This window comes from Gordonibacter urolithinfaciens (genome assembly GCF_900199375.1).
In the GTDB taxonomy this organism is placed as follows: domain Bacteria; phylum Actinomycetota; class Coriobacteriia; order Coriobacteriales; family Eggerthellaceae; genus Gordonibacter; species Gordonibacter urolithinfaciens.
In genome coordinates this window covers 2,469,785-2,527,455 of the sequence record NZ_LT900217.1, presented here as the reverse complement: position 1 = coordinate 2,527,455, position 57,671 = coordinate 2,469,785, and the positions used below count along the sequence as shown (strand labels likewise).

The following is a 57,671-nucleotide window of genomic DNA, read 5'->3' as shown; positions in this document are numbered from 1 at the left end:
CCTGCTGCGCCAGCACGGCACGCCCCTCGACAACAAGAGCGCGCTCTGGGAGGTGCTCGTGCGCCCTGGCAAGCGCCTCAAGCCCGGCACGGGCGCCATCGTGGACTTCACGGACGCCGCAGGCCAGGTGGCGCTTTCCGCCGAGATCGTGGATTGGATCGCTGACGCGCAGAAGGGCGAGCGCCTGGCACGCCTCATCACGCCGCTCCCCTCCCTCGACGAGGCGCTGCACGCGGTGGGCCACACGCCGCTGCCGCCCTACATCAAGGACTACGCCGGCGACGAAGAGCTGTACCAGACGGTGTACTCGCGTCGCGAGAGCTCGGCGGCGGCGCCCACGGCCGGCCTGCACTTCACGCCCGAGCTCATCGAGCGCCTGCACAAGCAGGGCGTGGGCTGGGAGACCGTGGAGCTGGAAGTGGGCCTGGACACGTTCCGCATCGTGGACGAGGACGACCCCGAGAAGCACGTCATCCACACCGAGCGCTACAGCGTGCCCGCCCGCACCGTGGACGCCATCGCCGCGACGCGCGAGCGCGGCGGCCGCGTGGTGGCCGTGGGCACCACGAGCGTGCGCAGCCTCGAGAGCGCCTGGGACGCGGAAGCGGGCATTGTGACGCCCCGCGAACGCGAGGCCACGTCGCTCTACCTGCTGCCCGGCAGCGAGTTCCACGTGGTGGACGCCCTGGTCACGAACTTCCACGTGCCCCGCTCCACCCTCATGATGCTGGTGAGCGCCTTCTCCACGCGCGAGCACATCATGGCCGCCTACCGGCATGCCATCGCCGAGCGCTACCGCCTGCTCTCGTTCGGCGACGCCATGCTCATCTGCTAGGCTCGCCGAGGACCCTCGACCAAGACGGCCGAAGGAGGCATGCGATCTCGCCCCAGCGGCTATCGCTGCATTCGGCAGACAGAAGGCTGCCGTACGCAGCGATAGCCGGCATGACCTTCGTGGGCCGGGGCAACTCGGCGGAGAACCCGAACCGCGACCTCGACGCAAAAAAATGGCCCCGCACTGCGGGGCCATTTCGGCTTGTTTATGTGAGGTTGCTTTACGCCTTCGTCACGTTGCTAGCCTGGAGCTTGCCATTCTGGCCGGTCGTCACGTCGAACTGCACAGCCTGGCCTTCATCGAGGGTCTTGAAGCCGTCCATCTTGATCTCAGAGAAGTGGACGAAGAGGTCTTCGCCATCGTTCTGAGAGATGAACCCATAGCCTTTTTCGGGGTTGAACCACTTCACGGTACCTTCTGCCATTTTAAATCCTCTTTCCTCTCCTTGACCCTTCAAGGAGGCAACACTGCATGCTGCATGGCGGCAGCACTCGCCCTCACCTCGAGAGCACGAGAATACTATACGCTATCCAGAGAGAAAAAGGCTCGGGATTCTCGGTTTAGCCCGTTTTTTACCGTTTCGTAAGATACGGCCGGCGCCACGCCATCAGTCTTCGGGACAAGACGTCTCCAGCGCCTCGCACCGGGCAAGGGCCTCGGCGTAGGCGCTCCGGTAGGCTTCGACCTCCGACTGGACAGACGCTAGCTCGGCCGGCTCCAAGAGGGCGGCATGCGCTTCCGCCGCATCGGCGAAGCACCCTTCCTCGAGCGCGCGGGCCAGGGCTGCCTCGGCGTTGCGCGCGGGACCGACGCGGAACCCTCGCAGCGAGCCGGCATGCAGCAGGGCCCGGCGGCACTCGTCGGCAAGCGCCGGAGCGCCTCCCTGCTCCGCCCGCTCGAACGCGGCGCGGGCCGCAGCCTCGCGCTTCTCGGCCTCGTCCAGGAGGATACGGGCCGTGCGCAGCTCGTCCTCGAGACGAACCGCCGCAGCCGCAGCCTTCGCACGTGCCAGCAGCGCGCCGCGCTCCTCCATGGCGGGAAGCTGATCGTAAAGCCGCTGCAGCTGGTCGAACGCCTCCTCGGAGGCATCCGTGCCCGCGGCCTCCGCGCTTCCGTCGGCCGCCGTCACGCACGTGCCCGCCCCGGCCGCGCCGGCGCCCGTCCCCGCATCCTTCGGTTCGTCCATGCCCTCGGTCCTTCCGTGGTCCGCCCGAGACGGCAGGCCGGGCCGGCGGCGCCGGCTCCGGCCACCGGGCGACGTCGCGCCCGGTGATGCCGGCACGCCGCCGCCCAGCCCCGCCGTCAACCTGCTAGATCTCCTGGTACACGCCCGCCAGCTGCTCGCCCAGGCACTTGCCCTCGATGAGGCAGCGGCCGTGGCTGTTGCCCTGCACGTTGATGGGATAGTCGTAGGCGTAAATGTCGCCCGCGCAGTTGCCGATGGCGTACAGGCCCTCGACCGGCTGGTCCTCGGCGTCCAGCACCTCGAAGTTGTCCGAGATGTGGATGCCGCCGCACACGCCCAACAGGCCCGGCGCCACCATGCAGGCCGTGAAAGGGCCTTCCTTGACGGGATAGAGGAAGTGGCCCTCCTTGTAGAAGTCGGTATCCTCGCCCTGCTCGCACATCTTGTTGTAGCGCTCGACCGACTTCAGGAACTCGTCCTTGTCCACGTCGAGCATCTCCGCCAGCTCCTCCAGCGTGTCGGCGCGCTTGTAGTAGTCGGGCACCTTCTCCAGGCCGCCCTCGACCGTCTTCGCATGCGAGCTGACCGCCACCTGGTAGTCCGTGCCGTAGGCGCGGAACGAGTCCCAGAACATGCCGCCGCCGTACTGCAGGCTGTCCAGCAGGTCCGTCTGCCAGTTCGCGTCGAACACCGACCACGCGTGGTCCGAGCCGCCGTTCACCATGACGCCCACGCACTTGCCCTGCACCCACGTGGCCTCGTTCATGAAGCGCTTGCCGGCCGGGTTCACGAACATGAAGGGGCCGTGGAACGTGGCGGCCGCCTGGGGGTGCATCATCGTGGGCCACGGGCCGTCCTGGAACGCACCGCCGGCCCAGGCGGCCATGTTGTGGCCGTCGCCCACGTTGCCCTGGTCGGAGCACAGGCGGGTCATGACCTTCTTTGCGATGGGGGCGAACTCGTCGAGGTACTCGTCGTTGTAGCTCACGTCGCCCGTGGCCAGCACCACGCCCTTCGGCGCGTTGTACTGCACGTAGTCGCCGTCCTTGTTCTGGCAGATGGCACCCGTGACCTTGCCGGCGTCGTCCTGCACGAGCTGCACGGCCGGCATCTCGTACACGAACTCGGCGCCGTGCTGCTTGGCCTCGCTCTCGAACAGGTACTCGACGAAATCGGCCATGGTGTGCTGCTCGAAGATCTCGCCGCCGAAGATCATGTGGTAGCAGTCGATCTCGGGGTGCACGGCAGAGCGCGAGCCCACCGTGACCATGCACTTCGCGCCGTTCTTCTCGGCCAGGTCGAGGAACCAGTTCATGCAGCGCTCGGACTCGCGGAACCACTTGGCCACGAGCGACTCGCGGCAGCGGTTGCCGCACGTGGACACCCAGCGCTCCATCTCCACGGCCTTGTCGAAGCTGATGCCCAGCTTGTCCAGCTCGCGCGAGGCGATGGCGCCCGTGCCTCCCACGCCGTGGCCGTTGAGCATGGCGTCCTTCTCCACGAGCGTCACCTTGGCGCCGCCCTCCGCCGCAGCCAGCGCGCAGCACGTGCCCGAGTAGCCGCCGCCGATGACGAGCACCTCGGTGTCCACCGTCTCCTTGACCTTGTCGGCCGGGATGGGTTCGGGCTTGACCTCCCAGGTGTGCTTGCCGTCGGCGCCGCCCGCTGCGCCCGCCTTGGCGTCGTCGGCCGAGCCGGCCTCCTTCGGGGCGCAGCCGATCATGCCGAGCGCGGCCACGCTCGCCGCGCTCAGGGCCGCCCCCTTGAGCAGGCTGCGTCGCGAGATTCCCTTGTTCTCTTCGCTCATGTTCCCTCCTTGGATCGATCCATCGCTTGCGCGGGCGGCTTCCCCCGCCCGCCAACAGGGCCAGCTTAGCGCGCGAAGGGCGCCCCGCACCATCCCATACTTTGGGTTGTTTTCGCGTTTCCGCAGGTTATCCTCTAAAAAGTGAGCGTTGGTCGAGCGTTGCGAAGCGGTGTCCGAGGGCAGGACGCAACCTGTGCGGAAAGGCTCGCGACGGCTCGAGGCGAGCCGGGGATAGCCGGATGCGCCCGCAGGAGCGCCGGAGGACAGATGTCGCCACGGTGGCTAGTCGAACAGGTCGATGAGCTCCTGGCGGGAGTGGACGTCGGCCTTGCGGTAGATGCTCTTCATATGGTCGCGGGTTGTGTTCTCGGAGATGTAGAGCTTGCGGGCGATGGCGGGCACGTTGTTGCCGCGCAGGACGAGGGCCACGACCTCGCGCTCGCGGGGGCTGAACGGCTCGGCCAGGTCCAGCGCGTCCATGCGCCGCTCGATGAGCGTCGCGATGCCGTCGGCGCCGGGCGCGGTCGCCGCGCCCTCGCCCGGCAGCCTCTCCGGGCACGTCTCCGCGCCCGGCCCAGACGGCGCGCCTGCAGAGCCCGCCCGAGGACCCGGCTCCCCGGCAGCCGCCGGCACCGGCGCGCCGATCGCGCCTGCGGCAGAGCCCGCGACGGCGTCCGACCCTCTCGCGGACGAGCGGCCAGCGGCCCCCGCAGGCAGGACGCCCGGCGAGAGGAACGCAGCCGCACCCACCACGGCCATGTCGTGCTCGGCCTCGGCCGCCACGCGCCCGCGGTGGCCCTTGCGGGTGAACGCCACGCAGAACAGCACGAGCGACAGCGCGTACACGCAGACGAACAGCACGTTCACCGCCAGCGCGAAGTCGTAGGCCGCAAGCGGGCTCAGTCCCGTGCCCACGACATCGCCTGCGAGCATGGCGGCCAGCGTGGGCCCCACGCACAGGGCGTACACCTGGGTCGAGGGCAGCGAGCGCTCGCTCGCGTACACGGCGCTGGTGACGATGAGCAGCAGGTTCACTATCTCGAAGCCGAACAGCAACATGCCCGAAGCGAAGGGCGCGAACTGCACCCCCAACAGCGTAGGAAGCAAGAACGCACCGGTGACCAGCGGAAACAATATCTGGTAGACGCGCAGCACCGCGAAGCCCGTCTCCGAGAGCAGCTCGATGAGCACCACCACCGCCACGGCCAGCGCCATGCCGGCCAGCACGGGCGGCGACGCGATGCCGCCGGGCACGGCGAAGAGATGCGAGACGAGCTTCCACACGAAGCCGATGGCGCACGTGCAGAACACCGGCTTCCACAGCATGCGCACCGTGGCCGCGGCGGCCGTGCCCGTCATGCGCGGCCGCGGGTCGGCGGGCACGATCTCCCGCAGGCAGCGGCCGAGCGACACGGCGGCAGCGACGGGCAGGACGGCCACGGAGCACAGGGCGCGCGCGGCGTCCGGCAGCAGCGCCAAAAGAACGCTGAGCACCACCGAGAGCAGGGCCGACAGCGGTATGAACACGGCCGTGCGCGATGCCCCCTCGGAGGCGAAGAACTGCTGCCACAGCACGTAGGACGAGCCCAAGGCAAGGCCCACCAGCACGCCGGCCGCAAGCGAGCCGGGCAGGACGGGCACGATACCGTTGGCCGCCAGGTAGTAGGCGGCCGAACCTGCGGCCAGCAGCATGCCCACCATCAGGGCGGATCGCGGCGGAAAGGGCATGCGCCGCCGCTCGTAGAGCACGGCGGCGCCCACGGCCGCCAGGGCGCACAGCTGGTCGCTCAAGCTGAACAGGCGCTGGCCCGCGAAGCCGTCGGGTGCCGAGAGGCCCGCGAACGTGATGGCCCACACGAACGCGAACCCCAGATGATGCCACCGCAGCGACCGCAGCAGCGTTTTCGCCTTCTCGACGGACAAGAACGATCCCCTCCCGTAGTTTCTCCCGGGAACATGGTAGCGTACCGCAGCCGCCCGGTGAAGCGCAGAGGGGAAAAGCAGGGCGCCGACCGCGCCGGCGCGGCAAGAGCGGGGCAGCGCGGCCGGCCGACCGTATCAGCAGGGCCGGCCGGCGCATCCGCTTCCCGACGCTGCCCGGCCCGCAGGCCGCGGGCCGCAACGCACTGGCTACCGGGCACTCCCCTTCGCGCGAGAGGATGCATCCACGGCGCCCTGGCCAGGCCGGCCGTCCCGGGCAAGCGGAGCCGCCTGCCCGGACGGCGAGGCGCCCTTGATGCCCGCAAGCGGGATCCGTGACTTGAGCAGGGCGATCCAGCCGATGCCCGCAAAGGCCATGGACGCCACGATGAGCACGCCGATGCCCTGCACATAGCTCGACCACGGCAGCACGGCCAACAGCATGCCCACGCAGCCGATGGCGGTGTGGGCGAAGTTGATGAGCGATGACGCCGCGCCCGTGTCGCCTTCCTGCTGAGATAGCAGGATGTTCGTGCTGTAGGGGCGGATGCAGGCCTCCGTCAGGGCGAACACGAGGAACGTGAGGCAGAACAGCACGGGCGAGAGCTCGCCTGCCAGCAGCATGGCCACGCCCGAGAGTGCAGCCGCAACCAGCAGGATGCCGGTGAAGCGGCGCGCGCTCACGTAGCGGGAGGCCTTGAGCCAGATGAAGGGGCCGGCGGCAGTGAGCAGCGCCGCCACGGCGAAGAACACGCTGTACTCCAGCTCGCTTAAGCCGAAGAACGAGATGTACACGTAGGAGCCCACGGCGATGTAGGCCATGAACGGAAGGTTGTACAGGCCCACGATGGCCAAGAACGAGGAGAAGCCCTTGTTCTTGGCCACGGCGCCCAGCTGCCCGATGCTGCCGAGCACGGTGCCGCGGTAGCGCTCCTCCTGCGGCAGCGTCTCCTCGAACAGCACGGCGAGCGCGCAGCAGAACAGGCCCACGGCGCCCAGGGCGCAGAACGTCATGCGCCAGTCGAACACCTGCAGGATGAGGGCGCCCACCACCGGGGACAGCACGGGCCCCACCACGAACATGACCTGCACGATGGAAAGGATGGCCTCGCGCTTCTCGACCTTGAAGGCGTCCTTGACCACGGCGGTGGCAACGGCGCTCACGGCGCCCGCGCCCAGCGCCTGCACGACGCGGAACACGATGAGCATCTCGATATCGAGCGCGAGCGCGCAGAGGCCGCTTGCGGAGGTGTAGGTAACCACGCCGGCCAGCAGCACGGGGCGGCGGCCGTAGCGGTCGCTCAGCGGCCCGAACACGAGCAAGCCCACGGCGAAGAACAGGAAGTATCCCACAAGCGTGAGGTTCACGGTGCCCGCCGTGGTGCCGAAGGCCTCCGTCATGTGGGGCACGGCAGGGGTGTACATGTCGAGCGAGAGGGGTGTAACCAGGCTCGCGGCGACAAGGAGGACGACAAGCCCCAAGGGCCCGAGCTTTCCTTGCGGCCGGACGAGCCATTGCTGCATCTTCTGTTTCATGGTGAGTTCTCCTTCTAGGTTCCGAAGGCGACCCGTAACGGGATTACGAGGCGATTACTCTAGCGGAACGAAACCGGATGAGGGCGCGATCCGCCGATCATCACAGAGTCACCATGATCTAACAAATCACGGTTCGGCGAGGTGTTGCGGATGCCGGCGGCGCACGGCACGGAGCGCAGGGCGCCGGGAGGGCGGGCGCCCGAAGGGCCCGGCTAGGATACGGGAAGCCTGCGGGGCAGAAGCCGAGCCTGCGTCACTCGGTTGGGCTCTCGGGTGCCTCGACGGAGGGCGAGCGAGGGTCGTCGGCCGAGGCGATGTCGACGATGGCAGGCTCCGGGACGTCGTCCAGCAGGCCCGCCATCTCGGCCGGGTCGTCGGGCAGCTCGAGCCCGTAGGCATCGGCCAGGGCACGCGCCTGCCCAAGCCGCAGGTCGGCAACGGCGTCCTCGCCCGCCTCGCGCAGGTAGGCGGACGCCAGCATGAGGCTGCGCGCCACGTACTCGGTGACGCGCGGGTCGGTGCCCGACACCTGCAGGATGGCGGCCATGGACTCCGGCGCGAGCGACAGCAGCGTGGCGCCGTCGATGTCCACGGCGTCGCCCACGGCGTTCTCCAGCATGTCAGCCGCGGCCTTCGGGTCGTGCTCGTCGCGCGCCTTGAACCAGCTGCGCCGCAGTATCTCGGCGAACTGCAGGAAGATGCGCATGAGGTAGTCCTGTTCGAGCATGGGGCTCGTCCTTTCGTCGCAGGTCGAAATCGGCTGGCGGGAAGCGCCGGAGGCGCCCCGCGGCGCTTGCGCCGGCCCTCCCGGCCGTCGTCAGGCAGGTGGGAGGGCGATACCCAAGTGCTCGTAGGCACGCGGCGTGGCCTGGCGGCCCTTCGGGGTGCGCACCATAAGGCCCTGCTGCATGAGGAAGGGCTCGTAGACATCCTCAAGGGAATCCTGGTCCTCCGAGAGTGCCGAGGCGAGCGTCGAGAGCCCCACGGGCCGGCCGCCGAACTGCACGGCCAGAAGCTCCAGGATGCGGTTGTCCACGGCGTCCAGGCCGAGCGCGTCCACCTCGAAGAAGCTTAGGGCCTGAGCGGCCACATCCTCGTCGATCGTGCCGTCGCCGCGCACCTGGGCCCAGTCGCGCACGCGCTTGAGCAGGCGGTTAGCCAAGCGCGGCGTGCCACGGCTGCGCCGCGCTATTTCCAGCGCGCCGTCCTCGGCTATGTCCACCCCGAGGATCGCCGCAGAGCGGCACACGATGGAGCCCAGCTCCTCGGGCGTGTAGTACGCCAGCCGGAACACCATGCCGAAGCGGTCGCGCAAGGGCCCGGTGAGCAGCCCCGTGCGCGTCGTGGCGCCGATGAGCGTGAAATGCGGCAGGTCGAGCCTGATGGAGCGCGCGGCCGGCCCCTTCCCCACCACGATGTCCAGCGCGAAGTCCTCGAGCGCGGGGTAGAGAACCTCCTCCACCATGCGGTTCAGGCGGTGTATCTCGTCGATGAACAGCACGTCGCCTTCCTCGAGGTTCGTGAGGATGGCGGCCAGGTCGCCCGTGCGCTCGATGGCAGGGCCGCTCGTGGTGCGGATGCTGGCACCCAACTCGTTGGCCACCACGGTGGCGAGCGTGGTCTTGCCCAGGCCCGGAGGGCCCGAGAACAGGATGTGGTCGACCACGTCGCCGCGCGCCCGCGCCGCCTCGATGAGGATGGCGAGCGATTCCTTCACCTTCGTCTGGCCCAGGTAGTCGCCCAATCGCTTCGGGCGCAGGCTGCGGTCGAGGACGAGGTCGTCCTCCGTGAGCTCGGCCGTCACGGCACGCGGCGGCACCGACGCCGCGTCTGCGCCGTCAGCCACGTAGCCCAGGCCCTCTATCTCGATGTCGTCGTGCGCCATAACCGCCTAACTTCGCAAGCCGTCCCGTCCGTCGCTTCGCCTACCAAGGTACCACACGCGCCCGCGCGCGTCAGCGCTCGGTTCCCAACCGTTTGAGGGCGTACTGGAGAACGGCGCTGTCAGAGACACCCTCCGGCGCGCCCTTCAAGGCCAGGTCGGCCTCGGCCGCCGTGAACCCCATGGACAGCAGCGCCTCGTGCGCGCCGCGCAGCTGCTCGGCGGCGCGGGCGGCGGGCACCTCCCCCTCGTCGAACAGGCTCGCGAGCCCTTGGTCGAGGGACCCCTTCAACTCCAGGATGATGCGCGAGGCCGTCTTCTTCCCCACACCCGGTATCTTCGACACGGCCGCCACGTCCTGCGCGGCGATGGCCGCGACGAGCGCCTGCGGCGTGAACACCGACAACGCCGCCAAGGCCACTTTGGGGCCGACGCCGCCCACGCCGATAAGACGCTCGAACAGCGCCTTCTCCTCCACCGTCATGAACCCGTACAGGGCGATGGCGTCGTCGCGCACCTGCAGGTACGTGTGCACCTCCACGGACGCGCCCGCCTCGGGCAGCTTCGACAGGCTGGCCTGCGACATGCCCACGGCATAGCCCACCCCGTTCACGTCGATGAACGCGGCAGCGGCGGTCTTGCCCGCCAGCCTTCCCTTCAAGAACGCGATCATCGCGCGCCTCCTCCCGATGCGGCCGCGGCGGTCGCCGCCGCGAAGCCCTCGTGGGTCGTGTAGCAGATGGCGGCCGCCAGCGCGTCGGCCGCATGGTCGGGGCTCGGCACCGCCTCGAGCGCCAGCAGCTGGCGCACCATGTACTGCACCTGCTCCTTGTCCGCCGAGCCGGCGCCCACCACGGCCAGCTTGATCTGGCTGGGCGAGAACTCGCCCACCGGCAGGTCGCCCTCGGCGCACGCCACGAGCGCCGCGCCGCGCGCCTGGCCTGTGGCGAAGGCGCTCTGCGCGTTCGCGCCGAACCACACCGTCTCGATGCCCACGCATGTGGGCGCGAACCGCCTGATGACGGCCGCCATCTGCTCGTGTATCTTGCCCAAGCGCCGCGCGAGCGGCGCCTGGGCCGGCGTGGAGATGCAGCCGTAGGCCACGCACGCCAGCCGCGGCCCGCTTTGCGCCACCACGCCCCAGCCCGTGTCCGCCAGGCCCGGGTCGATGCCGAGTATCGTCCGTTCGGTGCGCGCCATCCGTTCCCTTCGGTTCGCAAACGTTTGTTCGTGCTATCCTACCACAAAAAAGACGCGCCGGGAGCGCGTCTTTCAAGTAATCCATCGTTCGCCGACCACGCCTCGCGGCAGGGCGCGAAAGGGCGCCGATCGGTTTCGGCGGTCGTCAGGCTGCCGGAGCCCTACTCGTCGAGCGCCTCGGCGATCTCGTCGGTGATGTCCATGGTGTGGTAGACGTTCTGCAGGTCCTCGAGCTCCTCCAGCTTGTCCACCAGGCGCATGACCTTCTTCGCGTCGGACACGCTCACCTGGGTGGGCGTGGTGGGGATCATGGTGAGCTCGGCGCCCTTCGTCTCGGTGCCGGCCTCTTCCAGCGCCTTCTTCACGGCCATGAGGTCGGTGGGGCCGGTGTAGATGATCCACTCGTCCTCGGCGTCCTCGTAGTCGTCGCCGCCGGCCTCGGCCACGGCGAGCATGAACTCCTCCTCGTCGGCCGCGGCGCCATTCGGCTTCACGGGGTTCTTCTTGTCGCCCGTCTCGACCTCCTTGGGAACCATGATCTGGCCCTTGCGCTCGAACTGAAACGCCACGGAGCCGGAGGTGCCCAGGGAGCCGCCCGCATGCGAGAACGCGCTGCGCACGTCGGCCGCGGTGCGGTTGCGGTTGTCGGTCAGCGCCTCGCAGTATACGGCGATGCCGGCCGGGCCGTAGCCCTCGTAGACGACCTCCTCGTAGTTCGCGGCATCCTTGCCGGAGCCGAACGCCTTGTCGATGGCGGTCTTGATCTTGTCCTTCGGCAGGGAGTAGCCCTTGGCCTTCTCGATGGCGGCCGCCAGCGACGCGTTGTTCTCGGGGTTCGGGTCGCCGCCCTCTTTCGCGGCCACCGTGATGATGCGCGACAGCTTGGAGAACAAGGCCGAGCGCTTCGCGTCCTGCGCCGCCTTGCGGTGTTTCGTTGTAGCCCACTTAGAATGCCCAGACATATACTTCCCTTCCACAGAGCACTATCGGCCAAATATTCTAGCACATCCGTCAAATACCCTGCTCGCTTATCGCACGGTCTTCAAAAAACGGCCTGCGACGGCCCGGCCGGGCCAGTCGGGCCGGACGGCCGGGTGTCCAGGCGCGGGCTCGCACGGGGCGAGTTGACGGACGTGCGACGGCGTGCCTACGGTACCGTGACCGAGCCGCCGATTCAGCAGCACGCCCCTACAATGGCTGGAAGACGAGGGACGCCGGCGTCCGGCGGTTCCTCCCTGACCGCCCGTCAACCAAAAGGAGCACTGCCATGAAAGGAAATCCTGAACTCATCGACACGCTGAACGACCTGCTTGCCAGCGAGCTGGCCGCCATCAACCAGTACATGGTGCACGCGGAAATGGCCGAAGACTGGGGCTACGAGCGCCTGAGCAAGAACTTCAAGACGCGCTCGATCACCGAGATGACGCATGCGGAGCACCTCATCGAGCGCATCCTGTTCCTGGAGGGCACGCCCATCGTGTCGAACCTGGACGACATCCACATCGGCGCCACCATCCCCCAGCAGGTGGACAACGACCACGCCTCAGAGCTCACCGCCATCAAGATGTACAACGAGGCCATCGTGCAGGCCGGCAACGTGCTGGACTACGCCACGCGCGACATCCTCGAGGCCATCCTGCGCGACGAGGACAAGCACCTCGACGAGCTGGAGGAGCTGCAGGACCAGATCGAGCAGATGACGCTGCCCACGTTCCTGTCCACGCAGAACTAACCGCACCGCCCGCCCGCTCGCGCACGCGCAGACGGGTGCGGAATGCGCCGCACGACCTCCCCTCTCCCTCGGGCGCATCCCCGCACGTCCAGGCGCGCCCGACCGCCTGGACGAGATCGGGGGCTATGGCAAGAAAGCGGCCTCGTTCGAAGCCGCTTTCTTGGGTTGTGCTGGAAAAACGCCTGGTGGCAAACCGCGGGAAGCGACCTTCTCGCCGAGCATCGTGCCACCGACCTGATTCTTGTCCATGATGTTTTCGATCATGGTTGATCTGCCTGCGGGCAGCCGAGGACGAGGACGATGTAGTCTCGGCCGGCCGCCGCCCAGGCCCGCCGCCAGCCTTTTCGCACCAGGAGGCTTGAGCGAATCCTTACCTGATCCTTTCACTCGCGTGACCTCCCCCTTGCCGGGGCCTTACCTTGCGCGCCTACGATAGAGCGCACCGACGCCCGGCGGACTTCGCGCATGCGGAGCCACGGCGACGCATCTCGCGCAGTCGACCGAAAGGACATCATGGATTCCCAGCTCTCCTCGATCTACGACCACGGCACGTTCGGCGTATCGCGCCGCACGTTCGTGAAACTGGCCGCCGCCTGCGGGGTGACGGCCATGGGCGGCATGCTCGCATTCCCCGGCCAGCACGCCGACGCGGCCTTCACCGAGCCCGAAGACCCCAGCTGGCCCGAGCTCCCCGCCGGCAAAGTGCGCTTCACCGTGCACAGCGACACTCATTTCACCTGCTGCGACGTGGAGAAGAAGCTGCCGTTCGCCTTCGAGACCATCTACCGGGCCGTACCCGACTGCGCCGCGCACGTCTTCGCGGGCGACTCGGTGAACACCGGCACGACCGCCGAGTTCGACGCGCTTTTGGCGGGAGCGAACGCCGCCATCAGGAAGCCGGCCCTGTTCGTCATGGGCAACCACGAGTTCGGCGTAGGCGGCAGCCCCCTCGAGGGCAACGCCGTGACGAACTTCAAGTACTTCCTCTCGCACTTGACCTGCGCGGATGCCTATCAGAAACCAGGCGGCGCCTTCGAGGGCAAGCTGAACGTCCATACCGAAATAGGCGGCTACCACGTGATCGCCGCCAGCTGCGGGCGGGGCTACTGGTACGGCGACACCACCTATGACGACGACGGCACGACGCCCATCACCATCCTCGATTGGATGAAGCGCGAGATCGCCGCCGCCGCAGCCGACGACCCCACGGGCACCAAGCCCATCTTCTTCATGACGCACCATCCCTTCCCCGACACCGTCTGGTACTCCCCCACGTCGTTCAACGCCGGCTGGATCGGCGATTACGGCCCTGTGGACGACCGCAATTCCAAAGCGTTCTACAACGAGCTCAAGGCGAAGTACCCGCAGCTCGTCCACTTCTCCGGGCACACGCACATCCCCGAGGAGGACCCGCGCTCCATCTTCCAGGACGTCGACGGGTTCACGCTCGTGCAGACGGCCACCTTCGGCGATAACTTCTGGATGCGTGGCGGCAAGGATGCCGACGGCTACGACGAGAACGGCGGCACGGGCGGACACCCGTCCGACGGCTACGACGCAAGCCAGTGCCTGCTGGTCGAGGTGGACGCCGCCAACGGACACGAAGTCACCATCCGGCGCATGGACTTCCGCCAGGGAGCCTATCTGGGAACCCCCTGGACGTTCAAGGTGTCCGACAAGTCCACCTGGACGTACACGCACGCCGCCATGGAGGCGCGCAGCCTTCCCCCGATTCTGGAGGAGGGCGCGGCCGTGCGCATACCGGCCGACTCCATCACGCAAACCGGGGCGTCGTTCGCCATCGCCGCCGACAAGATCAGGCCCGACGCGTCGGGACTGTCCGACGACGTGGTGATGAGCTATCGCATCGTGGTGCTGGACGCCCAGGGGGCCGAGGTGTACAACGCCTGCTACATGTCCGACTACTACAACGCCCCCGCCAACCAGCCCGCCGAGTTCGTGCGCCCGCTGTTCGGCGCCGCGCTCGCCCCCGAAAGCCCCTACAGCCTGAAAGCCTACGCGCGCAACCCCTGGGAGAAGGAAACGCTCATCGGCGAGGTTATCTTCACCACCGCCGGAGGCGAGGCCGTCCCGGCAACGCCGTTGTTGTCCGTCGACTTCTCGCAAGGGTCCGCCGCCGACCTCTCCGAGACGCCGCATGTCCTGACCCCGTTCGGCAGCCCTGCGTTCGAGACCGTGGAGGAATTCGGCCGCCAGGTGGCCGTCTTCGACGGCGCGACGGCCGCCTTCGGCTACGACTTCGCGGCCGAGGACTTCGCCAAGCTGGCAACCTCCACCACCGCCGAACTGCTCGTGCAGTTCACGGCGAAACCCAGCTCCGGCTACACCGACATCTTCTCCTGCGGGCAGGGGGGCGGCCAGTGGCTGGAGTACTATCCCACCGGCAAGCTGCATTACTACTTCACCGACGGCTCCACCAATGTGTCGACGCCGGTCGAGCCGGGGGTGTGGACGCACATCACCGCCACCTACGACGGCGCATCCCTCAAGATCTACCAGGATGGCGTGCTGGCGGGAGAAACCGCGGCGGCGGGGGCCATCGCCGCGCCGAACGCATCGAAGGCGCGCTGGTACATAGGAGCCGATTGCGGCGGGGAGGGAGAGCCCCAGGCGTTCAGCGCCGCAAAGGTGGCGTTCGCAAAGCTGACGCATGGCACCGTGGCGACTGCCGAGGAGGTGGCCGCGAACTACCGGGCCTGCGCCCCGTCGACCATCGAGCTGCCGGAGCCGGATGCCTTCGGCGCACCCGAGGTCGGCGCAGCCTGCGTCATACCCGCGGCCGCGGCCACGACCGCGAACGGGACCCCTATCGAAGCGGTGCCGAGCGTCATCGACCCCGAGGGGAACCCCGTGGGCCTCTACCTCACCTCGGTGCCCGAGGGCGCCGCCGCCCTCGCGGCCGCAGCAGCTAGGGGGACCACGCTGTACTCGTTCGTTCCAACCGTCGACGGAAACCATACGGTCACCTACCGCGCCGGCTATTCCCAAGCGTCCCTGACCGTGTCCGTGGCGGCAGCCCCGATCGACCCCGATCCCGAGCCGACGCCCGACCCCGATCCTGAACCGACGCCCGACCCCCAGCCCACGCCCGATCCGACACCCGACCCCGATCCCGCTCCCGGCAACGGTGCAGGCGGCGGCACCGGCAGCTCCGGGCAGGGCACGGGCGGAAGCGGAACCGCGCCCGGGAGCACCGGCGGATCGAGGCTGGCCAAGACCGGGGACGGCATCGAGGCGGGCGGCGCACTGGTCGGCCTCATGGCCACTGCCGGCGCGGCGATCTGCGTTGCCCGCAGCTTCTGGAAAGGCGAGTTCTCCGAAGAGGAATCCCGCTAGCTCCTCTCCGCATGCACGGCGCCCCTTCGACCTCGACCGTCGAAGGGGCGCCTGGTTCCCGAAAACGGGCGGCGTCTTTTTGCGGCGCGCTAAGCCTCGCGCTCCCAGAGGCCGGTCTTGCCGCCGTCCTTCTTCAGCAGGCGCACGTCCATGATCTCCATGCCGCGGTCCACGGCCTTGCACATGTCGTACACGGTGAGGCACGCCACGCTCGCGGCGGTGAGGGCCTCCATCTCGATGCCGGTCTTGCCCGTGACGCCGCAGGTGGTGGTCACGTGGATGCCCACGCGGCCGTCCTCGCGCTCGCCCGCCTCCACCGGCGCGCACTCCACCTTGGCCTTCGTGATGTTCAGCGGGTGGCACATGGGGATGAGGCTGCTCGTCTGCTTGGCGGCCATGACGCCCGCCACGCGCGCGCAGGCCAGCACGTCGCCCTTGGCGGCCTTGCCCTCCACGATGAGCGCGAGCGTGGCGGGGTTCATGGCGATGAAGCCCTCGGCCACGGCCACGCGCTCGGTGTCGGCCTTCTGCGACACGTCCACCATGCGCACGTCGCCGTGCTCGTCGATATGGGTGAGTTGCTGTTCGGTCATGGAGTGCTCCTTTGGCTCGATATCACAGGTTGAAAATCGCAGGTTGGCGCTAGTAACTCAGCGAGAAGGGCCGAGGGGTGCCGCCTTCGGGGGATCGCAAGGGCGAAGCGTGCTTTGGTACGCGAGCCCTTGGGATCGCGCGAAGGCGGCGCGCCTCGGCCCTTCGCAGCATCGGCAGGTTCCGACGACCGGCAGGCCGTTGGTACCCCTCAGCCTCCAATTTGGGACATTCCCCGTTCGGTTCCTACCTTATCGTGGTGCTCGTCGGGCTTGGCGCCCAAGGCCTGCGCGAACACGGTGCGGGCGGCCTGCTCGTCGCCCGAGCGCAGCGCGGTGCGCAGGTCGTACTCGTCGTCCGAGAACAAGCACGGGCGCAGCTTGCCGTCGGCCGTGAGGCGCAGGCGGTTGCACTCGCTGCAGAAGTGGCGCGACAGCGGGCTGATGAAGCCCACCGTGCCCTGCGCGTTCGGAAACTGGAAATAGCGCGCCGGCCCCCAGCCGAGCGGGCGGTCGTCGCCGGCGGCCACGAGCTCGTCCATACCGGCGGCCCGGGCGCGCTCGTTGATGATGCCGAACAGCTCCTCGCTCGGCACGACGTCGTCCTTGCCCCAGCCGCAGCCGTGGCTGCCGGAGCTCTCGCCCACCGGCATGTACTCGATGAAGCGCACATGCAGCGGGCGGTCGAGGGAGAGCTTCGCGAACGCCAGGTAGTCCTGGTCCAGGCTGCGCACGGCCACGGCGTTGATCTTCACCGGGTTGAAGCCCGCCTCGAGCGCCGCCTCGATGCCGTCGAGCGTCTGCTGGAGCTCGCCGCGGCGGGTGATCTGCTTGAACTGCGCCGGGTCGAGCGTGTCGAGCGAGATGTTCACGCGCGAGAGGCCGGCTTGCTTGAGCTCGGCCGCCATCTTCGGCAGCAGCACGCCGTTCGTGGTCATGGACACGTTCTCGATGCCGGGCGTGTGCGCGATGGCCCGCACGAGGTCCACCACGCCCAGGCGCACGAGCGGCTCGCCGCCGGTGAGGCGGATGCTGCGGATGCCCATGCCGGCCGCCACGCGCACGGCCTGCTCGATCTCCTCGATGCGCAGGATGTCCTCGTGGGCGAGCGACTGCACGCCGTCCTCGGGCATGCAGTAGATGCACCGGAAGTTGCAGCGGTCGGTGAGCGATATCCTCAAATAGTCGATGGTGCGACCATGGCTGTCTTTCATAGGGCCCCTTCTCCCTTCTCGTGTGAGAATATTATAGGCCAAGTATCCTCGATTGCGAGAGGCAATCTAGCGAAGCGGGCCCCGGATCGCTCCGGGGCCCGCTTGGAACCGTACCGTGCCTGCCTGCGCCCGCCTACCGGCTGCGCCGCCGTCGCAGTGCGGCGGCCAGGGCGCTCGCGACGGCCAGCGCCGCAACGCCCGCGAGCGACGCCGCGAAGGCACCCGTGCCGTCACCGGTGCCCACGAGCCGCTTGGTGCCGACGGCCTTCGACGAGGCGTCGAGGGGCTTCAGGTCCGACCCGCCGTTGTCGCCCGGCTTATGATCGGCGCCGGAGTCGGTACCGGGGTCTGGATCGGGATTCGGGCTCGGATCCGGATCAGGGTTCGGGCCGGGGCCGGGATCGACGGCCGTCCACTTGGCGAAGAGCGTGAGCGGGCGCTCGACGGGCGTGCCGAAGTCGAACGCCTGCGTGCAGCCCTCGTCGACGAACCAGCCGCCGAACGTGTAGCCCGCGCGAGTCGGGTCGTCCGGCCTCGCAACCTTGCTGCCGAAGCCGATCGTCTGGGAGGCAACGGCCGAGCCGCCGTTCGCCTCGAAATCCACGGCAACGCTCTCGGAGGCGAGGAGCGCATAGGTGGAGAACTTGCTCGCGTAGAAGCGCACGATGCCCCTGTCACGATCGATGCTCTCGGGCACGATGATCTCCGTGTCGTGCTCGTATCCATGCACGTGAGCAATGCGAACGCTCTTGCTTGCGACCAGGCCAGGATCGACGTGGACCTCGAACAGCAGAGGCTCTTCGACCTCGCCGAGAACGGCCTCGTGCTCGGCCTGGACCGAGCCGTCCTTCACCACCTGAACGACCATCTTGACGGACAGGTCGAGGTAGAGCTGCACCGACTCGCCGTCCGATGCCGCACCGCCGATGGCATCCTTCTCGCTGTCGTCGACCTCATCCTCGCCCTTCTTCTCGAAGCCGAGCGAGACGACCACGCGCACGTCGGCCGTGTCGGCACCGGACACGAGCCCGGCCACCTTTTGCGCATCCTCTGCCGTCATGCCGACGGGCGCCTCGTCCTTCTCGATGGCCTCGAGGACGCTCGCGGCATGCTTCGCCGCAGCCTCGACCGACTCCTCGGTCACGGTCGCATGGGGGCTCCCGTCCGCGGGCGGCGCGGGCACTTCCACCTGGATCTCCACGTTGCCCGTCTCGCCGGGCGGCAGCGGAACGGCGTTCCACTTGGCATAGTAGGTGGTCGCGCCCGCCGGGTACGTGGCGGGAAGTGCCGAAACGGGTTCCGTCAGGGCCTTGTCCGCATACCAGCCGGCGAACGCGTAGCCTTCGCGAGACGGCGCGGGCAAAGACCCCGCCACCTGCTCGCCCGTCTTGCCTACGAGGTCGGCAACCTGCGAGCCGCCGTTCACTTCGAACGCGATGCGCGCCTCTTTGGCGGTGTAGGAGAACGTGAGCTCCTTGCCGTAGGCGTCGAGCACGATGCGCTGGACGGCGGCGCCCTCAAGCGCGTAGCCCTCGATGGCGGGAGCCTGCTCGTCGTAGGACTGCCCGAACGTGCGACCTTCCACGACCTTGTCGTCGGAAAGCCTCGTGGTCGTGCCATGCAGGTAGTAGTGCACCGTGTAGGCCACGTCGGTGTTTGCCGCCCACGAGCCGGTGATCGTTACGTTCCCGGCAGGCATGGCGAAGGCCTCGGCGCGCGACCATCCGGAGAACGTGTAGCCCGTCATGGTCGGTGTGGCGGCCGGCGTCACCGTCTCGTCGAACTTGGCGGTCGCCTTTGCCGGCAGAGCCGGCGCCGAGGCCGGGGCGTCGCCCGTGTAGGCGTACGAGACCTCGTATGAGTTGCGATCGTAGTAGAGCTTCAGCACGAGCGAACCGTCGCCAGCGATAGTTCCGGAAGCAACCGTCCCCTGTGCGTCCTCGTTGGGGGCGAAGCCCTCGTAGACCTTGGGGGCCGCGGTGGCCGTCGTGTCTGTTTGGCCCTTCAGCCTGTCGGTTTCGGCCAGCTCGTAGGTACCGTCAAGCATCTGCTGGTAGTGCTCCACCTTGTAGGCGGTGTCGCCGAGCGCCGTGAACGAGCCGTACAGGACGACATCGGCGTCGCCCATGACCAGCTCGTCGGCCTCGCTCCAACCGGCGAACGTGTACCCGGGAGCCGTGGCGGCAGGCGCGACGGCGATATTAGCCCCGTAGCGGTACTCCTGAGGATCAGGAAGCGTCGAAGCCCCTGCGGGAACCTTCCCCTTGTACCGGTAGGACACGGTATGCACATTGCGGTCGTAGTAGATGCCGACGACCGTCGATCCATCGGCGGCGATATCGGCCTGCTCGAAAGGCTTGGCCGTGAAGCCGGTAGCGGACTTGGCCGCAGCTTTGGTCTTCGCGCCGGTGGTGCCGGTCATCTCATCCACGCCGTTTTGGGTGTACCCTTCGTCCTCTATGTTCTGGAAGAAATGCCTGACGGTGTAAGCGGTGTCATCAGCCGCGGTATAGTAGCCCGTGACTGTGACCGCATTGTCAGGCATGGTAGCGGGCAGCCCCGACCAACCATTCCACACATAGCCTACCTGTGACATGTCGTCGCCTATCAGCGCGAGCTCCGCACCGTAGCGCACGTTCTTGTCGACCTGGTAAGAGTCGTTTGCGAAATAGGAACCGATCACTTTGTAGGTGACGTCGTATGCGTTGCGGTCGTAGCAGAGCTTCAAAACGAGCGACCCGTCACCGGCGATAGTGCCGGAAGCAACCGTCCCCTGTGCGTCCTCGTTGAGGGTGAAGCCCTCGTAGGCCTTGGGGGCCGCGGTGACCGTCGCGTCCGTCTCGCCCGTCAGGCTGTCGGTTTCGGCCAACGCATACGTGCCGTCGAGATTTTGCTGGTAATGCTCCACCGTGTAAGCCGTGTTCGTGTTCGCCGTCCAAGTGGCCGTGTAGGAGCGGTTGCCCGTCGACCCCTTCGCAATGGTCACAGACTCTGCTCCATCATCGATGCCGGAACCTGTCCAACCCGCGAACGTATAACCCGCCCGCTCCGGGTTGGCCAGCGTGAAGCTCTCGTCGAAATACGTGTAAGAAGCAGGGTTCTTCGCAGTGCCTGCCAGCATGCCGCCACCCAAGTCGTACTTGATCTCGAACGCTCGCGGCACCACGCTGCCAGGCTCATCGGTTGCATCCTGCGCGTTCTGCTGGTAGATGCTCTCTTCGTAATACTTGGTATCAAGCACCTTGTTGAACGTGCCGCCGGTGATGAAATCTTCCTTGATGCTCTGCACGACATCCGCACCGCCGTTGATGGCATTGAGCGTGCCGCCTATCACGGAAACTTTGACTTTGGCGATGTCGGCTTCATCGTTGTTTTCCGGATTGCTCACGCTAAGCGCCGACGCACCCGAAATCGTGCCGCCAGAGATGGTCACGTCGATGTTGTTTTTCGTCACATGCTGCACAACGGCGATACCGGCACCGGTAGTCGTGGCGCCGTTTGCGTTCGATGCTACGGCAAACGGCGATCCCGTCCCAGTGATGCTCGCGTTCCCAGAGACGTTCAGCGTACCGGAGCGCATCTCGACACCGGTGACGCCCTCGATAGCCCCTCCGCTCACTTCGAGCGTGCCGGTCTGGGGATGGTAGATTGCTGCCGCGGCTTCGGACCTGACGGAGGCAACGTCCTTGATAACGACGGATGTGTTGTCGGCACCAATCCCATTCCCCGAGATGGCGAAGTTGTTGTGGGCAAGAATGGCGCCTTGCACTTCAAGGGAACCGTTGGATTTCAAGAACACGGCCGGCTTGGAAGCCCCGTCGTTCTCAACGATCGCGTCGGAGGCGATAATCGCGCGAGAATCTGTGCCGGACACTTCCAAAGCCGAAGAGGATGGCGATTTCACCGTTCCGTGCGCTATTGTAACTTTGTTGCCCGAAACAGCAATAGTTGAATACGAAGTTGTCGCCGACCCGCTCCAGGTATGCCCATCGAGATCGACATAGACATCGTTTGCCGAAATCGTCCTCTGTCCTGTAACATCACCGAGAAGCGTAACGGTGTCCCCATCTTTGATCGTCGCGCTGGAAATCGTGTCGGCATACACGGTGCTACCATTCGCACGCAAGATTTCGACAACCGGCGAGGTCGACGCATAGAAGTTGGAGCCATTTTGGCAAAGATAGCTACCATCTTCGACGCTTAGAATCCCTTCGAACGTCGAACCGTCGTTCAACGAAACAAGACCGCGAGAGAACAAGACGCTTCCCGTGGGCTTCAACAGCACCCTCCCGCCTTCTTCAACCGCAAGCGAAGACCCAGCATTCACGGCAAGCTTTTTCGACGTTGCTTCGACCGTCAGGGTCGCGCCGCTTTTTACCGTCAGCTTCGCATTGTCGTACACGTAAAGGTACACGCCTTCGGGAATGGTCGCATCCTCGGTAAGCATGTGGTCACCGCGAATGTAAACAACCTTGTTAGCATCGGAAAGCTCGCCAGCGGCACGCAACGCTTCGGACAGGGAGTCAAACGTACCCTTGTAGTGCGAATCATTCGGGTTATTGTACAGAAAGTCGTTCCACACCTCGATGGAGCCCTTCGGCGAAACATGGTACATCCCGCCGTCTATCTGATTCGCAACGTAGCGCACACGGACGTAGTCCGAAGGATCGCTTGAGAATGTGCCGCCAGCGATCACCTTCGAGGCGTTGCCGGTCAGGGCCGAGAGCGAGACTGCGGGCTTTCCGGAGGCGCTGGAAACCGTGAGGGTCTTGCCTTCGGGCTGCGAGATAGCAAGCGACTTGATTAGCGAGCCCGCGTCGCCGACAGCGTATTCCTGAATAGCGGCATTGTTTGCGCTAGTCAGCGTGCCGCCGGTGATGGACACCTCGGCAGTGCCCGCGGCACCGTACCCCCCACCGCCACGCGAAACGAGGGACAGCGCCGCGCCGTCAAGGATGGACGAGCTCGTGGTCGTGGTATCGGATGAGGCAATCTCGGCAGCCGTCGCGTTGATGCTTCCACCCTCTATGCTCAGCTTGCCCTCACCGCAGAACTGCACGCCGTTCGCACCTTCCAGCGTGCCGCCCGAGACGGTCAAGCCGCCGTCCTGCGGATGGTAGATGGCGCAACCGTCTTCGGACGTCGAGCGCACGGTGCCGCCCTTTATCTCGATGCTCGTGCCGTCGCAATCGCCGTTGCCGACGATGCCGAAGTCGCTACCGTAAACCGTCCCGGCCTCAAGCGTGAGGGAAGACACGGCGCTCGCGCCGTTTCCGATAACGGATATGCCGGCGGTCGCACCGGCAATCTCGGTATCCTCGCCTTTGATCGTGACGGAGGGGTTGGAGGTGTTGCCTGACGCGTTGCCGATGCGCAGGCCGAAGCTTTGTTTGCCCCCCGGCGCTTCAGCAGCCTCAAGGATCACGTTGTCAAGCGTCAGATTGACATTCTGGTTCGCCCAAACCGCCATCCCGAGAGGGCCGTTGTCGGCCCCATTCCACGTGTTTCTTATCGTGCCGTTTTTGATGATAACATCGACAGGCTCCCCGTATCTATTGATATACAACGTGAAATATCTCGTGCCGTCAATGCTGTAATTATTCAAATCAAGCGTGAAAGACTTATTGCTGACGGAGTATTGAGCGTCCGCTGCAGGAACATCTTTGAGCAAAGTAACCGTTTCGCCGTCTTTGACCGAACTGAAAGCCCGGGAAAGAAAGCTGAACGTTTCCCGAACTTCGCCGTTTGCGCCGGTGATGCTCGCCACTTGATCGCTCTCCACGACAAACATGCCGTCAGAGTTTTCCTTAATAATTCGGCCAGCTCCCAAATACTCGGTCACGTCGCTTGAGAACGTGCCGCCGTTCGCGGTCATGGTGCCGGGTGCCACCACGTTGAGGGCCGGGACGTTTTCGCCGGCTTTCACGAGGCCGCCCGTGATTGTCGCTTTGGCGTTCGCGCTGTCGTAGTAGGCGCTTGCGCCGTCGATTTGCACGCCGTAGCAGCTTTGCACGATCGCGCTGTCGCCCACCTGGCCGCTCGCGTTGCCGGTGGCGATCACCGTGCCATCCGTCATGTCGAGCGTGCCGCCGCGCAAAAGGACGCCGACGCCGTTGTCGGCGTACACGGTGCCGCCGGTGATGCTCAGCTTGCCGCGCTGGGGATGGTAGATACCGCAGGCGATGTATCCATCAGCATTGATGTGGCTGATGACGGTGCCACCGCTGATCGAGATGGACGTGTCGCGAGACTCCGCCTCATCTTTGCCATTTCCTCCGATGGCAGCGTTGTTGTCGGCAACGACCACTCCACCGCTCATCACGAGCGTCGCACCCTCGCCTTGCACGCCGATTCCGAATTCAGCGCTGTGGAAGTAACCCCCGTTTACCGTGAGGGTCGAACCTTTGCTCACGAAGGCCGCATCGCTGTCCTCGGACTCCACGATGCCGCCCTCGATAGTGGCCGAGCCTCCGTTCTGAACATGAAGCGCTTTTGCGTAAGGCTCGGTTGTCGGGCTCTTGCCGAGGATCTTGCCCGCAGCATAGGTAACAGAGCCGTAATCGTCGCTTACAACAGGATTTGCATCGGCCGTGTCGTCCTTAACCGTGAGCGCGCCTTCTACGGTTACCGTATCAGCGTTCGGAGCACCCTCCACAACCTGTCCGTTGAGGTCGAGCACGATGCTCTTATCCGCAGGAACGATGACGTTTTCCTGCACGTCCTCAAGCAGGATGACTGTCTCGCCAGTCTGGGCCGCGTTGATGGCCGCTTGAACCGTTGGGTACTTCGCACCTTGCACGCTCGCCACCATAGCCTGGGTGAACACCTGGCCCTCGGAAATAGAGCCCGCATTGGGCCCCTGAGCGGTACGGTACGTGCAGCTTTCCAACGACGTGAGCGTGCGGTTGCCATCGGCATCCGCCCCCAATTCGAACTTGGCATTGGCGCTGTAGTTCACGCTGACCTCGGTTCGGTACGGCTCGCCGGCAGAATCGCAGGCTATCGCCACGTCCTTGAAGGTCGAAACCGCAGGGCTTCCATTGGACCCAACCTCGTCGGCAATAGCTATCGTGCGCCCACCGCTCGACTTCGCGATCACTATGGCCGTGCCATTCCCTGAAACGTACGTTCCCATGATCGAGTCGGTTTCGAACGCTGCAGCCGTGCCCGTCTTGAACAGGTTGAAGCCCAGATACGACCCGAAAGCCGCGCCGTGGATCTCGGGAGGCGCCCCATCCGCAGTCCACGAGATGGCGAACCGCTCGTACTCGCCATTGGAGACGTTCCTCAGGAGAACCGAAGGGATGTCGCACACAAGGGAATCGCCTTCCGAGCGCAGGTCGATTCCGTAGGAAAGAGTCATGCCATCGGCCGTGATGGCCTGCCAGGAAACCGATACGTCCGTGAGCTGGTAGCCTGAGCCCTTCTCGAAGGAGAAGCCCTCCGCTGCGACAAGACGGAGATGCAGAACCTCGAACGCCGCTGGGTCAAGATTCAGCTCATCGAGAACGCTTTTCTCATCATCGTTCAAGCCGCTGCCGATCTGTCGCTCACCACCAGAGTCGAGAGTATAGAAGATGCGCAGTGGTCCGATCGCGCCTACCGTTTCTCCAGCAGGAGAAGCCGACGGAAGCGCGCGGGTCGACGGCTCCCCGACCATGGCGTTCCCGTTTTCGGGTACCGGGCCGTTATTGGCGGGGTCGCTCCGATTGTCGTCCTCGGGCGTCGCTTGACTTTCCAACGGCTGCGTCGCCGATGCGACACGGTCATCGTCGGATTGCTGAACCTCTGCCACCGACTCCGAATCGCCGGCACCCCACGCGGCAAAGGGGACGTTCATCGTGAGGGCGAGGGCGAAGGTCAGTGCGATCGCCAGCGATTGGTTGGCCTGTTTCTTCCACTTCATGCGGTCCGCCCTTTCCCCGTGCCCATACGTCGTCGCGCATGCTCTGACCGCATCGCCTCCACCTCTTCGCGAAAGAGGGGCGATGCTGCTCCTTGAAGATCGAATCCGTTATAAATAACCTGTTCACACGCATATAAATGAAAATTTGCTGCGTCGATCTACCTTGAAGAATAAGTTTACACCATCCCCCCGTCAATATTTTCGGGCGAAATTTTCTCAAGGGAATGTTGTTTTTTATTGTTATTTCGATGTTCGGACGATGGGGAGACGGCGGCTGGTCGGCGCTTGCCGCCGCGGTATCGCGGTAGGGGCAATGCAGCGCACGCGCCATCCGCCGAACGGGCAGAGGCTGAAACAGGGATGTTCGGGCGCGTGCGCCGCGCCGCCTACCGCGACACCAGGTACACCTTGTCGGGAGGGATGCGGATCCACAGCTCGTCGCCCTCGGAGGGCAGCTCGCCGGGGCCGGCCTTCAGCTTGTCCACGCGCCAGAACAGATGCTGGTGCAGGTACTTCATCTCGTCCTCGTCGGCGCTCACGGTGGGCGCCTCGTCCTGGACGCGGTCGAGGAAGCCCAGAAGCACCGTGCGGTCGAAGCGCGAGTCGCTCACGCGGTCGACGCGCACCCGGTAGCAGTTCTCGCCGGGGCCGGACGCGCGCTCGAGGTAGAACGCGCGCACGCCGAGGTGGGTGACGTCCTCGCGCACCGGCGCGGCGGTTGCCACCTCGATGCCCCACTTCGGCAGCCTCACGCGGTGCTCGCCCATCCGCTCGGCCGGCGTGGCGTTCTTGCAGCCCGACAGCTTCACGCCCGCGAGCGACTGCGGGCGGTTCACCAGGTCGTCGCCCGTGCCCGTCTCCATGATGCGCCCGGCCTCCACCACGGCGATGCGGTCGCAGAAGCGCAGCGCCTCGTCGATGTCGTGGCTCACGTACAGGATGGTGCCGTCGTAGGCGTCGAACAGGCTCACCAGGTTCTGCTCCAGCACGCCCTTGAGGTGCGCGTCGAGCGCGGAGAACGGCTCGTCCAGCATGAGGATGCCCGGCCGCGCCGCCAGCATGCGGGCGAGCGCCACGCGCTGCTGCTGGCCGCCGGAGAGCTGCGCCGGGTAGCGCTTGTCGAAGCCCTCCAGGCCGAAGCGCTTGAGCTCCGTGGCCACGATGGCATCGCGCACGCCGCGCGGCACGGCGGGCTCGATGCCCGCGCCCACGTTCTCGGCCACGGTGAGGTTCGGGAACAGCATGTAGCTCTGGAACAGAAGCGCCGTCTTGCGCTGTTGCGGCGTGAGGTTCACGCGCTGCGCGGAATCGAAGAACACCTGGTCGTTCACCACGATGCGCCCCTCGTCGGGCGTCTCGATGCCGGCGATGCAGCGCATGGTGAGGCTCTTGCCGCACCCCGACGCACCGAGGAACCCCAGCGTCTCGTCCCCCGCCGTGAACGCCACGTCCAGCGTGAAAGAGGGGTACTTCTTCTTGATGTTGACTTCCAGGCTCACGCCTCGGCCCTCCTGCGGTACTTCGTCGTGCGCCTACCCCAGAGGTTGATGAACAGGATGACCACGAAGCTGAACAGCATGATGACGATCGTCCAGAAGATGGCCACGTCGGTGTTGCCGTTCATCCACTCGAAGTAGATGGCGATGGGAATGGTGCGCGTGATGCCTAAGTAGTTGCCGGCCAAGAACAGCGTGGCGCCGAACTCGCCCAGGGCGCGTGCGAACGAGAGCACCGTGCCCGCCGCGATGGACGACCACGACAGCGGCAACATCAGCTTGAAGAATATCTTCGCGTTACTCCAGCCGAGCGTGCGGGCGGCGTCCAGCATGTTGGGGTCCAGGTTCTCGAACGCGCCGCGCGCGCTGCGGTACATGAGCGGGAACGCCACCACCACGGCCGCGATGACCGTGGCCTGCCAGCTGAAGATGAGCGGGAACCCGATGTCGATGAACCACTGCCCCACGCCCGTGTTCTTCCCGAACGCGAGCAGCAGCAGAAAGCCGCACACCGTGGGCGGCAGCACCATGGGGATGGTGAAGATGGAGTCCGCGATGTCCTGCGCCCGCGCGGGGATGCGCAGGCTGAAGTACGCCGCGGCCAGCCCCAAGATGAAGATGAACACGATGGCCGTGAGCGTGGTCTTGAGCGTGACCCACAAGGGGCTCAAGTCGATGCCGCCCAGGAACTCCGCGAGCGCGGCAAAGCCGGTGGCGGCGCCCACCACCTCCACGCTGTCCGCGGGGGCCATCGTGGCGAAGTCGGCGTGGGTGAGCCGCACGTGAGCGGGGTTCGCGGCGTCGGTCACGTCCGAGCCGTCCGCGCCGATGACGCACGCATAGAACTCGCCGGGCTTGAGCTCCTGGTCGAAGCGGTATTCGACGCCCTCGTGCTCCACGATCGGCTCGTTCGTGAATATCCAGTTGCCCTGTCGCGTCAGCACCGAGCCGCCCTTGGCGTTCTCGGAGTCCAAGGCGATGAGCAGGCTCTTGAGGTACGATCGGCTCTCCGAGGAGCTCTTGTCGAACCCGTTCTCCTCGGCGACGCCGTGCGGCACGTACACGACGATGCAGGCATCGGTTGCGATGACGCCCAGGCTGCCCGGCTCGTCGGAAACGAGGTAGCGGTAGCCGGCGTAGGCGCCGCCGATGTCGCTGTTGCTGCCCACCTGCGAGCGCGAGAAGCCCTCGAGGGCGAAGGGGCTGCCGTCCAAGGAGGCGGCCGTGCCGTCGGCGGCCAGGCTCACGGCATCGTCCGCGGCCGAGGCGTCCTGCGCGCCGTCGGCACCCGCTGCGGCGGGGTTCGGCGCGGCGGGATCGCCCTCATCGCCGGTGTCAGCGAACGCGAGGCCGGGCGCAAGCGCCGAGGAGAGGATCAGGGCAAGGGCCAGGGCGAGGGCCGCGGCGCCCGATATGGCGCGCCGCTGGACGAAAGCCGGTCGAGCCGTCGCGGGCGCGGAGGGGAGAGGGGGTGCAACCCTGTTCGCGCAGCCCTGCGCCGTCCGTGCAACCGGGCGCGCGCAGGTGTCTGTTCGGGAGATTCTCATGGTTGTTCCTTATCGCGCGGAAAGGATGGGCAGTCGAGTGCCCATCCTTTCCCACATGATACCGTATGTGCGGGACCCTTTACTCGGTAACGAGCTCGAAGCCCCACTCCTGCCACAGCTTCTTGGCGTCGGCGTCCGTCGTGGCCCAATCGAGGAACTCGGCGGCGGCCTCGGCCTGCTTCGAGTCCGTGCAGACGGCGGCCGGGTAGATGATCTTCTTGTGCGTGTCGTTCGGCACGACGCCGATGACCTTCACGCCGCCGAAGCGGTACACGTCGGAGCTGTACACGAAGGCCACGTCCACGGCGCCGGACTCGGCCTGCTTGCACACGTTGCCCACGGAGGTCTGCAGGTTCACCTTGCCGTCGAGCGGCGTGCCGTCGAACGTGCCGCCCTTGCCCGTGATATCGCTGCCGGTCTTGCCGGACGGGTCGGTGTAGCAGCCCACGGTGGACAGCGCCTGGTCGGCGTAGTTGCCGGCCGGCACGGACTCGTCGCCCACGGCCACGGCGTAGTCGCCCGTCGCCACGTCGGCCAGCGTGAAGCTCTGGTCGGCGCCGTACTTCGCGGCCAGCTCGGAGTTCTCGCCCGTCACCATGACCAGGTCGTTCCTGAACATATCGAAGCGCGAGGCCTCGTCGACGTAGCCGCCGTCCACGGCCTCGTCCATCTTGGCCTTGGAGGCCGATATCAGCACGTCGGCGTACGCGCCGCCGGCCAGCTGCTCGTTGAGCTCGCCCGAGGACAGGTACTGCGTGTCCTTGAACGTGACCCAGTCGTGGTCCTGCGTGTAGAGCTCCTGCACGGCGTCCATGGCCTTCGACAGCGAGTTCGCGGCGAACAGCTGCAGCTCCACGGCCTCGTGGCTCTCGGCCTTGGGCTCGTCGGCTTTCGGCTCGTCGGCCTTCTGCTCGGTGGACGAGCAGCCGAACAGCGCGAACGCGCCCACCATGGCGAACGCGCACGCAGCCGCCATCGCAATGCGGAGGTGCTTCTTCATAAGATCCCCTTCCCTGGTTCTCTCTGACTCGACTCACGCGGTGCCGCCGGCCCCCGCCCCCTGACAGGCGCCTGATCGGCGTATGAGCACCCCTATATTATTCTTTTGATAGTATATAGTCAATTACAAATATCGCGAATTGAGCAGAAAGCCGGCAACGACGAAGGGCGGCGGATCGGGCAGGGAGGAAGGCGCGGCAAGCGGGAAAGGCCGGGGAAACGGGAAGGCGCCCGGCCCTACGCGCCCAGGCGCACGACGCGCGTGGCTATGCGGTCGGTGAGGGCGGGGGAATGCGACACGAACACGAGCCCGATGCCCCGCCTGCTCGTCTCGCCCACGAGGAAGCGCCATATCTGGGCCTGCGTGAGGGCGTCGAGCATGGTGGACACCTCGTCGGCCACGAGGTAGCGCGGGTTCGCGGCCAGCGCGCGGGCGATGCAGAAGCGCTGCAGCTCGCCGCCCGACAGCTCGTGCGGATAGCGCGACAGCCAGCGTTTCTGGATGCCCAGGTCGTCCAGCAGACGGCCGGGCACCTCGCCCGCCTCGGCCAGGGTCGCGCCCATGCGCATGCGCGGGTCCACGGCGGCCTCGGGATGCTGCCATATCATCTGCACGGGGCACGCACCGCGCCGCGGCAAGGGCTCGCCGTCCACCAGGACCTCGCCCGCTTGCGGGCGCTCGTAGCCGGCCAGCAGGCGGCAGAGCGTGGTCTTGCCGAAGCCCGAGGGCGCGCAGAGGGCCACCCGCTCGTCGGGCGCAACTGCCAGGTCGAAGCCTTGGTAGAGCGCGCGCGCCGCACCGGGATACGCGTAGGTGATGCCCCGCGCCTCAAGCATGGAAACCTCCCTTGCCAGACCCCTCGTCAACGTTGCGGTCGCGAAACCCGTGCTCCGGCAGCGCATGCCACAGCGCGCGCGAGAACGGGTGCGCGAGCGTGTCAGGGGACGCGAAGTTCGCGACGGCCGTCTCCTCCACCACGGTGCCGTCCTTGAACACGGCCACGCGGTCGGCCACGTGCAGGGCCAGCTCTATGTCGTGGGTGATGAGCATGACGCCGCCGCCCGCGTCGGCGAACGCGCGGAAGTCGTCGAGGGCGCGCACGGCCAGATCCAGGTCGAGCCCGGGCGTGGGCTCGTCGGCGACGATGACGCGCGGATCGTCCATGAGCGCGCAGCACAAGAGCACGCGCCGCGCCATGCCGCCCGACAGCTCGAAGGGGTAGAGCTGCGCCGTCTCCTCCGACAGGCCGTAGCGCTCGAACAGCTCCGCCCGACGGCGGCGACGCTCGGCATGCGGCACGTCGGGGTGCGCGAAGCCCTCCACCTGCCGCCCCACTTTCATGAGCGGGTCGAGGTTGTTCACGCTCTGCGGCACGAGCGACACGCCGTTGCCGCGCAGCGCGGCCAGCCCCGCGGCGTCCTGCAGCTCGCCGTCGAACCAGATGCGGCCGCGCACGGTGGCGTTCGGCTCGAACAAGCCCAGCACGGCGTCGGCCAGAAGCGTCTTGCCCGACCCCGACGCGCCCACCACCGCCACGATCTCGCCCGCATGCACCGAGATGGTCAGGGAGCTGATCACCTCCACGAAGCGCTGCCTTGCGCGGAAGAACGGGGCGTCCTCGTCGTACATGCGGAACCCCACGCTCAAGTCCTCCACCTGCAGCAGGTGGTGGCCATGCTCGTGGTGGGACGCGGGCGCGTGCGTATGGTGGTGGTGCTCCTGCTCGTCGGCGTGCTCGAGAGCCTCGTGCCCTCCGAACAGCGTGTCGGCCAGCTCGTCCAGCTCGGCCGCGCGCCCGCAGGCCGGCACCTGCTCCGCCCGCGTCTCTTCCGCCCGCGCCGCCTTCTGCGCCGCACCCTTCTGCGTCTCGCTCATCCGCGCCTCCTATTCCTGCGAGCTGTGCGGGTCGATGAGCTTGCGAAGGTTCGAGCCCGCCACGTCGAACAAGAGCACGGTGGCGATGAGCGCGAGACCCGGGAACACCGCGAGCCACCACATGCCGGCCGACAGGTACGCCATCGACTCGCTCAAGATGACGCCGATGGCCGGCTGCTCGGGCGGCAGGCCGAAACCGAGGAACGTGACGGCCGCCTCGTGCAGGATGGCATGGGGAAACAGCAGGATGAGCCCCACTATGAACTGCGGCAGCACATAGGACACCATATGCTTCAAGGCAATGCGCAGCGGGCTCTGCCCCAACTTGCGCGCAACGGCCACGAACGTGGACTCGCGGCATTGCAGGATCTCGGCGCGCACCACGCGGGCCAGGCTCGGCCAATGCGTCACCGCCACGCCGATGGTGACGCCCCAGAACCCCTTGCCGAGCGCAAACGATATCAGGATGAGCAGCACGATGTGCGGGATGCCCATCATGAGGTCGATGAGCCAGGTTACCACGGCATCGGCCTTCTTGCCGCCGAGCGCCGCCACCGCGCCCAGCACGAGCGCGATGACCGAGGACGCGCCTGCGGCCAGAAGGCCCACCAGCACGCTCGTGGACAGGCCCGCCAGCGTGCGCAGCAGCATGTCGCGCCCCATCCAGTCGGTGCCGAAGGGGTGCGCCAAGCTGGGCGCGAGGTTCTTCTGGGCAAAGTCCGTGGCCGTCGCGGCGTCGGCGGCCACAAAGCCCGTCGCCACCACGGCGGCCAGCGCGACGACCGCCAGCACGAAAGCCGCCAGCGTGAGCTTCCTGTTCCCCCACCGAGCCGCGCGGGAAGCGTGGAGCACCGGGGCTGCAGCCACCTTGAAGCCGGCGGCCTCGCAGGTTTCCTTTCCGCTACGCATGAGCCTTCGCCCCCTTGCGCATGCGAGGGTCCACCACGCCGTACAGCACGTTGGCTATGAGGTTGCCGCCGAACACGAACGCCGCCGAGAACAGCGCGATGCCCGCGAGCAGCGCCACGTCGCCGCCCAAGCCCGCCGTGACGGCCGCCTGCCCGAGGCCCGGGTACGAGAACACCTGCTCCACCAGCACCGACCCGCCGAATATCTCGGAGATGGAGGCAAACTGCAGCGTGAGCGCGGGCAGCGCCAGGTTGCGCAGCCCATGGTGGCGCAGGGCGCCCCAGGTGGAAAGCCCGCGCGTGCGGGCGAACCGCACGTAGTCGCTCTCCAGCACGTCGATGGTCTTCTCGCGCGTGTGCAGCGCGATGTTCGCCACGCCCACCACCGAGAGCGTGAGCGCGGGCAGCGCCAGATGGTGCAACGCGTCCGCAAGCGTCACGTCGGCGGCCGACACCCCGATGGGAACCGAGAAACCGAACGGGAACCAGCCCAGCCACACCGAGAACACGATGAGGAACACGAGCCCCAGCCAGAACGTGGGCACGGACGCCAGCAGAAAGCAGTAGCCCTTCACGATACGGTCGATGGGTCGCCCGCGGTTGGCGCCGGCCAGGATGCCCAAGCCGAAGCCCAGCACGCCGCTCACCACCCAGGCCGTGGCCATAAGCGCGAGCGAGTTCACCGTCCGCGTGGCGATGACGTCGGCCACCGGCGCGTTGAAGCGCAACGACGTTCCCAGGTCGCCGTGCAAAAGGTCGCCGAGCCAGCTGGCGTAGCGCTCCCACAAGGGCGTGTTCACACCCCAGTACTCGGCCAGCTGCGCCCGCTTCGCCTCGCTCATGTTGACGTAGGCCGCCTGCCCCACGTTCGCCTGCACCGGATCGATGGGGGATATGCTCACCAGCACGAACGTCACCATGCTCACGGCAACCATGAGCAGGATGAACTTCACTATGTTCCGAAGGATGAATCGGGCCATGATGGAAACTACTATAACCTCACCTGTCCGAAAACCTGACAACAACACCCCTCAGCGAGGGAAAACGCCGACCAGTCCCCCCCCCCCCGCAGGTCCTCCGAAGTCAGCGGAGGGGGCGGACGGCGCCCACCAAGCGAGTTCCGCAGCGAAGCGAGGACTGTCCGAGCGACGGGGCGCCGTCCGCCCCCTCCGCGTCGGCAACGAAACCCCTAAGCCCACGACCACTGGTCGACGTTGTTCACGAGCGACCAGCCGTGGCCGTGCGGGTGCGGCTTCTGCTCGGCAACCCTCAGGTTCTCCTTCGCGAAGTACAGGTGGTCGATGTTCGCGAACCACACCCACGGCGCGTCGCCCTGCGGCGCGATGCCGGTCGAGCCGTCCCACTGGGCCTTCTTCCACAGCTCGAACGAGTCCTCCACCCGGGGCTGGGCCAGCGCCTCGTCCAGGTACGCGTCGGTGGCGGCTTTCTCGTAGCAGGCGTAGTTGCCCGTACCCTTGGAGTAGAACAGGTTGTACGTCTCGATGGGGGCGTTCGTGCCCCAACCCCACACCACCGGGTCGGTGAACTGGTGCGGGTACAGATCGTCCCAACTCACGCCCTTTATGGCGAATTCAAGACCCAGCTCCTTCATCTGGTTGGAGAACTCCTCGGCAATACCCTGGCGCACGGTGTCGCCGGCCGAGTAGTACAGGTTCATCGAGGCGCGCACGCCGCCCTTCTCGCGGACGCCGTCGGCGCCCGGCGCCCAGCCGGCATCGTCGAGCAGCTTCTTCGCCTTGCCCACGTCGGTCGCGCACTTCATGTCGGGCGATGACCACGGCATGCCGTCGCCCACGCTGTAGGCCACGGTGCCGAAGCCGTTCATGACGTTGTCGATCATGCGCTCGCGATCCACGCCGTAGTTGATGGCCTGGCGCACGGCCGCATCGCACGTCACGTCGTTGCCGGCGGCAGCCTCGCCCTTCTCGTCGGTCTTCGTCGCGCCCGCGGGGATGGTGGGCAGCGAGATGCCGCGCGAATCGACCGACGCGCAGTTCAGCAAGTCGTAGCCCGCCGGCTGCTGCGCGGCGAACGTCGCGGAGGTGTAGGCCACGTCCACTTGCCCGGACTGCGCCGCGGCGAGCGAGGCGTCCTCCTCCATGAACACGGCCACCACGCGCTCGATCTTAGGCGCTTCCCCGTAGTAGTCGGGGTTGGCCTTCAGGATGACCTGCTGGCCGCGGTCCCACTGCTCCAGCATATAGCGGCCGCTGCCGACGGGGTTGGCGCCGTAGCCCTCGCCGTAGGCGTGCTCGGGCACGATGCCGATGACGGCCAGCGTGTACAGGAGCGCGTTGAACGGCTTCTCCATGTGGATGACCACCGTGGCGTCGTCCGGCGCGACGGCCTCACGCACCATGGACAGGTCGCATTCCGAGGCCTCGGCCGTGCGGATGCCGTTCAAGGTGAACGCCACGTCGCGCGCCGTGAGCGGCTCGCCGTCGGTGAAGCGCACGTCGTCGCGGATGGTAAACGTCCAGGTCATGCCGTCATCGGAGCACTCGTAGGACGTGGCGAGATCGTTCTTGAAGCTAAGGTCGGTGTCGGTGGCGATGAGCGTGGACTGGATGAGCGGCTCGTGCACGTGCTCGCCGCAGCCCCAGGAGACCAGCGGGTCGAAGCCCGCCGCCGGCTCGGAGCCCGTGGTCATGGACACGATCACCTGCGAAGGGGCCGCCTCGCCCGTGCCCGTCGCGCCTGTCCCTGCCGCCGGCTTCTCGTTCCCGCCGCCCGCGCAGCCTGCCAAGATCCCGCCCAGCGAAAGCGCGGCCGCGCCTGCGCCCGTCAGCTTCGCGAAGTCGCGCCGTGTGAGTGTTGCCATGCGAATCCTCCCACCCGCTGCGACGGCTCCCTCGCGGCCCGGCGCAGCACCTCGAAATGTGTTACGAAACTGAACTGTGTAACACACTATAGCAGATAGATCACACCGACGGTGTTACGATTTCCATTTCCGTAACTTCCTTAGGCGAGCGGCAGGCACCGAAAGGCGAACGCGGAGCAGCGCACGGGCGAACAAGCTAACGGGCGGTTCGCATGAACCATCGAGGCATGCTTGCGGGAACGGCCCAAACCAGCCGAAATCTCGCCTTCAGCGCTACAGAATCGCCGATTTCGGCGGGTACGAAACGCGTTTCAGCCCGAGCGAAAAACAGCCCTCGGAAAAACCCCGGTCAGGCGTGATACCCTTGCGCCCAAACCCGCTTCGAAGCCGCCAGCGCCGCGCTTGCCCGCCGAAAAGGGCGTTTTTGTAGCAGCGACCGCCCGAATCGCGACCAACCGCACGCATCTCCGCCTGAATCGCGACCACCCGCATCGCGAGCGCACATATCGCGCCCGCCCGCATCGCCACCGCCCGTGCGCCTCTCCGCCCGCATCGCGACCGCACGCCCGCATCGCCGCCCGCGTCGCGCGCGCCCGCAGGCGGCCGCCCTACTCGGGAGCCTCGCCGGTTTCGAGGATGCGCAGCAGAGCCGCTTCGTCAAGCACCGGGACGCCGAGCGTCACGGCCTTGTCGTACTTGGAGCCGGCGGCCTCTCCGGCCACGACGAAGCTCGTCTTCTTCGACACGCTGCCCGACACCTTCGCGCCGCGCGCCTTGAGCGCCGCACCTGCCTCGTCGCGGGTCATCCCGCTCTCCACGAGCGAGCCCGTCAGCACGAACGTGAGGCCCTCGAGCGTTTGCGGCAGCTGCTCGGCAGGGTCGCCCGCCTCGTCGGCCATCGCCACGCCGCGCTTGCGCAAGCGCTCGATGACGGCCACGTTGTCGGGCGTGCGCAGGAACAGGTACACGCTGCGGGCGATCTTCGGGCCCACGCCGTCGATGGCGGCCAGGTCTTCCTCCGAGGCCTCCATGAGCGCCTCGATGGACGGGTACGCCGCCGCCAGCAGCTCGGCGATGGTCTTGCCCACATGGCGGATGCCGAGACCGAACAGCGCGCGGGCGAACGGGCGCGCACGGCTCTCGTCGATAGCGGCCACGAGCTTCTTCGCCACGGTGGACCCGAGGCGGATGGGCTCGCCTTCCTTGTTCACGCGGCCCATGTCGACGAGCGACAGCTCCACCTCGTCCAGCGTGTAGTAGTCGGCCACGTCGGTCAAGCGGCCGCTCTCCACGAGGCGCGACACGATCTCCTCTCCCATGCCGTCGATATCCATGGCGCCGCGGCTGGCCCAGTGGAGCAGCCGCTCGAGCGCCTGCGCCGGGCAGTCGATGGAGATGCAGCGGAAATCCACCTCGCCCTCTTCGCGGATGACGGGCGAGCCGCACGACGGGCACGTGCGCGGCATCTCCCAGCGGACGGCGTCGGCGGGGCGCAGCGCCAGCACGGGGCCCAGCACCTCGGGGATGACGTCGCCCGCCTTGCGCACGATGACGGTGTCGCCCACGCGCACGTCTTTGCGCTGCACCTCGTCCTCGTTGTGCAGCGTCGCGCGCGCCACGGTGGATCCGGCCACCGACACGGGGTCCATCTCGGCAACGGGCGTCAGCTTGCCGGTGCGCCCCACCTGCACGGTGATGTCGTGCAGCAGCGTCGTCTTCTCCTCGGGCGGGAACTTGAACGCCACGGCCCAGCGGGGCGCGCGGGCCGTGTAGCCCATCGACTCCTGCTGCGCGAACGCGTTCACCTTCACCACTACGCCGTCGATCTCGTAGGGCAGGTCCTCGCGGCGCTCGATGGCGCGCTTGCAGAACGCGTGAACCGCCTCGCGCGTCTCGCACAGCTCGACGTCGGGGTTCACGTGGAAGCCCGCTTCGCGCAGCCATGCCAACAGCTCCCACTGGCCCTCGACGGCCAGGGCGCGCTCGTCGGCCACCGCGTAGATGAACGTGGACAGGTCGCGGTTCGCCGTGATGGCGGGATCCTTCTGGCGAAGGCTCCCCGCTGCGGCGTTGCGCGGGTTCGCGAACGCCTGCTTGCCATTGGCCTCGGCGGCGACGTTCAGGGCGTCGAAGCTGGACTTCGGCATGTACACCTCGCCGCGCAGCTCAATCGGCGCCTCCGCGTCCCGCAGCCCGTCGAGGGCCGCCTCGCGCAGGCGCAGCGGCACGTCTTTCACCGTGCGCATGTTGGCGGTGACGTCTTCGCCGGTGGTGCCGTCGCCGCGCGTCGCCGCGCGCACGAGGCGGCCGTCCTCGTAGGTCAAAGCGATGGACGAGCCGTCGATCTTGAGCTCGCATACCACGGGCACCATGCGGCCGAACGCCTCCACCACGCGCTCGATCCACGCGTCCAGCTCCTCGAGGTCCATGGCGTTGTCGAGCGAGTACATCCGCCGCTCGTGGCGCACGGGGGCGAACTGCTCGCCCACGTAGCCGCCGACGCGCTGCGTGGGACTGGACGGATCGACGAGCTCGGGATGGGCCGCTTCCAGCTCGCGCAGCTCGCGCATGAGCGAGTCGAACGCGGCGTCGGATATCTCGGGAGCATCCTGGGCGTAGTACAGGTAGGTGTGGTGCTCGATCTCGCGCCGCAGCGCGTCGATACGCGCGGCCGGATCGCTCGTCGCCTCGGCGAGCGCCCGCTCGTCCAGGAGGTTCTGCTGTTCTTCTGCCATGTTCTCCACCGCCGTCTTGACTTCCTCCATCGGGAAGAAGGCCCCGAACGCATTCGGGGCCTTCGCCATTTAATCGAGATTCTACCACGAGTCGCAGCGGGCAGCGCACCCGCCCCATGGTTTCATCAGAGGTTGCGGCAAGGCCCGGCCGCCGGCTACGCCAGCATGCCCTTGTTCGCGTTCCAGCCGTAGAATACGAGCGACACGCCGCGCATGAGTATGAACACCGAGAGGAATATGCTGAACGACGCTGGCGCCACGAAGAACGTGATGCCGCAGAGCACGCTCACGATGCCCGAGAACAGCATCCAACCCCACATAGGCACGCCCGTCTTGCGAATGCGAAAGGAGCCGACGACCTCGAACGCGCCGAAGATGATGAAGAACGCCCCGATCACCCACGGGATGACGCCCGCGAACGCCAGCGGATGGATCAAGAACATGAGGCCGATGACGATGTCGAGCACGGCGTAGGCGATGGCCCACCCCGACAGGTTCATGACCTTGTGGAAGCGCACGTAGTTGATGATGTCGAATATGCCGGACACGAGGAACGCCGCGCCCGCGATGGCCGTGATGGTGACAAGGGTGAGCCCCGGCGCCACCACGAAGAAGAAGGCGCACAGCACCAGCAGAATGCCCGCAACGATCAAACCCCAGTCATGCTTCCTCGTCGTATCCACGATGCCTCCTTCGAATCGTTCGGCGCTGATGCGCCTTTTTTCTCATCATATGATTGTAGCGAATGAGAAAAACAAGCTGAGCGGGGTGGTCAACCGTTTCCGCACCGTAACGGTCCGAATTCGCACGGCAACGGTCTACCGAGCGTTCGCGCCTTTCGTCGATACGCGGTAGAATGGGAAGAGGGAACCCTTCGACGGACAAGGTGGTCGCCTATGCAGGACGTTCGGGAATACGGCAACGACGAGCTGGTGGCCCTTGTGCCCCTGCCGGCCGACGACGCGAACAAGTACACGCGGGGCACGCTCACCGCTGTCGTGGGCAGCGAGCGCTACCCCGGCGCGGCATGCTTGGCAGCCTACGCGAGCCAGCGCATGGGCGCCGGCTACACGCAGGTGTTCACCCATCCGGCAGCCGTTCCGCTCGTGCAGGGCTTCCGCCCCTCCCTCGTGGTGGGCCCGCGCTCGGCCCTCCCGCCGAAGCTCTCCCCCTCGCTGCCGGGCAAGCCGCACGCCTACCTCGTAGGTTGCGGGTTCGACGCGGACGACGGCGCGTCCTCCAAGCTCGTGCACTTCGTGTTGAAGCACGCCGAGGCGCCCGTGCTGGTGGACGGCAGCGGCCTGGGCGCCCTTGTCTCGGAGAAGGGGCGCCGCCTGCTGAAGCGGCGCTTCCTGAACGGCCACGCCACCGTGGTCACGCCCCATGCCGGCGAGGCGGCACGGCTCGCACGCGCGTTCGACCTGCCTACGGGCGACCCCTGCGCGCTGGCACGGTCGCTCTCGCTCGCCTACGGCGTGGTGGCGGTGGTGAAGGGGCCGGTCACCTTCATATCCGACGGCGAGCAGACCGTGCGCATGGCGCACGGCACGCCGGCGCTCGCGAAGGCGGGCACGGGCGACGTGCTGGCGGGCATGGTGGCGGCGCTGCTGGCCCAGGGGATGGACGCGCTCGAGGCGTCCGTGCTGGGAGCCGAGCTGCACGCGCGGGCAGGGCTCGCCGCGGCCGCCCGCTGGTCGGCCATCGCCGTGTGCGCGGAGGACGTCGTGGAGTGCCTGCCCGCCGCCTTCGCGGAGCTCGTGGGCGCGTAGGGCACGCGGCGGGTTCAAACGGCGGAACGTGTGCTCTCCGTGGCCGAGCGGCCTACCAGTGGCAGACCACCACGTCGCCCGTGGCGATGAGATCGTACAGCGCGGTAGCCTTCTCCACCGGCAGGTTCACGCAGCCGTGGCTGCCGCTGCCGGAGGCGTACCGCGAGCCGCCGAATGCAGGCTGCCAGTCGGCGTCGTGCAGGCCGATGTAGTTCTCCACGAACGGCATCCACGCCTTCACTTCCGTCTGGTATTCCGGCTTGCCCGTCTCGGGCTCCATCTGGCCGATGAGCTTCGAAGGGCTTTCCTTGCCGTTGATGACGTATACGCCCTCTGGCGTGTCGTGCTCGCCGTCGGGCGTGCCCGACACGATATCGGACTCCCACGCCAAGCTGCCGTCGTCGCCGTAGAAGCGCGCATGCTGCTCGGCCAGGTCGATGTCAAGGTAGCGCTTGCCCCAGTCGCGCCCGTGCAGGCCGTCGTAGGCGCCGGCCTCCTGCTCGCAGGGGATGGCCACATCGCCCGCCTGGGCGGACCGCACGCCGTCCATCACGGTTTTCTTGAGCTGGTCCTTGTCGACGATCCAGCCGTACACGCCGCCCGACACGGTGACCTCCTTGCCGTCGGCGCGCGTGAATGTGCGCCGCGCCTGGTAGGTGTTGCACGCCGAGGCGATGTCCTGCACCCAGACCGCCACCAGGCTCTCGTCCACTCCCACGGTCACGTCGTCGCCCAGACGCATCCAGTCCGCTATCTGGTCGGCGTTCACGCGCGCGACGACCGTATCGGCAAGCTTCAGGTTGAAGTCGGCCTTGAGCAGGGCGTTCGCGTCGTCGGCGGCTTTCGCCAAGCGCGTGTCGTCGGCGAAGAGCGTGGGCTTTTGCAGCGCGTCCTCGCCGAGCGTCGCAGAAGGCGCGAGAGTGGCGACGGCCGCGCTCACGGCCTCGAGCACCTGGTCGGCATCGAGCGCCGTGCCCGCCGTCTCGGTGCGCACCACGAACGACGAGCTGCCCGCGTCGTAGTCGAGCCCGGCGTTGCGCGGCGGGACGGCTCCCTCGTTGAACGCGTCGACGGCGGTGCGCACGGCCTGCTCCAGCTTTCCGTTCGAGGTGGCCAGCTTGTCGGTCTCGTCGCGCGAGCCGAACACCTCCACCGGCCAGGCCCAAGGGTTCGCGTCGGCGTGCATGGCGTCCGTCACGTTTTGGACGTTGATGCCGGTGCCCATGTCCGCGGACGTGAGCTTGAGCGAGAACCCCTGCCCCGACACGTCGAGCGCGTAGCTCTTCGCGATGTCGGCCAGCAGGTCCTGCACCTCGGCGGACGTCTTGAACGACACGTCCTCGCCCATGACGGTGGTGCGGGGCATGAAGCGGTCCATGAACGTGAACGCGCCTGCCAGATAAACGACGACCAGCACGGCCGCCACGGCGCAAGCGGCGATGATGCCCTCCTTGCGGCCGGGCTTCGGCCGCCGCGGAGCGGAGCCGGAACGCGGGACGGACGCGGGACGGAAACCGCGCGACGGCTCCTCGCCCTTCACGTCGTTGCCTGCGTGCCTGCCTTGCGAACCGTTTCCTGGCGCCATGCGCTCACCTCTTCGCCTCTCCGCCGCTCTCTCGTGCCTTGATCCAACATAATGGGTTCGCCGCACAAGTTCAATGCATCCCCACGGTAAAAGGGGAAAGCGGATGCCCCGGTGCACCGTTCGGCAGTCGCCCGCCTTGCCGCCGCGCCCCCGCCGACAGTCCTCTGCGGCGACGTCCTACCGGCCAGGCGTGCCAGAGGCCGCGCCCGCCGGCGCGGCCGGCGGGGCGTCCATCTCGTCGAGCAGGCTGCGGGCCTCCTTGAACTGGCGCGAGAGCTCCTCCATGGGGTCCACGCGCTTCTCGGCGGCGCGCAGCGAGTCCTCGGTGATGGCCATGGCGCAGGCCACGGCGTCGGTGTGCGTGAACGAAAGCGACAGCGGAAGCTCCCGCACGCCCTGCTCGGCCGCGACCTCCTTCGCCCGTCCCGACAGCACCACGGAGGGCCGCCCCTTGGCGTTGCGGCGCACCTCGATGTCGCGCACGCCGATGCCGCGCGTAAAGCCGGTGCCGAGCGCCTTCACCACCGCCTCCTTCGCCGCGAAGCGCGTGGCGTAGTGCACCTCCGGGTTCGCCGTCGCGTCGCAGTAGGCGCGCTCCTCCTCCGAGAACACGCGCTCGCGGAAGCTCGGCGTGCGCTCGAGGATGCGCCTCACCCGCGCGATCTCCACGATGTCCACGCCCAGCCCCACCTGCCCCTCGGCCGCGGGGAACGCCTCGTCCAACTCAGTATCGCTCACAGGTAATTCCTCTCTCTTCCCTCCATGCCGCAACCCGGCGACCCTTCAGTCGAAGCCCCGCCCCGCTTGGAGCGGAAGGGGCCGGCGACGTCCGCCAAGCGAGTTCCGCAGCGAAGCGAGGACTGCCCGGGCGACTGGGCGTCGCCGGCCCCTTCCGCGGACCCGCAGGTCGAAAAGCTACTCCACCGTAACCGATTTCGCCAGGTTGCGGGGCTGGTCCACGTCGCAGCCGCGCTCGACGGCGATGGCTCGCGCGAACAGCTGCAGCGGCACGCTGGCCGTGACGGCCGAGAACGCGTCGCGCACCTTCGGGATGTAGACGACATGGTCGGCGTGCGCGCGAATGTCCTCGTCGCCCTCGGTGGCGACAGCCACGATCATCGCGCCGCGGGCCTTCGCCTCCTGCAGGTTCGACACGAGCTTGTCGTACACGGGGCTCTTCGTGGCCACCGCGATCACGGGGAAGCCCTCGTCGATGAGCGCGATGGGGCCGTGCTTCATCTCGCCGGCCGGGTAGGCCTCGGCGTGCAGGTAGCTGATCTCCTTGAGCTTGAGCGCGCCCTCGCACGCGATGGCGGCGCCCATGCCGCGCCCGACGAACAGCGCGCTCGAGGCGTCCTTGCACGCGCGCGCCGCTTGCGTGATGGCGGCGGTGTCGGCCAGGATGCGCTCCACCTGCTCGGCCGTGTCGGCCAGCTCGTGGAACAGCAGGTGCACCTGGTTCGTCTTGAGCTTGCCCTTGGCCTGGGCGAGCAGCATGGCCAGCAGCGTGAGCGACACCACCTGGCCCAAGAACGATTTCGTGGAGGCCACGGCTATCTCCTTGTTGGCCTTCGTGTAGATCACGCCGTCGCTCTCGCGCGCCACGGGAGAGCCCACCACGTTCGTGATGCCGAACACCTTGGCTCCCTTCACGCGCGCGTCGCGGATGGCCGCCAGCGTGTCGGCGGTCTCGCCCGACTGCGACACGGCCACCACCAGGGTGGACGGCGTGATGATGGGGTTGCGGTAGCGGAACTCGCTGGCCGCCTCCACCTCGCAGGGGATGCGCGCCCAGCCCTCGATGAGGTTCTTCGCGATGAGGCCGGCGTGGTAGGACGTGCCGCACGCGATGACGCACACGCGGTCGATGAGGTTGAGCTCCTCGGGCGAGAGGTCCAGCTCGTCGATGGACAGCGCGCCGTTCACCAAACGGCCGGCCAGCGTGTCGCGTATGACGCGCGGCTGCTCGTGGATCTCCTTCATCATGAAGTCGGGGTAGCCGCCCTTCTCCGCCACGTCGAGGTCCCAATCGACGTGCGTGACCTCGGGCTCGTAGGCCTCGCCGCGCACGTTGAAGAACGTCGCGCCCGAGGGCTCGAGCTTGGCGAAGTCGCCGTCGGCGAGCACGGCCACGTCTCGCGTGGCGTCGATCATGGCGATGATGTCGGAGGCCACGTACGCCCCGTCGTCGGCGAGGCCCACCACGAGCGGCGAGTCCTTGCGCGCCGCCACGACGGTGCCGGGCTCCTGATCGCTGATGACCGCGACGGCGTACGCGCCGATCAGGCGCTCGGTCGCCTCGCGGACGGCCTCCAAGAGGTCGCGGCTCTCCGCGTAGGCCTCCTCCACCAGGTGCGCGACGACCTCGGTGTCGGTCTCGCTCGAGAACGCGTGCCCGCGGGCCTCCAGCTCCTCGCGCAACTCGGCGAAGTTCTCGATGATGCCGTTGTGCACGACGGCCACGTGCCCGTCGCAGGAGGTGTGGGGGTGCGCGTTCGCCTCGCTCGGGCGGCCGTGCGTGGCCCAGCGCGTGTGGCCGATGCCGCAGGTGCCGGCGAGGTCCAGGGGCTCGACGAGGCGCGCGAGGCCGCTCACCTTGCCTTTGCAGTGCACGACGCGCAGCGCCCCGTCCTGCTCGACGGCGATGCCCGCCGAGTCGTAGCCGCGGTACTCGAGCCTGGTCAGGCCCTCGATAAGGATGTCCTTGACGGGACGTGCTCCGGTGTATCCGACGATTCCGCACATAATCTGCTCCTCACGCGCGTCGCTTTTCCGAGCGCTATTCTAAGGTAAGAGCAGCCCGCCCTTCTTTTTCACGGCCGGCTGGAGCCGAATCCGCTCAATAAACGCATGTTTTCAGGGAGGCCCGGCAGCGCAGGACCGCCCCCCCCCTCACCCCAGCTTCAGCACGGGGTGGAGGTCCTGCATGCGCACGGTGCGCTTGCGCCAGGCCACGATGCTCGTGAGCGCGAAGGCGGCCGCGCCGAACCCTGCGAGCACGAGGCAGTCGAAACCCACCACGCCGTAGTCGAGCCCGGTCATGATCTGACGCAGCGCCTCCACCACGTAGGTCATGGGCAGGTACGGGTTCACCGCCTGGAAGAACGCGGGCGTCGTCTGGATGGGGAAGGTGCCGGCGCTCGTGGTGAGCTGCAGCATGAGCAGGATGATGGCGAGGAACCGCCCCGGGAAGCCGAACGCCGCCAGCAGCAGCTGCATGAGGGCCGCGAACACGAGCGCGGTGAGAAAGCCCATGCCCCAGAAGGCGGGCACGTTGCCTATCTGCAGCTGCAGCCCGAACTGGATGACCGCCATGAGCAGCGCCGCCTGCACGAGGGCGAACGCCGCCATGGGCAGGTAGTTCGCGAACGCCGCCGTGACGGGGTTCGCGCCCGCCAGCAGGAGGCGCCCGTTGAGCGGCTTGAACACGAAGCCCGACACGAGGCTGCCCACCCAGAGCCCCAGCGCCATGAAGTACGGGGCGAAGCCGGTGCCGTAGTTCCTCACCGAGGTGTAGTAGTCGTTGCCGAGCTCCACCGGATCGCTCATGGCCTCGGCCTTCGCGGGGATGTTTCGAGTCTGATCGGCGGCCTCCTCGGCGCCCGCAGCCAGTTTGGAGGCCAGCTCGCCTTCGCCCTCCGTTGCCTCGTGCAGGCCCGTGACCAGGCGGTCCGTTCCCTCACGCAGCTGTCCCGCGCCAGTGGCGAGCTGCCCCGCGCCGCCTTGCGCAGACTGCGCGCCCTGGGCGAGCTCGCCTGCGCCGTCCTTGGCCGACCGCGCGCCCGAGGCGACCTCGGCCGCGCCGGCGTCGAGCCGCGCAGCGCCGGACGCGGCGTCGGCGACCCCGGCGGCGAGAACGGACAGGTTGGCGCTCACATCCTGCGCGCCGGCGCTCAAGCGGTCGATGCCGCCGACGAGCGAGGGGGCCGCCTGGGCGAGGGCCGCCGCACCCGCGGAGAGCGCCTGCAGGTCAGAAGCTTGCGACGCCAGCTCGTCGCGCGTCCGCACCAGCCCCTCGTGCAAGGTGCGCGCGCCCGCCGAAAGCTCCGATGCGGCGTCGGCGGCCTTGAGCGCACCGGGCAGAAGCGCGCCGTCCACCTCCCCCTTCGCCTGCGCGAGCCCGTCGACCACGCCCGCGCGCCCCTCGGCCCCGTCGAGGTAGGCCCGCGCCGTGCCGAGGGACGTGAGCAGGGCCTCCTTCTGCTCCGGCGTCATGTCGCTTGCCAGCACGGCCTCCGTGTCCACGCCCGCGAGCGCCGCGCTCGCCGCTGACGCACCGTCCTGCAGCGTGCCGAGCGCACCGGAGAGCTCCTCCACGCCCTGGGCCAAGGCAGGGGCGCCCGTCTGCGGATCCGCCAGCTCCTCGAGCCCGGAGGCGAGGGCGGCCGACCCGCCGACGAGCGTCTGCGGTTCGCTGTCCGTCCCGAGCGCCGCGGACAGCTCGCCCACGCTGCCCACGACGGCCTGCACGCCGTCGTCCAACCGCGCCGCCTGGGCCGGCAGCCCGGCCGTCTCGTCCGCCAGCTCGCGCGCGCCGGCGGCCAGCGGCGCGCCTCCCTCGTCCCGCAGCTCCGACGCGCCGTCCGACACCCGGCTCGCGCCCGACGCGAGCGAGCCCGCCCCTGCCTCGAGCGCGCCTGTGCCTCCCACCAACGTGCCGAGCCCCGCGTCGAGCGCGACCGCGCCGCCTGCCAGGGTACCGAGCCCCGCGTCGAGCTCGACGGCACCGTTCTTGAGCGTGCCCAGGTTCGTCGCGATCGAGCGGGTGCCGTCCTGCGCGGCGGACAGGCCGCCCTCCAGGTCGCGCGCTCCCGCCGCGGCAGCGCCGATCTGCCTGCCCGAATCGGCCACGCGGCCGAGCACCGTCGTCCAGTACTGCTCGGCCACCATGTCGCTCACGCGCGTGCGCACCTGCCGCCACACCGTCTGGCCTATCTGGGACGCCAGCATGTTCTCGCTCTCGTTGTACTCCACCTTCAGCTGGGCCCGGCGCGGCGCGTCGCCGTCCACCGAGGCCACGGAGGCGGAGAAGTCCGAGGGGATGATGCACGCCATGAAGTAGGTGCCGTCCGCAAGGCCCGCCCGGGCCTCGTCGGCTGACACGAAGTGCCAGCCCAGGCCGTTGTCGGTGCGCTTGAGCTCGTCGACCACCTCGTCGCCGAGGTTGCGCTGCTCGGCCGCGATCACGGCCCCCGCGTCCTCGTTCGCCACCGCCACGGGCAGCGAGGACAGGCGTCCGTAGGGGTCCTGGAACGCGGCCAGGTACAGCCCGCCGTAGAGGAGCGGGATCACCGCGATGGCCGCGATCACCACCCACATCACCTTCGAGGCCGCGAGGTTTCGCCATTCCAGGCTCGCGAAGCGCACGCCTTCGAACGCCATGTCACTCCCCTTCCTTCGCCAGGTACGCGCACGAATCGGCCATGCGGGCCAGGTCGCGCTCCACCACCGCCACCGCCACGGCCGCATGGCGCTCGCGGGCCGCCCGCGCGAGCAGCTCCATGAGCCCGCGCGACTGCGACAGGGTGAGCTGGTCCTCGACGTCGTCCACCACCGCCGCGTCCGGGTCCCCCACGAAGGCGAGCGCGATGCCGAGGCGCGCGAGCTTCTCGGCCGTGAGGTCGCGCACCCGCACGCGCGCCACGTCGCCGAGGCCCCACCAGCACAGATGCTCCTCCACGGCCCCGTCGCGCGCGGAGAGGCCGTGCAGGTCGAACTCGGCCTTGGCCGCGGAGCGGGCGCTCAGGTTCTCCGGCAGGTCGTTCAGGCCCTTGAACAGGCCCAGGCCCACGTGCCGCTCGGCCTTGGCGCGCTCGCGCGGGAGTTCGAGGCCGCCGACGGAGAGCGTGCCGCCCGTGGGCTTCATGCGTCCCGCCAGCGTGAGCAGAAGCGCCGACTTGCCGCTGCCGTTGCGCCCGCGCACGGCCGTGACCCGGCCCTTGAACACGTCGAGGTCCACGTTGCGGTAGACGAAGCCGGCGTAGGTCTCGAGCTCGAGGTCCCGCGCGCTCAAGTAGGGGGCTTCCGGAGCTTCCTCCCGCTCCCCCAGCCCGCTCGCGTCGACGGGCCCCATCGGGCACGTCCCCGTGGGGCCCGCCGCCGGGTTCTCCTGCACATCCTGCATCCTGCCACGTCCTTCTCTTCAGCTGCCCCGCGTCGGCGGCGGGAATTCCCCTTCGCCCGACGTTCGGAGACGGCATGGAAACGCATGCTGGCCGCGAACGACCTCGCTCGTTGCTTTATACTTCCGATGGAAGCGCCGTCGCCGAACCGAAACCGACGCGCAACGGAGCCGTCGCCGAGACGCACCGCGCCCGTTGCCCGACGGCGCACCGAGGAAGGAGCCGCCATGAAAGCGAAGATGATCCACCGTTGCATCCACGTCCTCGACCTGAACGCATCGCTCGCGTTCTACGAGCGCGCGCTGGGCCTCGTGGTGCAGCGGCGCATGGGGCCCGAGGACGGGTCGTGGGAGAACGTGTTCATCGGCAACGACGAGACCGACTTCCAGGTGGAGCTCACCTGGAACCGCGGGCGCACCGAGCCCTACGTCAACGGCGGCCGCGACACGCACCTGGCCTTCGAGGTGGACGACCTCGACGCCGCGCGCGCCCTGCACGAGGAGATGGGCTGCGTGTGCTTCGTGAACGAGCGCATGGGCATCTACTTCATCGAGGACCCCGACGGCTGCTGGCTCGAGATCCTCCCGGCGATGCGCGCGGAGTAACGTCCGGTGACCGAATTCGCCTCCATCGACGAGCTGGTGGCCGACGGCCGCAGCGTGCACATCGAATGCAGCCGCGAGACGTCCGCCGCCCTGCTGGCGGCCGTGCGCGCCCGCTACCGCACGCAGCGCTGCGCGTTCGTCCTGGAAACCGACCGCGGCTTCGAGCGCGACTCCGTGGCCTCGCACCTGCGCTTCTACGGCAGCATCGCGCGCAGCTCGGTGCATTACGAGGACGCCATCTCGCACTTCAACCTGCGCGGCGTCGCGAAACGCAAGATGGGCGGCCTCGCCCCCTCGGCGCTCGCACTCGTGAACCTGGCGCGCGCGAGCCTCTTCGAGCCGGAGATGTGCTTCCTCGAACGCCCGCTGTCCGACCTCGACGCCGAAGGGCGCGCCGTTGCGCTCACCTGGATCGCCGAGCGCATGGAGCAGGGCTGCCGCTTCGTCACCACGGTCGAGCCGCTGCGCGAGGCGCTGCTCATGCCCGGCGTGGCCTGCTGGCACGAAGAGGGCCGCTTCATCGCGGTGGACCAGGACGAAGACAGCGATGAGGCCGACGGCGAGAAGCCCGCGTACGAGGGCGACGAGGTGCACGTGCTCAAGATCCCCGCGCACACCGAGACGGCCACGCTGCTGTTCGACCCCCGCGATATCGACTTCGCCGAGAGCATGAACAAGGCCACGTACCTCTCGGTGCGCGGCGAGCGCTACCAAACGCCGCGCACGATGGACGAGCTGGAGCGCGAGCTGTCGCGCGCCGGGTTCTTCCGCTGCCACCGATCGTTCCTCGTGAACGTGCAGAAGGTGGCGAAGGTGGAGCGCTACACGCGCAACAGCTTCAACCTCACGCTGAGCGACGCCGCGCACTCGTCCATCCCTCTGGCGAAAGGGCGTGCCGAGGAGATGAGGGAGCGTTACCGATGGTGAACGCGAAGCAGGTCGCCGCCCGCCCGGGCATCTTAGGTACGCTCGTGCGAAAATTCTTCATGAACGTGGTGAAGAGCCCCGGGCTGCTCGCATGTTGTTTGTTCCCCGCTCTGTTCCTTCTCGTGTTCCGCTTCGTCGTCATCGAGCCCATCGCCCACGACGACGCGCGCATGTTCCTGCTCGTGACCGGCATGCTGTTCTCCACCAGCATGGTGCCCGGCACGACGACCGTCTACCCCATGGCCGAGGCGCGCGAGAAGCGCACGCTGCGCACGATGGAGCTGGCCGGCGTCGGCCGCGCCCAGATGCTCGCCGCGCACGGCATCGTCAGCACGCTGTGGACCGCGCTCGTGGCGGCGGCGTGCTTCCTGGTGTCGGGAGCCCCCTTCGATTGCATGCTCCCCTTCATGTTGGTCACCCTGGCGTCCAGCATTCCCCTCACCGCGTTGTCGCTTGCGCTGGGCCTCGCCTCGCGCAACCAGATGGCGGCGAGCTTCTCCAGCCTGCCCGTCATAACCACCGGCATCGTGCCCCTGTTCTTCATGTATGCCGAGTCCACGTTCCAGGCCCTCCCCCTCCTGCCCACCGGCGGCGGGTTCGCGCTCGTCTACGCGCTGGCGGAGGGGACGCTGCTCGCCCCCGGTTCCATCCTGCCGGCAGTCGGCCAGCTCGCATGGATCGTCGCGAGCGTCGTCGCGCTCGTCGCGGTCGCGCCGCGCATCCCCCGCGACGAGTAGGGGAAGGCGCGGCAGGGGCGTGACAGGGGGACGGGGATGATGTCACGCTCCTCGACGCGAAAAGGGCTCGAAAAGATCCCGGGAGCGTGACATCATCCCCGTCCCCCTGTCACGCCCCGTCCCCCCTGCCTGAGTGCTCCTTTCGTCCCTCCCCCTGCTCCTCTCGTCGCGCGGCGCGCTCCCGGCGTCGCGTTTCCCTTGATCAGCGCTTCGTCTCACGGGAAACTGCTCACCGTCCGAAACGAAAGGAGCAATCACCCATGAATCCCCTGCTGTCCATGGACGACGTGTCCTTGAGCTTCAAGGCGAAGCGCGTGCTCTGCCACCTCTCCTTCGAGGTGGAGCGCGGCGAGTGCTTCGGCTTCCTGGGCCCCTCGGGCGCGGGCAAGACCACCACCATCAAGCTGCTCACGCGCCAGCTCGTCAAGGATTCCGGGCGCATCATGCTGTTCGGGCGCGCCATCGAGCACGCCACGAACAGCGACTACGAGCGCATCGGCATCCTCTCGGATACGAGCGCCCTCTACGAGCGCATGACCATAGAGGAGAACCTGCGCTTCTACGCGAAGGTCCGCGGCGTGACGGGCAACAACATCCCCACCTTGCTCGAGCGCATGAACCTCGCGGACGACCGCAAGACCCTTATCAAGAACTGCTCGAAGGGCATGCGCCAGCGCGCGGCCCTGCTGGCGGCGCTCGTGCACGGGCCGGAGCTGCTGTTCCTGGACGAGCCCACGAGCGGCCTCGACCCCGCCGCGCGCGCCGAGGTGCACAAGATGCTGCACGAGCTGAACGACCACGGCACCACCGTGTTCCTCACCACGCACGACATGGCCGAGGCCGAGAGCCTGTGCCGCCGCGTGGGCATCTTGAACGAGGGCGCCCTCGTCGCCTGCGACGCTCCCGACGCGCTGCGCCTGCGATTCGCGAGGAACGAGGTGATCATGCGCCTTGCGGACGGCCGCGCGGTGCGCACGTCGAAGGACGCGGCCGGCGCGCCGGCCGTGGCAGAGGCGCTGGCCTCGGGGGCGTGCCTGTCCATCCATTCGGTGGAGCCCGATCTGGAGGAAGTGTTCTTGGAGCTCACGGGAAGGGAGTTTTAAATGGAAGCCACGTTGCGCAAGACCGGGGCGCTGCTCGGCAAGGACCTCAAGGACGTGGTGAAGAACCCCACCATGCTCGTATGCTGCCTCTTGCCCGTAGGGTTCATGCTCTTCTACAAGAATGCGGTGGGCGGCGGCATGGAAGGCGAGCAGGCCGAGGCGTTCTCCTCGATGCTCGTGTCGTGGTCGCTGCTGTTCACCGCCACCATGGTGGCCTCCATGGCCACGCTGAACGCCATCGCCGAGGAGAAGGAGAAACACACGCTGCGCACGCTCATGCTGGCGAACGTGAGCGCCGAGCAGATGCTGGCCTCGCGGGGCCTGGTCACGCTGCTCGCCATCGGCGTGGTCGATGCGGCATGCTACCTGGTGATCGGGCAGCCGCCGGCCGGCCTGCCGGCGTTCCTCGCGATCGGCATGGCGGGATCGGTGCCCATCGTGCTGCTGTCGCTCTTGCTGGGGCTGGTGGCGCGCGACCAGATGTCTGCCGGCGTGCTGAGCATGCCCATCCTCATCGCGGGAATCGCCCCCATGTTCGCCCAGATGGTCGACGGCCTCTCGGACATCGCCCCCTACCTGCCCACCGGCGGCATGAACGAGCTGGGGCTGCTTCTGGCGCGGGGCGAGCTGCTCTCGTCCGACGCCATCGTGCCCGTAGCCACCACGCTCGCCTGGGTGGCCGTGGCCGCCGTGGCCTTCGCCCTGCTCTACCGACGCCTGGCGCGCGACAACTAGAGGCTGCGCCCGCTGCGCTAGGCGCTGCGGGCGCATTTTTCCCGGACGTCGCGGAGCCCGCGCTCAAGCATCACCCGTAACGGTACGAAACGCCCATGCCCCCCTGGGGAAACTCCCACTTCTCGAGAAGGGTGTCGCCGCAGAGCATGCGGCAGGTCCCGCATTCCAGGCAGCCCGCGCAGTCGAAGCTCGGGCTGCCCTCCTCGTCTCGCCGATAGAGCCCTGCCGGGCAGCACAGCACCAGCTTGTCGAACGCGGCCGGGTCGGGCTCTTCGCGCAATACGATGTGCGGGTTCCCCTCGTCCACCTCGAACTTGTCAACAGCGAGCTTCTCGTCGACGTTGACCGAGACCTCTATCATAGGACCCTCATCCCCTTTCGCACATCCTTGAGCAGGTTGAGCACGCCCACGCCCTTGACCGGCCCCATGACCTTTCCTTTAAGCGGTTGCACCGGCGAGCCGTCCACCGCGAACAGGCCGCGCATGATGTCGGCCGCCATCTGCGGGTACCCGTCGAATATCCTCGGGGTGCCCTCCATGAACGCCGGGAAGCCGCGATAGGCCGCGAGGTCCTTGAGGACGAAGCTGTCCTCCAGCTTGGCGCGGTACGCCGCGAGCCTCGCAGCCGAGACGTCGCCCGCGTCCAGCGCCTCGAGGGCCGCCTCCGCCGCCATCCTGCCCGCCGCGATGGCGTAGTCCATGCCGCGCACCTGGTATCCCAGGTTGATGCAGAGCATGGCGGCATCGCCCGTAAGCAGGCAGCCGTCGCGGTACAGCTCCGGCACCATGTTGAAACCGCCCTCGGGGATGAGATGCCCCGAGTACTCCACCGTGCGCCCGCCGGCCAGCACCGGCGCCACGGCCGGATGGTTCTTGAAGTCCTCCAGCATCTGGTACACCGGAGTCGACGACGTGCAGAGGTCGGACAGAGTGGCCACGACCCCGATGGACACGGACGCGCGGTTCGTGTACAGGAAGCCGCCGCCCACGTGCCCATGCGTCGCAGCCCCCGCGAAGAGCCAGGCCGCCCCCTCCCCGGGGTTCGCCTGGAAGCGGTCGGTCACGGTCTGCTCGGGTAGCTCCACGACCTCCTTGGCGCTCACGGCCAGCTGGTGCGGCGACGGGCGCTTGGCGAGCCTCGCCTTCTCGGACAGCAGCGAGTTCGCGCCGTCGGCCAGGATGGTCACGTCGGCCGTGAGCTCGTCATCGCCCGCGCGCACGCCCACGATGCGCTCGCCCTCCCACACGAGGTCATCCACGGCTATCCCGTAGATGCACTCCGCGCCGGCCCCTTCGGCCTTCGAAGCGAGCCAGCGGTCGAACGGCCCGCGCAGCACCGAGTACGAGACCAGCTCATCCGCCCCCAGGCGCGGCGAAGCGAACTCCACCGTCGTGTTCTCGTCCTCGGTCATGAGGGAAACCCGCTCCCGCACGATCTTGCGCTCGAGGGGCGCCTCGCTCTCGAAATCGGGAAACACCGTCCTTAGCGCATGGGCGTACAAGCGCCCGCCGGTCATGTTCTTCGCCCCGGCATCGGAGCCGCGTTCTATCATGAGCACGCTCTTGCCCTCGCGGGCAAGCACGCAGGCCGCAACGGAGCCGGCGCAACCGGCCCCCACGACCACGGCATCGAAATCCGCCATGCCTGCATCCTCTCCTCTCATCGTTGCCTTCGCATTGCACGGCGCGGTCGCGTCGCGCGCGTCCGCCCAGGCGCCGCACGCGTCCAACCGCGCGTTACAGCAGCCTCTTGAGCTCCTCCAGCCGCTCGCGCGGCACCTTGCCCGAGGCACTGCGCCCGAGATCGTCCACGAAGCGCACGGCCTGCGGCTTCTTGTAGCCGCCCAGCTCGCGCGCGCAGTGCGCCACGATGTCGGCCTCCGAGATGCGCGACCCTTCGGCACGCACCACGAACGCAGCCAGCGACTCGCCCCACTGCTTGTCGGGCACTCCCGCGACCACAGCGTCGGCCACCCCGGCAAGCGCCTTGATGCACCGGCTCACCTCGAGGGGATACACGTTCTCGCCCCCCGATATGACCAGGTTGTTCTTGCGATCCACCAACGTGAGGAAGCCCTCCGCGTCCAACACGCCGATATCGCCCGTGCGATACCACCCGTCCCGCACCGCCTCGGCCGTGCGCACGGGGTCGCGGTAATAGCCGAGCATCAGCGTGTCGGTTCGCACGAGCACCTCGCCGGGAACCCCCGCGGCACAGGCGCGCCCCTCGTCGTCGGCGATCCGTATCTCCATGCCCGGCACCGCCTTTCCCACCGTGGGCAGAAGCCGCGCATGCTCGTGGTGCTCGGGAAGCAGCATGGTTATGGCCGCCGTCGTTTCCGTCATGCCGTAGCCTTGGAGAAACCCGCAGGGCAGAAGACGGCGGCAGTGCTCCAGGAGCTCCGGCTCCACCGGCTCGCCACCGTAGATGATGAGCTCGAGCGTGGCCAGCTCGATGCCCTCCTGCGCCACGTAGTCGGCGAGCCCGCGCATGAGGCACGGCACGAGAGCCGTGCGCGTGGCACCCGTGCGCACGATGTCCGCGGCGATGTCGGCCGGCTTGTGCGAATCGGCTATCACCAGGCGCGCACCCAGCGCCAGCGTGGCGAGCGTCGAGACGAACGTGACGTGGAACAGCGGCAGCTCGCATAGCAGGATATCGTCGTGCGAGAAGCGCATGCCTGCAATATCGATAGCGACGCGCCTGGTCAGCGCGCCATGTGAAAGCAGCACGCCGCGCGGCAGCCCCGTCGTGCCGCTCGTGTACAGCAGCATGGCCGGATCGCCGTCGTCCACGTCGCATACGCTCGGCACCGGGCCGGCGGAAGCGAGCAGCTCCTCGTAGCGCAGCACGCCGCCGTGCTCCGTGCCCGCGCCGCCGACGGCTGCGGCGCCCTCCCCGCCGTCGATGTCCACGATCGTGAGCGGTCGGCCGACCTCGCCCAGCGCCTCGGCCAAAGCCGGGCGCAGGGCGGCCGAGACGAACGCCACGCGCGCCTCGGACCGGGCAAGCAGCCGGGCTATGACCCGCGGCGAGAGCCTCACGTTGTAGCGCTCGCACACCGCCCCCAAACGGGCGCAGGCGAACAGCACCTCCACCGTCACGTTCGAGTTGGCCGAGACGACGGCGGCGAAGCCCCCTTTGCCCACCCCGAGCCCCGCAAGGGCGCCGGCAAGCGCATCGACGCGCCGGCGCATCTCCCGGTACGTGAACTCCCGGCCGCGGAAGCACAGGGCCACCTGATCGGGATAGGCCCGCGCCGATTCGTCCAGCAGCGAGACGAGCGACGCCATCACAGCCCGCCCACGTAATCGGTCTTGCGCAGGATGCCCTTCTCGTAGAACGCCGCAATCTCCCCCTTGTCGAAGCCGATTTCCGCCAGCACGTCGTCGTTGTCCATGCCCTGCGAGGGGCAGCCGCGCCAGATCTGCGACGGGTTGTTCTTGAAGCGCGGCACCGACGCCACGCCCTTCACCGTGCGACCGTCCACCGTGTCCCACTCGGTCCACGTGCCGCGCGCCAGGTAGTGCGGGTGGCTCTCCATCATCTCGTAGTTCATGACCACGGAGCACGGTATACCGATGCCGGCCATGGCCTCGGCGAACTCGGCAGCCGTGTGCTCGGCGCAGTACTGCTCGATGGCACCGTCGAACACGGGCGCGCCCGGCGAGTCGATGCCCACCGACGGTATGCCCTCGGGGAAGAGCTCGCTTCCGTACTCCAGCCCGAAGAACTCGACAGCCTTCTTCGTGGTGGACTGGCCGGCCGTGAACAGGTACACGCCCTCGCCGTCGGCGCACTCGTAGTAGCCCGCGCCCGCGGAGATGTTGTCGCGCGGGGCCCCGGCGCCGCGCTCCTCCTGCACCTGCTTGTCGAACCACTTGCAGAACAGGCCCGCCTGACAGCGCACGGCCGCCTCGTACTGGGCCAAATCGAAGCTCTCGCCCCTGCCCGTGCGCAACGCTCCCACGTAGGCCGCGAGCGCCGAGCCGTAGGCGAACAGGCCGGCGTAGTAGTCGGTCACGAACTTCTGGATCATGTAGGGCGCCCCGTCCTTGTACCCGTTCAGGTACATGAGGCCCGAGAACGCGTTCACGGTAAAGTCGTAGCCGGGAAGGCTCACGTAGGCGGGGTCGCCCGTGAGGCCGTAGCCCGACATGTGGCCGACGACCAGCTTCGGGTTATGCTCCCACAGAAGCTCGTCGGTATAGCCCCACTTCTCCCACTGCCCGCCGCGCGAAGCCTCGATGAAGATGTCGGCGGTCTCGACGAGCTTCAGGAACACGTCATGACCCTCCGGCGAGACGACGTCGAGCATGAGGTTGCGCATGTTCCGGCGCTCGTTCTGCACGCCCCAGCCGTCCTGCGTCCAACGGTAGGGGTCGATACCGCGGGGCGGCTCGAGCCAGATGACGTCGGCGCCGTTCTCGGCGAACAGCTCCCCGGCGAAGGGGCCGGCCGTCGAGACGGCCGACACCACCACCTTCACGCCCTGCAGGTTCCCGAACTCCGGTATGTCGGCATGCTTTGCCATGGAACCATCTCCTTTGCGAATCCTGGACGGACGATTTCCCTTACGCCACGTAGGTGTCGAAGAACTCGATGGCGCTGTTCACGGCAAGCTCCGTGCCCACCCCCGAGCCGCCCGCCTCGGCACCCACGATGTAGAGCCCTTCGAGGGGCGTCTTGATGGGAGGCCTGTCGACGCCGGCCTGCCCTGCCTGCTGGGCGATGCCGATGCCCGCGCCGTCCTCGCCCATGATGCGCGCGGCGTCGGAGGGGTACACCCGCTCCACGAACAGCGCATGCTCCTGCAGGCCGGGGAAATGCTCCTCGGCCAACGCCACGAGCGCGTCGAGGATAGCCGGGCAGTACTCGTCTTTGATGCCGGCCGGCACCGCCGTGGTCATCATGACGAGCTGCTTGCCCGCGGGAGCCACCGACGGGTCGAAGCTCGAGGGAACCACGATGAACGAGTTCAGCTCCTCGGGCACCTCGCCCCTCATCAGACGGTCGTTGTACTCCTTCACGGGCACCGACGAGAAGCCCGAGAGCATCTTGATATCGGGGCTGATGACCGTGTCGAGCGCGAAGCGCGCGATGATCGACACGAACGATATCTCCAAGCCCTCCACGTAGCGCACGTACTCGGCGTCGAAGGCGTTCTCGCCCACGAGGTCGCGCACCGTCTCCTTGATACCTGCGTTCGACACGACCATATCGGCGCGGAGCTCCTCGCCGCCCGCCACCACGCCCACGGCCCGGCCGTCCTCCACCAGCACCTTGTCCACCGGCACGCCGAAGCGCACGTCCACGCCATAGCGCCCGAGTCCCGCCAGATACGCTTCCATGATGGACACGCACCCGCCTGTCGGGTATCCCGAAGAGCGCGCCTCGGCCTCCCACTTGAGGCAGCGGGCGAACTCGCCGGCCGACAGGCGGTACTCGGGGATGCAGCAGTAGATGAAGCCCACCTGGCTCACGCAGGCATGCACGAACGGGTCGGTGGTATAGGTGCTCAGGAACTCCTCGAGCGTCTGCCCGTCGAGCGCATGCGTCTCCTCGTCGCTCATGCCCTTGACATCGGCGACCATCTTGATGACGGCCTCGAAGTCGGCGTCGGGCACGCGCCCCTTGAGGTCGTGCGGGAACTTGAAGCTCTCCCCGCCCGTGGTCTGGATGGGACGTACCTTGGTGAACTCGATGCCGTGCTCAACACCGCAGCGCTCCAGAAGCTGGACGAGCGGGCCCTTCTCGCCGCGCGAGATCAGGTGGACGCCGAAATCCACCGTGAAGCCATCGCGCCTCGACGAGCCTATGCGCCCGCCCGGCTGGTTGCGCTTCTCCAAGAGCACAACGCTCCTGCCGCTCTCGGCGAGCAGCAGCGCGGCCGCGAGGCCGCCGATGCCCGCCCCTATCACGATTGCATCATAGCGCTTCATACACATGCCTCCTCCTTCTCGGCGCGCCCGCGGGCGCGCATGGCCCACTGCGGCCGCAGGTTATTTCTTGGCGGGAAGCGCGTAGTAGTTGAAGTCCATCTGCGCCACCTGCTCGCCGTCCACGTCGAACACCGGTATCTCCAGGAAGTAGTCGCCGCGACCGCGCTCGCGCACGGGGGCGATCTTCTGCTCGGCCTCCTCCTCGGTGAGCGACAGATCGACCACGAGGTCCTTCGTGCCGGGCTTCAGGAACCTGAGCTCCACCCCCTTCAAGATGGGCACGAACTCGTCGGTGCCGTAGGTGGCCATGAACAGCGTGCCGCCTGCTATCTCGGCCAGCACGAACTCGCTGCCGGCGTAGGCGATGCCCACGTGGTTCAAGTGGCGTTCGGCCACGGGGAGGCGCAGCCTCACGTGGCGCTCCTCCACGGCCTCCGCCTGCAGCTGGGCCATGTTGACGAAGGGGGTGGGCCCATCGCTCACGTTCTTGGCCAAACCCGCGAAAAACTCCTGGTCCATGGTTTGATCCTCCTTGCTATCGGTCGGAATGGCCGGGCGGCTCGCTGCCGCCCGGCG

45 protein-coding genes (1 of these 45 cut by a window edge) are annotated in these 57,671 nt (G+C 67.6%); 9 read left to right on the top strand and 36 right to left on the bottom strand.

From position 1 onward, the window contains the following. A protein-coding gene (gene queA / locus BN3560_RS10795; protein WP_096228051.1) for a tRNA preQ1(34) S-adenosylmethionine ribosyltransferase-isomerase QueA crosses the window boundary here: on the top strand, positions 1 to 835 show its 3' portion. 245 nt of this gene lie to the left of the window's left edge; the window shows 835 of its 1,080 coding nt (coding positions 246-1,080); its start codon lies beyond the left edge, outside the window; its stop codon occupies positions 833 to 835. Between the two features lie 220 nt (positions 836 to 1,055). Here queA and BN3560_RS10790 read toward each other — a convergent pair whose 3' ends face one another. From BN3560_RS10790 to BN3560_RS10745, 10 genes are all read right to left on the bottom strand, one after another. Further along, on the bottom strand, positions 1,056 to 1,259 hold the full coding sequence (locus BN3560_RS10790; RefSeq protein ID WP_015539962.1) for a cold-shock protein: 204 nt from the start codon (positions 1,257 to 1,259) through the stop codon (positions 1,056 to 1,058). Between the two features lie 183 nt (positions 1,260 to 1,442). Then, positions 1,443 to 2,021 (bottom strand): hypothetical protein, encoded by a 579-nt coding sequence (locus BN3560_RS10785; protein ID WP_096228050.1) that lies wholly within the window; start codon positions 2,019 to 2,021, stop codon positions 1,443 to 1,445. 124 nt (positions 2,022 to 2,145) lie between these two features. Further along, on the bottom strand, positions 2,146 to 3,828 hold the full coding sequence (locus BN3560_RS10780) for an FAD-dependent oxidoreductase (protein WP_096228049.1): 1,683 nt from the start codon (positions 3,826 to 3,828) through the stop codon (positions 2,146 to 2,148). A gap of 282 nt (positions 3,829 to 4,110) precedes the next feature. Beyond that, positions 4,111 to 5,751, bottom strand: a complete 1,641-nt coding sequence (locus BN3560_RS10775) for a helix-turn-helix transcriptional regulator (RefSeq protein ID WP_096228048.1) — start codon at positions 5,749 to 5,751, stop codon at positions 4,111 to 4,113. Positions 5,752 to 5,958: 207 nt separating this feature from the next. After that, a complete protein-coding gene (locus tag BN3560_RS10770; protein ID WP_096228047.1) occupies positions 5,959 to 7,284 on the bottom strand; it encodes a Bcr/CflA family efflux MFS transporter in 1,326 nt (441 codons plus the stop codon). Positions 7,285 to 7,537: 253 nt separating this feature from the next. Beyond that, positions 7,538 to 8,011: a hypothetical protein gene (locus BN3560_RS10765; RefSeq protein WP_096228046.1), complete on the bottom strand. Its 474-nt coding sequence runs from the start codon at positions 8,009 to 8,011 to the stop codon at positions 7,538 to 7,540. 90 nt (positions 8,012 to 8,101) lie between these two features. Further along, positions 8,102 to 9,169, bottom strand: coding sequence for a Holliday junction branch migration DNA helicase RuvB (gene ruvB / locus BN3560_RS10760; RefSeq protein ID WP_096228045.1), 1,068 nt, complete (start codon positions 9,167 to 9,169; stop codon positions 8,102 to 8,104). 70 nt (positions 9,170 to 9,239) lie between these two features. Then, positions 9,240 to 9,839: a Holliday junction branch migration protein RuvA gene (gene ruvA / locus BN3560_RS10755; RefSeq protein WP_096228044.1), complete on the bottom strand. Its 600-nt coding sequence runs from the start codon at positions 9,837 to 9,839 to the stop codon at positions 9,240 to 9,242. After that, positions 9,836 to 10,366 carry a crossover junction endodeoxyribonuclease RuvC gene (gene ruvC / locus BN3560_RS10750; protein WP_096228043.1) on the bottom strand — a complete coding sequence of 177 codons (531 nt, stop codon included), beginning with the start codon at positions 10,364 to 10,366 and terminating at the stop codon, positions 9,836 to 9,838. Before ruvC ends, ruvA begins: the two co-directional genes overlap by 4 nt. A gap of 161 nt (positions 10,367 to 10,527) precedes the next feature. Continuing rightward, positions 10,528 to 11,328 (bottom strand): YebC/PmpR family DNA-binding transcriptional regulator, encoded by an 801-nt coding sequence (locus tag BN3560_RS10745; RefSeq protein WP_041239546.1) that lies wholly within the window; start codon positions 11,326 to 11,328, stop codon positions 10,528 to 10,530. 305 nt (positions 11,329 to 11,633) lie between these two features. On the opposite strand from BN3560_RS10745, the gene bfr reads away from it, so the two are divergent. Beyond that, a complete protein-coding gene (gene bfr / locus BN3560_RS10740; protein ID WP_096228042.1) occupies positions 11,634 to 12,098 on the top strand; it encodes a bacterioferritin in 465 nt (154 codons plus the stop codon). 123 nt (positions 12,099 to 12,221) lie between these two features. Here the strand turns inward: bfr and BN3560_RS14415 are convergent, their stop codons facing one another. After that, entirely contained in the window at positions 12,222 to 12,362 is a 141-nt protein-coding gene (locus tag BN3560_RS14415) for a hypothetical protein (protein WP_154270343.1), read from the bottom strand. A gap of 249 nt (positions 12,363 to 12,611) precedes the next feature. Between BN3560_RS14415 and BN3560_RS10735 the strand changes: the two genes are divergently transcribed. Continuing rightward, a complete protein-coding gene (locus BN3560_RS10735; protein ID WP_096228041.1) occupies positions 12,612 to 15,455 on the top strand; it encodes a LamG-like jellyroll fold domain-containing protein in 2,844 nt (947 codons plus the stop codon). A gap of 89 nt (positions 15,456 to 15,544) precedes the next feature. On the opposite strand, the gene moaC is transcribed toward BN3560_RS10735, so the two are convergent. The 14 genes from moaC to BN3560_RS10670 form a co-directional block, all read right to left on the bottom strand. After that, positions 15,545 to 16,048 carry a cyclic pyranopterin monophosphate synthase MoaC gene (gene moaC, locus BN3560_RS10730; protein ID WP_087191327.1) on the bottom strand — a complete coding sequence of 168 codons (504 nt, stop codon included), beginning with the start codon at positions 16,046 to 16,048 and terminating at the stop codon, positions 15,545 to 15,547. Positions 16,049 to 16,257: 209 nt separating this feature from the next. Further along, a complete protein-coding gene (gene moaA, locus BN3560_RS10725; RefSeq protein WP_096228040.1) occupies positions 16,258 to 17,259 on the bottom strand; it encodes a GTP 3',8-cyclase MoaA in 1,002 nt (333 codons plus the stop codon). A gap of 133 nt (positions 17,260 to 17,392) precedes the next feature. Continuing rightward, entirely contained in the window at positions 17,393 to 25,165 is a 7,773-nt protein-coding gene (locus BN3560_RS10720) for an InlB B-repeat-containing protein (protein ID WP_096228039.1), read from the bottom strand. A 386-nt stretch (positions 25,166 to 25,551) separates the two neighbouring features. Continuing rightward, positions 25,552 to 26,664: a sulfate/molybdate ABC transporter ATP-binding protein gene (locus BN3560_RS10715; protein ID WP_096228038.1), complete on the bottom strand. Its 1,113-nt coding sequence runs from the start codon at positions 26,662 to 26,664 to the stop codon at positions 25,552 to 25,554. Then, a complete protein-coding gene (modB, locus tag BN3560_RS10710) occupies positions 26,661 to 28,208 on the bottom strand; it encodes a molybdate ABC transporter permease subunit (RefSeq protein WP_096228037.1) in 1,548 nt (515 codons plus the stop codon). The genes BN3560_RS10715 and modB overlap by 4 nt, the downstream gene beginning before the upstream one ends. A gap of 79 nt (positions 28,209 to 28,287) precedes the next feature. Then, positions 28,288 to 29,208: a molybdate ABC transporter substrate-binding protein gene (modA, locus tag BN3560_RS10705; RefSeq protein WP_096228036.1), complete on the bottom strand. Its 921-nt coding sequence runs from the start codon at positions 29,206 to 29,208 to the stop codon at positions 28,288 to 28,290. A gap of 236 nt (positions 29,209 to 29,444) precedes the next feature. After that, positions 29,445 to 30,044: an ABC transporter ATP-binding protein gene (locus BN3560_RS10700; RefSeq protein WP_096228035.1), complete on the bottom strand. Its 600-nt coding sequence runs from the start codon at positions 30,042 to 30,044 to the stop codon at positions 29,445 to 29,447. Continuing rightward, the gene (locus BN3560_RS10695) at positions 30,037 to 31,083 is read right to left on the bottom strand and encodes an ATP-binding cassette domain-containing protein (protein ID WP_096228034.1); all 1,047 of its coding nucleotides are present in this window, start codon (positions 31,081 to 31,083) and stop codon (positions 30,037 to 30,039) included. Before BN3560_RS10695 ends, BN3560_RS10700 begins: the two co-directional genes overlap by 8 nt. A gap of 9 nt (positions 31,084 to 31,092) precedes the next feature. Then, positions 31,093 to 31,992 carry an ABC transporter permease gene (locus BN3560_RS10690; protein ID WP_096228033.1) on the bottom strand — a complete coding sequence of 300 codons (900 nt, stop codon included), beginning with the start codon at positions 31,990 to 31,992 and terminating at the stop codon, positions 31,093 to 31,095. Continuing rightward, positions 31,985 to 32,971: an ABC transporter permease gene (locus tag BN3560_RS10685; protein WP_096228032.1), complete on the bottom strand. Its 987-nt coding sequence runs from the start codon at positions 32,969 to 32,971 to the stop codon at positions 31,985 to 31,987. Before BN3560_RS10685 ends, BN3560_RS10690 begins: the two co-directional genes overlap by 8 nt. Before the next feature lie 209 nt (positions 32,972 to 33,180). Continuing rightward, positions 33,181 to 34,833 (bottom strand): ABC transporter substrate-binding protein, encoded by a 1,653-nt coding sequence (locus BN3560_RS10680; RefSeq protein WP_096228031.1) that lies wholly within the window; start codon positions 34,831 to 34,833, stop codon positions 33,181 to 33,183. A 273-nt stretch (positions 34,834 to 35,106) separates the two neighbouring features. Continuing rightward, a complete protein-coding gene (locus BN3560_RS14410; RefSeq protein ID WP_123649897.1) occupies positions 35,107 to 35,361 on the bottom strand; it encodes a hypothetical protein in 255 nt (84 codons plus the stop codon). An 80-nt stretch (positions 35,362 to 35,441) separates the two neighbouring features. Then, the gene (ligA, locus tag BN3560_RS10675; protein WP_096228669.1) at positions 35,442 to 37,568 is read right to left on the bottom strand and encodes an NAD-dependent DNA ligase LigA; all 2,127 of its coding nucleotides are present in this window, start codon (positions 37,566 to 37,568) and stop codon (positions 35,442 to 35,444) included. A gap of 155 nt (positions 37,569 to 37,723) precedes the next feature. Next, entirely contained in the window at positions 37,724 to 38,251 is a 528-nt protein-coding gene (locus tag BN3560_RS10670) for an HdeD family acid-resistance protein (protein WP_087191336.1), read from the bottom strand. A gap of 213 nt (positions 38,252 to 38,464) precedes the next feature. On the opposite strand from BN3560_RS10670, the gene BN3560_RS10665 reads away from it, so the two are divergent. After that, positions 38,465 to 39,337: an NAD(P)H-hydrate dehydratase gene (locus tag BN3560_RS10665; RefSeq protein WP_096228030.1), complete on the top strand. Its 873-nt coding sequence runs from the start codon at positions 38,465 to 38,467 to the stop codon at positions 39,335 to 39,337. A 52-nt stretch (positions 39,338 to 39,389) separates the two neighbouring features. On the opposite strand, the gene BN3560_RS10660 is transcribed toward BN3560_RS10665, so the two are convergent. The 5 genes from BN3560_RS10660 to BN3560_RS10640 all read right to left on the bottom strand — a co-directional run bounded on the left by BN3560_RS10660 (position 39,390) and on the right by BN3560_RS10640 (position 47,046). Beyond that, the gene (locus BN3560_RS10660; protein ID WP_096228029.1) at positions 39,390 to 40,922 is read right to left on the bottom strand and encodes a L,D-transpeptidase family protein; all 1,533 of its coding nucleotides are present in this window, start codon (positions 40,920 to 40,922) and stop codon (positions 39,390 to 39,392) included. Between the two features lie 177 nt (positions 40,923 to 41,099). Further along, positions 41,100 to 41,660, bottom strand: coding sequence for a holo-ACP synthase (gene acpS, locus BN3560_RS10655; protein ID WP_087191339.1), 561 nt, complete (start codon positions 41,658 to 41,660; stop codon positions 41,100 to 41,102). A gap of 177 nt (positions 41,661 to 41,837) precedes the next feature. Then, a complete protein-coding gene (glmS, locus tag BN3560_RS10650) occupies positions 41,838 to 43,667 on the bottom strand; it encodes a glutamine--fructose-6-phosphate transaminase (isomerizing) (protein WP_096228028.1) in 1,830 nt (609 codons plus the stop codon). 147 nt (positions 43,668 to 43,814) lie between these two features. After that, on the bottom strand, positions 43,815 to 46,304 hold the full coding sequence (locus BN3560_RS10645) for a YhgE/Pip domain-containing protein (RefSeq protein WP_096228027.1): 2,490 nt from the start codon (positions 46,302 to 46,304) through the stop codon (positions 43,815 to 43,817). A gap of 1 nt (position 46,305) precedes the next feature. Continuing rightward, positions 46,306 to 47,046: an ATP-binding cassette domain-containing protein gene (locus BN3560_RS10640; protein ID WP_096228026.1), complete on the bottom strand. Its 741-nt coding sequence runs from the start codon at positions 47,044 to 47,046 to the stop codon at positions 46,306 to 46,308. A 225-nt stretch (positions 47,047 to 47,271) separates the two neighbouring features. On the opposite strand from BN3560_RS10640, the gene BN3560_RS10635 reads away from it, so the two are divergent. The 5 genes from BN3560_RS10635 (at position 47,272) to BN3560_RS10615 (ending at position 51,151) form a co-directional block, all read left to right on the top strand. Then, entirely contained in the window at positions 47,272 to 47,649 is a 378-nt protein-coding gene (locus BN3560_RS10635) for a VOC family protein (protein WP_096228025.1), read from the top strand. A gap of 6 nt (positions 47,650 to 47,655) precedes the next feature. Next, on the top strand, positions 47,656 to 48,576 hold the full coding sequence (locus BN3560_RS10630) for a LytTR family transcriptional regulator DNA-binding domain-containing protein (RefSeq protein WP_096228024.1): 921 nt from the start codon (positions 47,656 to 47,658) through the stop codon (positions 48,574 to 48,576). Then, a complete protein-coding gene (locus BN3560_RS10625; protein ID WP_096228023.1) occupies positions 48,570 to 49,313 on the top strand; it encodes an ABC transporter permease in 744 nt (247 codons plus the stop codon). Before BN3560_RS10630 ends, BN3560_RS10625 begins: the two co-directional genes overlap by 7 nt. 260 nt (positions 49,314 to 49,573) lie before the next feature. Then, positions 49,574 to 50,416 (top strand): ABC transporter ATP-binding protein, encoded by an 843-nt coding sequence (locus BN3560_RS10620; protein WP_087191346.1) that lies wholly within the window; start codon positions 49,574 to 49,576, stop codon positions 50,414 to 50,416. Then, complete coding sequence (locus BN3560_RS10615; RefSeq protein WP_096228022.1) at positions 50,417 to 51,151, top strand: ABC transporter permease; 735 nt, start codon at positions 50,417 to 50,419, stop codon at positions 51,149 to 51,151. A gap of 70 nt (positions 51,152 to 51,221) precedes the next feature. Here the strand turns inward: BN3560_RS10615 and BN3560_RS10610 are convergent, their stop codons facing one another. The 6 genes from BN3560_RS10610 to BN3560_RS10585 form a co-directional block, all read right to left on the bottom strand. Beyond that, complete coding sequence (locus BN3560_RS10610; RefSeq protein WP_096228021.1) at positions 51,222 to 51,512, bottom strand: ferredoxin family protein; 291 nt, start codon at positions 51,510 to 51,512, stop codon at positions 51,222 to 51,224. Continuing rightward, the gene (locus BN3560_RS10605) at positions 51,509 to 52,795 is read right to left on the bottom strand and encodes an FAD-dependent oxidoreductase (RefSeq protein ID WP_096228668.1); all 1,287 of its coding nucleotides are present in this window, start codon (positions 52,793 to 52,795) and stop codon (positions 51,509 to 51,511) included. Before BN3560_RS10605 ends, BN3560_RS10610 begins: the two co-directional genes overlap by 4 nt. A 94-nt stretch (positions 52,796 to 52,889) precedes the next feature. After that, positions 52,890 to 54,446: an AMP-binding protein gene (locus BN3560_RS10600; RefSeq protein WP_123649896.1), complete on the bottom strand. Its 1,557-nt coding sequence runs from the start codon at positions 54,444 to 54,446 to the stop codon at positions 52,890 to 52,892. Beyond that, positions 54,446 to 55,687, bottom strand: a complete 1,242-nt coding sequence (locus BN3560_RS10595; protein ID WP_096228019.1) for a CoA transferase — start codon at positions 55,685 to 55,687, stop codon at positions 54,446 to 54,448. Before BN3560_RS10595 ends, BN3560_RS10600 begins: the two co-directional genes overlap by 1 nt. Positions 55,688 to 55,727: 40 nt before the next feature. Next, the gene (locus tag BN3560_RS10590; protein WP_157780576.1) at positions 55,728 to 57,095 is read right to left on the bottom strand and encodes a phytoene desaturase family protein; all 1,368 of its coding nucleotides are present in this window, start codon (positions 57,093 to 57,095) and stop codon (positions 55,728 to 55,730) included. Positions 57,096 to 57,155: 60 nt separating this feature from the next. Further along, positions 57,156 to 57,614 (bottom strand): PaaI family thioesterase, encoded by a 459-nt coding sequence (locus tag BN3560_RS10585; RefSeq protein ID WP_096228017.1) that lies wholly within the window; start codon positions 57,612 to 57,614, stop codon positions 57,156 to 57,158. Between the last annotated feature and the right edge of the window lie 57 nt (positions 57,615 to 57,671).

What these genes read in the sequence shown, in the direction of transcription:
- BN3560_RS10790 (WP_015539962.1), bottom strand. Translation starts at nt 1,259, where the DNA reads ATGGCAGAAGGTACCGTGAAGTGGTTCAACCCCGAAAAAGGCTATGGG.
- BN3560_RS10785 (WP_096228050.1), bottom strand. Translation starts at nt 2,021, where the DNA reads ATGGACGAACCGAAGGATGCGGGGACGGGCGCCGGCGCGGCCGGGGCG.
- BN3560_RS10780 (WP_096228049.1), bottom strand. Translation starts at nt 3,828, where the DNA reads ATGAGCGAAGAGAACAAGGGAATCTCGCGACGCAGCCTGCTCAAGGGG.
- BN3560_RS10770 (WP_096228047.1), bottom strand. Translation starts at nt 7,284, where the DNA reads ATGAAACAGAAGATGCAGCAATGGCTCGTCCGGCCGCAAGGAAAGCTC.
- BN3560_RS10765 (WP_096228046.1), bottom strand. Translation starts at nt 8,011, where the DNA reads ATGCTCGAACAGGACTACCTCATGCGCATCTTCCTGCAGTTCGCCGAG.
- ruvB (WP_096228045.1), bottom strand. Translation starts at nt 9,169, where the DNA reads ATGGCGCACGACGACATCGAGATAGAGGGCCTGGGCTACGTGGCTGAC.
- ruvA (WP_096228044.1), bottom strand. Translation starts at nt 9,839, where the DNA reads ATGATCGCGTTCTTGAAGGGAAGGCTGGCGGGCAAGACCGCCGCTGCC.
- ruvC (WP_096228043.1), bottom strand. Translation starts at nt 10,366, where the DNA reads ATGGCGCGCACCGAACGGACGATACTCGGCATCGACCCGGGCCTGGCG.
- BN3560_RS10745 (WP_041239546.1), bottom strand. Translation starts at nt 11,328, where the DNA reads ATGTCTGGGCATTCTAAGTGGGCTACAACGAAACACCGCAAGGCGGCG.
- bfr (WP_096228042.1), top strand. Translation starts at nt 11,634, where the DNA reads ATGAAAGGAAATCCTGAACTCATCGACACGCTGAACGACCTGCTTGCC.
- BN3560_RS14415 (WP_154270343.1), bottom strand. Translation starts at nt 12,362, where the DNA reads ATGATCGAAAACATCATGGACAAGAATCAGGTCGGTGGCACGATGCTC.
- BN3560_RS10735 (WP_096228041.1), top strand. Translation starts at nt 12,612, where the DNA reads ATGGATTCCCAGCTCTCCTCGATCTACGACCACGGCACGTTCGGCGTA.
- moaC (WP_087191327.1), bottom strand. Translation starts at nt 16,048, where the DNA reads ATGACCGAACAGCAACTCACCCATATCGACGAGCACGGCGACGTGCGC.
- moaA (WP_096228040.1), bottom strand. Translation starts at nt 17,259, where the DNA reads ATGAAAGACAGCCATGGTCGCACCATCGACTATTTGAGGATATCGCTC.
- BN3560_RS10720 (WP_096228039.1), bottom strand. Translation starts at nt 25,165, where the DNA reads ATGAAGTGGAAGAAACAGGCCAACCAATCGCTGGCGATCGCACTGACC.
- modB (WP_096228037.1), bottom strand. Translation starts at nt 28,208, where the DNA reads ATGAGAATCTCCCGAACAGACACCTGCGCGCGCCCGGTTGCACGGACG.
- modA (WP_096228036.1), bottom strand. Translation starts at nt 29,208, where the DNA reads ATGAAGAAGCACCTCCGCATTGCGATGGCGGCTGCGTGCGCGTTCGCC.
- BN3560_RS10700 (WP_096228035.1), bottom strand. Translation starts at nt 30,044, where the DNA reads ATGCTTGAGGCGCGGGGCATCACCTACGCGTATCCCGGTGCGGCGCGC.
- BN3560_RS10695 (WP_096228034.1), bottom strand. Translation starts at nt 31,083, where the DNA reads ATGAGCGAGACGCAGAAGGGTGCGGCGCAGAAGGCGGCGCGGGCGGAA.
- BN3560_RS10690 (WP_096228033.1), bottom strand. Translation starts at nt 31,992, where the DNA reads ATGCGTAGCGGAAAGGAAACCTGCGAGGCCGCCGGCTTCAAGGTGGCT.
- BN3560_RS10685 (WP_096228032.1), bottom strand. Translation starts at nt 32,971, where the DNA reads ATGGCCCGATTCATCCTTCGGAACATAGTGAAGTTCATCCTGCTCATG.
- BN3560_RS10680 (WP_096228031.1), bottom strand. Translation starts at nt 34,833, where the DNA reads ATGGCAACACTCACACGGCGCGACTTCGCGAAGCTGACGGGCGCAGGC.
- ligA (WP_096228669.1), bottom strand. Translation starts at nt 37,568, where the DNA reads ATGGCAGAAGAACAGCAGAACCTCCTGGACGAGCGGGCGCTCGCCGAG.
- BN3560_RS10665 (WP_096228030.1), top strand. Translation starts at nt 38,465, where the DNA reads ATGCAGGACGTTCGGGAATACGGCAACGACGAGCTGGTGGCCCTTGTG.
- BN3560_RS10660 (WP_096228029.1), bottom strand. Translation starts at nt 40,922, where the DNA reads ATGGCGCCAGGAAACGGTTCGCAAGGCAGGCACGCAGGCAACGACGTG.
- glmS (WP_096228028.1), bottom strand. Translation starts at nt 43,667, where the DNA reads ATGTGCGGAATCGTCGGATACACCGGAGCACGTCCCGTCAAGGACATC.
- BN3560_RS10645 (WP_096228027.1), bottom strand. Translation starts at nt 46,304, where the DNA reads ATGGCGTTCGAAGGCGTGCGCTTCGCGAGCCTGGAATGGCGAAACCTC.
- BN3560_RS10640 (WP_096228026.1), bottom strand. Translation starts at nt 47,046, where the DNA reads ATGCAGGATGTGCAGGAGAACCCGGCGGCGGGCCCCACGGGGACGTGC.
- BN3560_RS10635 (WP_096228025.1), top strand. Translation starts at nt 47,272, where the DNA reads ATGAAAGCGAAGATGATCCACCGTTGCATCCACGTCCTCGACCTGAAC.
- BN3560_RS10625 (WP_096228023.1), top strand. Translation starts at nt 48,570, where the DNA reads ATGGTGAACGCGAAGCAGGTCGCCGCCCGCCCGGGCATCTTAGGTACG.
- BN3560_RS10620 (WP_087191346.1), top strand. Translation starts at nt 49,574, where the DNA reads ATGAATCCCCTGCTGTCCATGGACGACGTGTCCTTGAGCTTCAAGGCG.
- BN3560_RS10615 (WP_096228022.1), top strand. Translation starts at nt 50,417, where the DNA reads ATGGAAGCCACGTTGCGCAAGACCGGGGCGCTGCTCGGCAAGGACCTC.
- BN3560_RS10610 (WP_096228021.1), bottom strand. Translation starts at nt 51,512, where the DNA reads ATGATAGAGGTCTCGGTCAACGTCGACGAGAAGCTCGCTGTTGACAAG.
- BN3560_RS10605 (WP_096228668.1), bottom strand. Translation starts at nt 52,795, where the DNA reads ATGGCGGATTTCGATGCCGTGGTCGTGGGGGCCGGTTGCGCCGGCTCC.
- BN3560_RS10600 (WP_123649896.1), bottom strand. Translation starts at nt 54,446, where the DNA reads ATGGCGTCGCTCGTCTCGCTGCTGGACGAATCGGCGCGGGCCTATCCC.
- BN3560_RS10595 (WP_096228019.1), bottom strand. Translation starts at nt 55,687, where the DNA reads ATGGCAAAGCATGCCGACATACCGGAGTTCGGGAACCTGCAGGGCGTG.
- BN3560_RS10590 (WP_157780576.1), bottom strand. Translation starts at nt 57,095, where the DNA reads ATGAAGCGCTATGATGCAATCGTGATAGGGGCGGGCATCGGCGGCCTC.
- BN3560_RS10585 (WP_096228017.1), bottom strand. Translation starts at nt 57,614, where the DNA reads ATGGACCAGGAGTTTTTCGCGGGTTTGGCCAAGAACGTGAGCGATGGG.